This window comes from Micromonospora sp. C97, from assembly GCF_018070385.1.
Lineage (GTDB): Bacteria > Actinomycetota > Actinomycetes > Mycobacteriales > Micromonosporaceae > Micromonospora > Micromonospora parva.
Genome location: NZ_JAGPXU010000002.1, coordinates 57,672 through 114,694, shown reverse-complemented (window position 1 = coordinate 114,694; position 57,023 = coordinate 57,672). Strand labels below are relative to the sequence as shown.

The window sequence follows — 57,023 nt, the reverse complement described above, 5'->3', positions numbered from 1 at the left end:
CTCACCGATTTCACAGTCGCCGCGGTGAAGACGGGGATGCTCGGCACCCCGGCGATCGCTGACGTGGTGGCCGAGGCGGCCCGGGACGGCCGGTTGCCGCAACTCGTCGTCGATCCGGTGCTGGTCGCCACGAGCGGTCACCGGCTCGGCGTGGTGGGCGCGGTGGAGCGGCTGTTGCCGTACGCCACTGTGGCGACCCCGAACTGCGCGGAGGCGGCGGCGATCACCGGACGCCCGGTGGACGACGTGGCCGCGATGGTCGTGGCCGCCGAGGCTCTGGCGGCCGGCGGCCCGGAGTACGTGGTGGTCACGGGCGGTGACCTCGACGGGGGCGAGGCGGTCGACGTGCTGCACGGCGCCGGGGTCACCACGGTGTTGCGCGGACCCCGGGTGAACACCCGGCACACCCACGGCACGGGGTGTTCGTTCTCCGCGGCCATCGCGGTGCGGCTCGGTCGGGGCGACGCGGTGCCGGTCGCCGTGGGGGCCGCCAAGGAGTACGTGCTCCGTGCGCTGTCCGGCGCGCGGGGCTGGGAGCTGGGCGCGGGGCGCGGGCCGCTGAACCACTTCGGCTGGTCCGCCTGATCACCAGGAGGCTGTCATGCACGCACGAGGCAAGGTGTACGTCGAGGGTTCGCGGCCGGATGTCCGGGTGCCGTTCGCGGAGGTGGGGCTGACTGGTGATCTGCCACCGGTGCGGCTCTACGACACGTCGGGTCCTGGTTCGGACCCGGAGGTGGGGCTGCCGCCGTTGCGGGGGCCGTGGATCGCCGAGCGGGGTGATGTGGCGCCGGTGCGGGGGCCGGGCACCCCGCTGGCCGGAATGGACGGTCGCCGGCCGACGCAGCTGGCGTACGCGCGGGCCGGTGTGGTGACGCCGGAGATGGAGTTCGTGGCGATCCGGGAGAACGTCGACCCGGAACTCGTTCGGTCCGAGATCGCCGCCGGCCGGGCGGTGCTCCCGCTCAACGTCAACCACCCGGAGTGCGAGCCGGCGATCATCGGAAAGGCGTTCCTGGTCAAGGTGAACGCCAACATCGGCACCTCGGCGGTCAGTTCGTCGGTCGCGGAGGAGGTGGAGAAGCTGACCTGGGCCACCCGCTGGGGCGCGGACACCGTGATGGACCTGTCCACCGGTAAGCGCATCCACGAGACCCGGGAGGCGATCGTGCGGAACTCCCCGGTGCCGATCGGAACCGTGCCGATCTACCAGGCGTTGGAGAAGGTCGGCGGCGACCCGGTGAAGTTGAGCTGGGACGTGTTCCGGGAGACCGTGATCGAGCAGGCCGAGCAGGGTGTGGACTACATGACAGTGCACGCCGGTGTGCTCCTGCCGTACGTGCCGCTGGCCGTGAACCGGGTGACCGGGATCGTGTCCCGTGGCGGTTCGATCATGGCGGCGTGGTGCCTGGCGCATCACGAGGAGAACTTCCTCTACACCTACTTCGAGGAGTTGTGCACGCTTCTCGCGAAGTACGACGTGACGTTCTCCCTCGGCGACGGGTTGCGCCCCGGCTCCATCGCCGACGCCAACGACGAGGCGCAGTTCGCCGAGCTGCGTACCCTCGGCGAGCTGACGAAGGTCGCCTGGGAGCACGACGTCCAGGTGATGATCGAGGGCCCCGGTCACGTACCGATGCACAAGATCAAGGAGAACGTGGACCTTCAGCAGGAGTGGTGCCACGAGGCGCCCTTCTACACGCTCGGTCCGTTGACCACCGACATCGCGCCGGCGTACGACCACATCACCTCGGCGATCGGCGCCGCGATGATCGGCATGTTCGGCACCGCGATGCTCTGCTACGTCACGCCGAAGGAGCACCTCGGCCTGCCGGACCGGGACGACGTGAAGGCGGGCGTGATCGCGTACAAGATCGCGGCCCACGCGGCGGACCTGGCCAAGGGGCATCCCGGCGCGCAGGCCTGGGACGACGCCCTGTCGAAGGCGCGGTTCGAGTTCCGCTGGGAGGACCAGTTCAACCTCTCGCTGGACCCGGAGACGGCCCGCTCGTACCACGACGCGACACTGCCCGCCGAGCCGGCGAAGACCGCGCACTTCTGCTCGATGTGTGGCCCGAAGTTCTGCTCCATGAAGATCACCCAAGAGCTCAAGGAGTACGCGGCGCGCGGCATGAAGGACAAGTCGGACGAGTTCATCTCCGGCGGTAGCCGGGTCTACCTGCCGCTCGCCTGACCTGCCCGCTGGGCCGGGCCGTCAGTGGTCCGGTGCGCGGGTTGCCGTGGGTTGATCGACTCGGGTTCATGAATGTCGGGTCGTCCGGGTGACTGTGTCAGCCCGGACGACCCGAGTCGATCGGTCAGTCGCGGTGGTGTCGGCCGCTGGAGCGCAACGACCGGCGGCCGTTCTCCTGCTCGGGCTCGTTGTCCGACACCGGCTTGCTCAGCCCGGCGACCCAGTCGACGAATTCCTCGTCCTGGGTGGCCAGCGGCTCGGCCGCATCCGACGTCTTCGGGCCCTCCTCGTCGGCACGGGACCGGTTGCGGCGGAACAGCCCACCGAGTCGTCCTCGCCGGGAGGGTTGCTCCGCCACCTGTGCCGGTGACGTGGCGTCGGCACCCGCCGGATCGCCGGTGCCGCTGTCGGTCGCACCGGCGGGCGCGCCCACCGTCCCCGGCAACTCCGTCGGCTTCGGGTGTTGGGCCGCTACTGTCGGCTCGCTGGTGCCGGTCGAGGTCGTCCGTGCCGACGAGCTGTCCTGCGGTTCCGTCGACCTGGCGCGCCGGGAGGTGTCGAACGCGTTCCAGGTGCCGGCCCGGCTCAGATCCGGCAACGGTGCCCGATGCCGGGGCCTGGGCGTCGGCTCGGTCGGCTCGTCGGGCCCCCTCGAACCGTCCGACGCCGTCGTCTCGGGCTCGGCGGCCTGCGGTGGCACCGTCCACGCCGAGGTGACCGGCCAGGCCGACGGTGCGGGCGTCCAGCGGTCCGTGTCCGGGTCATCGGCGGCGGTGGCCCCGAACAACCCGGCGGCGGGAACCTCGGGGGCGGGCCCGGCGCTGTCGGTGCCCCCGGCGATCACCGAGTCACTGGTCGGGTCGGCCGGTGCTGTCGAGCTGCCCGTGCCGGTCTTCGGAGCGCGTGGGGAGGCGGTGGCCGCCGCGGCAGAGTCGCCGGTCGCTGTCGGTTTCGCCGGTGCTCGCGCCGCGTCAGCTGGGGCGGTCGGTGCGTGTGTCGCCCCGGCGGTGGTGGTCGGTGCCTCGGCGGTTGCCGTGGCCGGTGACTCGGCGTCGGCCGGCACCGGCGTCGTGCCGCCTCCGGCGGCCGTCGAGCGGGCCGGCGTTCGCTTCGAGCCGGTGGCCGTTGCTCGCCGCCCGCCGGGAGCGGTGCTGCGGGCTGCTGCCGTGCCGGCGTCAGCAGCCGACGTGGGCTCGGACGTCGCGCTCGACCGCTCACCCGGGCTCTCCTGGCCGGGCACCGCAGTGGCGGTGGCCGCGTCGGAGCCAACGCTGTCGGCGGACCTGCCCGGCCCGGTCGCCCTCGTGGCGCGGCCGGTGGCCGTCTCGTCGGCGCTCGTCTCGGGGGTGCTCGTCTCGGGGGTGGCCGTCGTGTCGGTGAGGGACGTGCCGTCAGCCACGGCGTCCGGGTCGGTCTTCGGCTTGCGGGCTCGCCGCGGCTTGATCGTCTGCGGCGGCTCGGGCGTGCCGTGGCCGGTCGTGCCCGTCCCGGATGCGCCCGTGCCGGTCGTGTGCGTGCCGGTCGTGTCCGTGCCGGGTGCGTCGGTGCTGGTCGTGTGCGTGCCGGTCGTGTCCGTGCCGGGTGCGTCGGTGCTGGTCGGGGTGGCGGCCTTGCGGGTGGTGCGCCGACCGGTCAGCTTGCCGCTCGTGCCCGTCGCCACGCTGTCGGTCGGCCCGTCGGCCGCTCGGCCGCCTGCCGGGTTGGTGGCGTCGGTGCGTCCGGCGGCGCTGCTGGTCGCGGTGGCGGCACTGGCGTCGGTGCTGGCCGAGGGCCCGGTCGTGGCCGGGGCGTCACCGTCGCGCACCGAGGGCGTCTGGGCTGCCGCGGCGAGTTCCCCGGTCGGCGCGGTCAGCCAGGCAGCGGACTGAGTCGGACCGGCGGGAGACAACGAACCAGCGGAAGACAGCGGATCAGCGGGGGACAACGGACCAGCGGGAGACGCCGGGCCAGCGGGAGACGCCGGGCCAGCGGGGGACAACGGGCCGGCGGGGGACAGCGGATCCGCCGGAGACGGCGGGGTGGAGGCGGACGGAGCAGCGGCGGGAGTCGGGCCGTGCTGGCCGCTCGCTGTGGTCCCCGGCCAGTCCCAGTGGGCCGGGACGGTGCGTACGCCCTCGGGGTCGCCCGTCGGCCACGGGCCGGCGACGACGCCCGGCTGCGCGCGGGTGGACAGTTCGGCGTTGGCCGACTCCGGGTCGGCGCGCTCGGCGGTGTCCCGATCGTTCGCCGGCGTGGCGTCGGGCAACGCCGGGCCGGCGGGCAGTGGGCGCAGGATGGCGGTGGGCTTGATCGCCTGCGGATCGGTGGTACGGGTGCCCGTCGGCCAGCGCAGCAGCGCGGCGGCGGCCGCGCCGAGTGCTCCGGCGAGGATCGCGATCAACGAGCCGTAGTAGGGGGTGGCCTGGTAGCGGTCCACCGCGTCACCCGGACCGGCGGTCAGGTAGGCGAACGCCACCAGCACCGGACCGGCCACCCCGGTGGCCCCGCTGACCAGTGGGGCCTGGCCGCGCCAGCGAGCCAGCCCGGCGGTCGCCGCGCCGGCCAGCAGCGCCACGGTGGGCAGCAGGAGCAGCGCCAGCCGCTGGGCGGCGGCGTCGCCGAGCCAGCTCGGCTCCAGCACGCCGAGCCGGACGGTCGGCAGCGGGCCGACAGTGCCGAGCGACGGCAGGACGGAGATGAGCGCCAGCAGCCAGACCGCGCCGGCCACTGCCGTCATGTTCCAGCCCAGCTCGGGCCGGAACAGGACGGCGATCGCCGCGCCCGCCCCGATCACCGCACCGACCATGGCGCAGATGCCCACCGCCCAGACCGGGTCGACGGAGATCAGCTCCGCGGCGCGGGCGGGCTGCATGCAGAGCGGGGCGATGACTGTGGCGCCGAGCGCCGCCGCGCCACCGACCGCCAACTGCCGGCCGGTGCTGGCCGCCGGAACGTCGCGGCGGGCGAGGCGTCCGGTCAGGACGGCACCGGCCACGGCGGCGTTCGCGGCGAACCAGCCCACCCAGACGAGCTGGGCCGGCCACTGGTTGACTGTCGTACCGGTGAATGCGCCGGTCAGGCGGACGATGCCGAAACCGTACGCGACGCCGAGCTGGCCGGCTCCGGCCAGCACGCTCACCCCGAGCGCCGTGAGCAGCAGTTTGCCCCAGGTCCGAAAGGCCATGTCCGGCACGTTACGCACCTGGTACACCCGATAGCCAACGGCGCGCCGCGCGGCACGCCGGTGGCCACCGGCGGGTCTACTTGAGTTCGACCAGCCGGGCCAGGTAAGTCGTATCCCCGACATTGGTCAGCATGTGCACCGCGCCCGGGTCCCGGTAGACCACCCCGCCGGTGGGCTCGTCGGCGTCGATCCGGGTGCCGTCGACGGTCTGTACGACGTTCTTGGCGCCCTCGATCGCCACCACCAGGTAGGGGTGGTCGTGCCGGTGCAGCGGTTGCCGCTCGCCCGGTTCGAGGCGGATGTGCCAGACCCGGACCCGGTCGTTCTCGTACACGATCTCCTGACCCACCGGTCCGAGTTCGGTTCCGTCGATCACGTCGGTCATCGTGCTCCGTCCAGTTGGGGCAGCACCTCGGCGGCGATCAGCTCAAGGTGGTCGAGATCATCGAAGTCGATCAGGCGCAGGTGGACCCGCGTGGTGCCGATGGCGGCGAACTCGTTGATCCGTTGCGCGAGTTGCGCGGGGGAGCCGACCACCGGGTCCTCCGGAGGCAGCGCGCTCTTCTCGTGCAGGGGCGCGGCCCGACGCTGGGCCTCCGCGTCGGTGCGGCCGATGGCGACGACGATGCCGGCGGAGAGCACCAACGGGTCGCGCCCGGACTCCGCCCGTCCGGTCCGCTCACACGCCTCGCGCACCCGGTCGTACGCCTCGGCGGTGACGGCCACGGACTTGAACGGCATGTTGAACTCGTCGGCGTACCGGGCGGCCAGTTCGGGTGTGCGCTTGGGGCCGCGCCCGCCCACGATGATCGGCGGGCCGGGAACCTGCACCGGCTTGGGCAGCGCGGGAGCGTCCACCAGCCGGTAGTGGTCGCCGGTGAAGGTGTACGTCTGGCCGGGCGGGGTGCCCCACAAACCGGTGATCACCTCCAGCTGCTCGGCGAGCCGGTCGAAGCGCTCGCCGACCGCCGGGAACGGGATGCCGTACGAGGTGTGCTCGCGCTCGTACCAGCCGGCGCCGATGCCCAGGTCGACCCGGCCACCGCTCATCTGGTCGACCTGCGCGACCATCACCGCGAGCGGGCCGGGCAGGCGGAACGTGGCCGACGTCACCAGGGTGCCGAGCCGGATCCGTTCGGTTTCCCGGGCCAGGGCGGCGAGGGTCAGCCAGGCGTCCGTCGGGCCGGGCAGGCCCGGGTCCGCGCCCATCGACTGGTAGTGATCGGCGCGGAGGAAGCCCTCGTAGCCGCAGGCCTCAACCAGCCGGGCGAACCGGAGCTGGGTGTCGTAGCTGGCGCCACGGTTCGGCTCGGTGAAGACCGACACCCGCATGGTCAGTGTCCTTCCGCGCCGACGGAGGCCGGCTGCTCGCGTTCCATCAGCAGTTCGTGCAGGTCGGCACTGACCTGGGCGACGTCGGCCAGGTGGGCGTTGCGGCCCAGGGTGCGGGGCCGGGGGATGGCCACCTCGACGACCTTGCGGATCCGGCCGGGACGGGGGCTCAGCACGACCACCCGGTCGGCGAGCAGCACCGCCTCGTCGATCGAGTGGGTGACGAAGACGATCGTCGGCTTGTTCTCCATGTGCACCCGCTGGAGTTCGCCGGAGAGTTCCTCGCGGGTGAGCGCGTCCAGCGCGGAGAACGGCTCGTCCATCAGCATCACCCGGGGCTCGCCGATCAGCGACCGGCACAGTGACACCCGCTGCTGCATGCCGCCGGAGAGCTCGTGCGGCAGCCGCTTCTCGAAGCCGGCCAACCCAGCCACGTCGAGCAGTTGCCGGGCCCGTTCCCGGTGCTTGGCGCGGCTCCAGCCGAAGATCTCCACGGGCAGCAGGACGTTGTCCAGCACGGTGCGCCAGGGCAGCAGCGCCGGCTTCTGGAACAGCATGGCGATGTCCTGGCGCGGGCGGGTGATTGGCGTACCGGCGACGGTGATCTCACCGGCGCTCAGCGGGAGCAGGCCGGCGATCAGCCGCAGCAGAGTGGACTTGCCGCAGCCGGAGCGGCCGAGCACGGCGACGAACTCGCCCTCGGCGACGTCGAGGTCGATGCCGCGCAGCGCCTCCACCCGGCCGGACCGGCCCTCGAAGGTTCGGGACACCCCGGACAGTCGGATCATCTCCGGCGTACCTCCGCTGAGTCGAGGGTCAGGAATCCGACAAAGGCTAACCGCCGTGTCGAGGTATGGCACCGGCTGGGGTGGTCGTCATGTTGTTTCCGTTCCGCAACCCGATACGCCTGGCGTCACAACTGTGGGTTTCTCGTACGCTGTGCCCGCGAAGAGTCCCCTCACGACGGCGGAGCCCGGCTTCCACCCCTCTCGCCGGCCCGTCATAACAACCCCCTCCGGTGGCCTGCCGGCCCCGGTCGGAAAGGACATGGTGCACTGATGAGAAGGCTGACCCGTACGGTCGCTACGGCCGCGCTGGCCACCGCCCTCGCCCTTGTCTCCGCCTGCAGCAGCGGGTCGGATTCGGCCGACGACGTCAAGGGCGGCGACGGCAAGGCGCTGGAGAAGGTGACCTACCTCACCTCGTTCGGCAACTTCGGCCGTGACTCCTACGCCTGGGTGGCAAAGGACAAGGGCTTCTTCAAGGAAGCCGGCTTCGACGTCGAGATCAAGGCCGGCCAGGGCACCGGCGGCGTGATCCAGACCGTCGTCGGCGGCCAGGCCGACTTCGGCCCGATCGACCTCACCGGCGGTCTGCTCCAGCTCGGCAACGGCCAGGCGAAGGACTTCACCGCGGTGGCCGCGATCCAGCAGCGCACCATGGCGGGCATCGCCACCGTCGAGGGCAAGAACATCAGCTCCCCGAAGGACCTGGAGGGCAAGAAGCTCGCCGACACCCCCGGGTCCGTGGTCCGCAACCTCTTCCCGACGTACGCCCGGCTCGCCGGTGTGGACGCGACCAAGGTGACCTGGGTCAACGGTGAGGCGCAGAACCTGATCGGCACGCTGGCCTCCGGCTCGGTGGACGGCATCGGTCAGTTCGTCGTCGGTCAGCCGACCATCGAGGCGGCGGCCAAGAAGAAGGCCGTCATGCTGCCGTACAGCAACGTGATGCAGGACCTCTACGGCAACGTGCTGATCACCTCCTCGAAGATCGCCAAGGAGAAGCCCGAGATGGTGAAGCGGTTCACCGCGGCGCTGCTCAAGGGCCTCGAGTACAGCCTGGCGAACTCCAAGGAGGCCGCCGACATCCTGAAGAAGAACGTCGACGCCACCAACCCGGTCTCCGCCGCCGCCGAGCTGGACCTGATGGCCGCGTACGTCCGCTCCGGCAACACCGGCACCGCGATCGGCACCCTGGACAGCGGCCGGGTCGCCAAGAGCATCGCCATCCTGCAGGGCGCCGGCGCGCTGAAGCAGAACATCACCCCCGAGCAGATCATCGACTTCAGCCTCGCGCCGAAGGCCTGATCGTCCGGTCGTCATCAGGGGGTACGTTCCGCCGATCCCGGTGGGGCGTACCCCCGACGCTCGTCGGCCCCCGGCGGGCCGTGGGATTTCGAGGAGGACAGAGATGACCGACGTCCGGTCAGCGGACCCGGCGGTGGCGGAAACCCCGCCTCCCAACGCCGGCCCCGAGGCGGGGCGCGCGGGTCGAGGCGCCGGCCTGCGCGCCGGTGCCGATGCGGTGCTGCCCGCGGTCGGCATCCTGACCGCGCTGGCGGCGTGGTGGCTGGTCGCCCGGCTGGAACTGGTTCACCCGGTCGCCCTGCCGCCGCCCGGTGACGTGCTCAACGCGTTCGTCGAGAAGCCCGTCCAGTTGTTGGAGCACACCTGGGACACCACGCTGGAGATCCTGACCGGCTTCGCCCTCTCGGTGGTCGCCGGTGTGCTGATCGGGCTCGCCCTGGCCAGCTCCCGCACTGTGGAGCGGATGTTCACCCCGCTGCTCGTCGCGGTGAACGCGGTGCCCAAGATCACATTGGGTCCACTGCTGGTGGTGGCGCTGGGCTGGGGCCAGAAACCGATCCTGACCATGGTGTTCCTGCTCTGCTTCTTCCCGATCGTGCTCTCCACCGCGACCGGGCTGACCACCACGCCGGCCGACCTGGCCGAACTGGTGCGCTCCTGGAACGCCTCCCGCTGGCAGGCGTTCCGCAAGGTGCGCTTCCCGGCCGCGCTGCCGCAGATCTTCGTCGGGCTCAAGGTGGGCATGCCGCTGGCCGCTATCGGCGCGGTGATCGGTGAGTTCCAGGCCGGTGAGAGTGGCCTGGGCTACGTCATCACGCAGTACGCGGGCATCGGCGACGCCGCCACCGCCTGGGCGGCGATCATGCTGGTGGCGCTGGTGAGCATCCTGCTCTACTCGGCGCTCCTGCTGATCGAGCGAATCGCCCTGCCCTGGGTCCGAGAAACCACCAGCAGCCGCTGAAGGCAAACCAACAACAGAAGAGATCAATCCCAGAAAACGCGAAGGGCCGGCCTCCCATCGGAGGCCGGCCCTTGTCGCGTCGAAGCCGCAGGCGAGTCAGGTGTGGCCGACCGTGCCCGGCGCAGGGATCAAGCCTGACCGCCCGGAGCCGGGCACGGTCGGCCACACCCCCCACCCGGCACCCCGACAAGCCCTGCCAGATGAAAGGCCCAAGCGTCTACCCCGCCAGCCGCCAGCGACCATTGCGGGCGACAAGCGTGGTGAGCGCCTGCGGCATCAGGCCGCTGTGGTTGTCCGGAGTCATGCGGATCGGGCCGGACAGACCGTCCATCTGGGACGTCTCCAGCACGTCCCGAATGCCGTTGCGGTCGACCTTCCCGATCTCGCCGCCGGCGCGCAGTTCGGCGTCGGCGATGAGCTGGACGGCGTCCGCGGCGAAGGACGAGGACCCGTTGTAGCCGCCGAAGCGTGCCGTGTAGTCCTGGAACCACTGCCGCCGCGCGGCCTTGGCCGGCGTGGTCGCGATCACGTCGTCGATCACCATCGTCTGCGTGAAGATCAGCGTCGCCTTCTCGGTCGCCTTGGCGGCCGCGCCGAGGAAGAGGTCCCCGGCCGCTCCCGCGTCGAAGTAGATCGACCCACGGAAGGTGGTCTGCTGGGCGCTGGCGGCGGCCAGGGTCGCCTGCTCCGGCGGGGTCCAGAAGACCATCGCGTCGGGCTTGCCCGAGGCGAGCTGCTGCACCTGCCGGTTCACGTCGGTGTCGGTGGTCTTGATCCGCTGCTGCCGGAGCGAGATGTTTGCCTTGTCCAGCTCGCTCTTGAGGGCGGTCGCGCCCTCCTGGCCGTAGTCGTCGTCGCTGACCAGCATCCCCACCTTGCGGATGTTGTTGCGGCGCAGTTCGGTGGTCAGCGCGGCGGCGCTGTCCGGGGCGTTAGGGCCCAGCTTGAACACGTAACGCCGTTCGGCGACCGGTGCCGCGATCGCGCCGGAAGCGGCTAGCGCAATGGTGGGAATCCGCTTCTCGTTGATGGTGCCGACCGCACCGACCGCACATTCGTTGCAGCCGCCCATGATGATGGCGCTGACCCGCGAATCGTTGCTGAAGTCGACGATGTTGCGAAGTGACTCGGCGGAGTCGGAACGGTTGTCCTTGACCGTCAGCTTGATCTCCCGGCCGTTCAGTGCTCCGGAGGAGTTCAACTGCTCGACCTTGAGTTCGAGGGCTCGCTGGTATGTCCGGCCAACAGTGGCTGCGGCGCCGGACAGTTCGAGATCAGCGGCGATCACGATCGGACTCGTGTCCTGCTCTGCCTCGCCGAACTGGCAGCCGGTGAGCGTGGTGGCCACTACGGCCGATGCGAGCGCCGCGATGGTCGCGGAGCGGATGGGGCTCAACTCAGTCCTCCAGGTGCGGGCGCGGGCGCTGCCCGGTCACCGCCGCTAATCCGTCCTCAGTGGAGGGCGGGATCTTCTCTGCCGTACGGTGTGCGCGAAGCCTGCAAAACCTTGCCAATGGCCGGCGCTGTGGTCAAGCGCGGACCCCGGTGGCATTTTCGGGACGGCCATCCCACATGCTGGGGTAACGCAATGTTTGCAAAAGCTCACTTTGCATACACGCGTGACCACTCTGGAGTTACATGCCCTGTTCAGGGGCTTGCGGAAATGAAGGTATCAGTTGACCGGATCACGGGATGCGCTCCGTCCGACCGTTTCCTACCTCACTGCGGCTTCCCAAACACGATCATCTCTGATGAAATCGCGGCCGTGCCGCGCGTGGTCCCCTCCGCTTACGGCATGGCTCGGCGGCTCAGGCGGGGAAGAAACGACGGAGGCGATGTCGTGAGCACCGGACCGACGACCCTGCCCGCGCTCGGCGACAGCAACCGGCGTGAACGCCGACGGATGCCGAGACTGCGCGACGCCCGGATCCGGTCCAAGCTGGCGCTGATTCTGGTCGTCCCGGTGGCGGCGGTGATCGCGCTGGCCACGGTCCGTCTGATCTCCGTCGGCGAAGGCGCCTTCGACGCCACCCGGGCCCGGTCGCTGACCGCCCTCTCCATCGACGTCAGCGCTCTCACCCAGGATCTCCACGCCGAGCGGATGGCCGCAGCCGCCTACCTGGCCACCCCGCAGCAGCCGGCCGACGCGTACAACCTGCGGGTCCGCCAGACGCAGCAGAAGGTGGACGAGTACCGCGCCGAGCGAGGCCGGATCGGCGACGTGCCGGCCGCCCTACGGGACCGGCTGGCCGCCATCGACGACCACCTGGCCACTCTGGACGGCACCCGCCAGGAGGTGCTGGACCGCCGGCAGATGGCGGTCGCCGAGGCGGTGCTCCGCTACGGGGTCATCCTCACCGACCTGGTTTCGTACGGTGACGGTCTGGCCCAGCTGCCCGGCGACGAGAGCCTGGCGGACAGCCGCCGCGCCGTCGCCGCGTTCGCCCGCGCCAAGGCTTCCGTCGCCGAGGAAGAGGCGGTCGCCTTCACCGCGCTGACGGCCGGCCAGCTCGACTCGGAGCAGTTCTCGTCCTTCGTGGCAACGTTGACCGGTCAGCAGGAGGCCCTGGTCGCCTTCTCGCTGGCCGCCGACCCGGTGCAGCGCGGCCTGGTCAACAGCACCGTCTCCGGCGACGCGGTCGGTCTGTCCGACCGGGTGGCCACCGACATCACCCGCTCGGTCGGGCAGCGCCCGCTGGTCAGCGCGCAGGACGCCACCGCGGCCATCGGCGCCGTGAACGACCTGATGCGCTGGGCCGAGATCCAACTGCAGGACCGACTGCTCCAGCAGGCCGACCAGGCGCGTTCGGACGTCATCCGGCAGGCAGTGGTCGAGTCGGTGCTGGTGCTGCTGACCCTGATCATCGCCGTGTCGCTGGCCGTGGTGCTGGCCCGCTCGCTCAACCACTCGCTGCGCCGACTGCGTGAGGGCGCCCTCTCGGTGGCCAACCACGACCTGCCCGACGCCGTGCAGCGGCTGCAGAACATGGGCAGCGTGGGCGACGGCGGGGTGGACGAGATCGTCCGCCAGGTCCGCGACCCCATCCAGCTCAACAGTCGCGACGAGGTCGGTCAGGTGGCGCTGGCCTTCAACGTCGTCCACCGGGAGGCGGTGCGGGTCGCCGCCGAGCAGGCGGCACTGCGGACCAGCGTCTCGGCGATGTTCCTCAACCTGGCCCGCCGCAGTCAGACCCTGGTCGACCGGATGATCGGCGAGCTGGACGCGATCGAGCGCGGCGAGGAGGACCCGAAGCGGCTCGCGCAGCTCTTCGAACTGGACCACCTGGCCACTCGAATGCGCCGCAACGACGAGAACCTGCTGGTCCTGGCCGGCGCCGACTCCGCCGTACCGCGTCGTGACGACGCGTTGGTGGTGGACGTGCTGCGCGCCGCCCAGTCCGAGGTGGAGCTGTACAACCGCATCGAGTTCGGGACCGTGGACACCGACATCTCGGTGGCCGCCCACGCGGTCAACGACGTGGTACGTCTCGTCGCCGAACTCCTCGACAACGCCACCCGATTCTCACCGCCGAACACCACTGTGGTCGCCGACGGTCGCCGGATCCGCGACTACGTGCTGATCCAGATCGAGGACCGTGGGCTCGGCCTCACCGACGAACAGCTCGACTCGCTCAACCGGCGGCTGGCCGCCCCGCCGAGCGTCGACGTCGCCGCGTTCCGGCTGATGGGTCTGGCCGTGGTGAGTCGGCTCGCCTCCCGCTACGGCATCCGGGTGGAGCTGCGCCGCAACGTCGAGGGCGGCACCGTAGCCCAGGTGACGCTGCCCGCCACCACGGTGGTGCTGCCCAGCAACCGGGGCCGGGAGCAGGTGCTCACCCGGCCGCGTCAGCCGATGGCCGTGGAGCAGACGCCGCTCACCCCGGTCGGTCACGCCGAGCAGTTCGCCGGTGCCGCCACGTCGGCGGCGACGCTGCCCGACCAGTGGCGGACCAGCACGCCGGCACCCGCCCAGTGGCAGTCACCGCTCGACTCGCGGGACACCACCCCGGCCGTACAGGCGGGTGGCTACACCGGCCCGCGCTCGACCATGCCACCCGTACCCGCCGACCCGGCACCGGCCGCTCCGGCACCCGCCGCCCCGCTCCCGCCGGCACGTCCGGCGTACAGCAACGGCGCGGGCGCCTCGATGGGCAGCCCGACGGTGGCCTACCCGACGGTCGACCCGCTGCCACGTCGGGGCGCCACCGCGGATGGCGCGGACGGGCGCGGCGGCCAGGGCCTTCCGGTCGGGCCGGTCGCCGGGCCGGGTGCGGTGGCACCACCGGCCGCACCGCCGGTCCCCGCCGCACCGCCGGTCCCCGCCGCACCGCCGGTGCCTGCCGTGCCGTCGGTGCCCGCCGCACCGGTCAGCACCCGGCCCGACTTCCCCGCCGAAGCGCCGATCTTCCGGGAGATGGAAGCGGTCTGGTTCCGGTCCCACGGCGACGACGCCACCGCGATCTTCACCCGGCCCAACTTCGACGAGCCGCCCGCACCCGCCGCCGACTCCGGGCTGCGCAGCGGCAACAGCGCGGCGTCCGTGCCGGCCGCGCCGCCGGCCCGGCCGAAGCTGCCGACCCGCACCCCGGGCAGCTCCGACGGCACGACCGCGCCGGGCACCGGGGGCAACGGCGGCGCGACGATGGACGGGTTCGCCGCCCGGTCGTCGGCGCCACCGTCGTACACCCCGACCCCGAGCCCGGCACCGGCTGGCCGGACGGCTCCGGCCGCGCCCGCTCCCGACCCGGAGGCCTGGCGTACGGCGGCCGACGAGGGCTGGTCGCGGGCAAGCCGGGCTGCCGAGCCGGCCCCCGCCGGGACCACCCGTTCCGGGTTGCCCAAGCGGGTGCCGCAGGCACAGCTCGTGCCGGGTGGCATCGAGCCCAAGAGCGGCCGGGACCGCAGCCGGCGGACCCCGGATGAAGTACGTGGTCTGCTGTCGGCCTACCACCGCGGTGTGCAGCGCGGTCGTACGGCCGGAACGGACCTGAACAGCACCTCGACCAAGGAGAGCCGATGAACAGGCCAGCTGCCATGCAGGACATGGGTTGGCTGCTCACCAACTTCGCCGACAGCGTGGCGGGCATCGCCCACGTGGTGGCGGTGTCCGCAGACGGGCTGTTGCTCGCGTCCTCCCGGGACCTGCCGGCGGACCGGGCGGACCAGCTCGCTGCGATCACCTCCGGGGTGGTGAGCCTGACCGAGGGCGCGGCCCGGATGTTCAGCGCGGGCGGGGTGTTGCAGACAGTCATCGAGATGGACAGCGGGTACCTCTTCCTGATGTCGATCAGCGACGGTTCGTCGATGGCCGTGCTGGCCGCGCGCAGCTGCGACGTGGGTCAGGTGGGCTACGAGATGGCGCTGCTGGTCGAACGGGTGGGCGCCGCGCTGGTGCCGCTGCCGCGCGACGCGGTGCGCTCTTAACACCGGGGGACGGCGCTCACTTCGAGTGCCGGACCAGGGACGAGAGGCGGCGCAGGCCGGCTCCGCAAGGGACGAGGAGGTGACCGGGAATGGACCAACGACGCGCTGACCCGCGCGGCGCGCTGGTGCGTCCGTACGCGGTCACCCGTGGTCGTACCGAGCCCCGGCAGGACATCGCCCTTGAGGCCGTCCTCACCGCCTCGCCGACCCAGGTCGCGGAGTCCCGCTTCGCCGGGCACGACAAGCACCGCATCGCCACGGTCTGTGAGGGCCGAGCACAGTCGCTGGCGGAGATCGCCGCGTACACCCGGATGCCGCTGGGCGTCGCCCGGGTGTTGGTCGCCGACATGGTGGCCGAGAGCCTGCTGACGTTACACACTGCTGCTCCCGCCGAGGGGTTCGAGGAGCGGATGGAACTGCTTGGAAGGGTGCTAAGTGGACTTCGCAGGCTATGACCCCGCAGGGGGGCGGCCGGGCCGGGGAATCGTATCCGCGAAGATCGTCGTCGCGGGCGGCTTCGGCGTCGGTAAGACGACACTGGTCGGGGCGATCTCCGAGATCACACCGCTGACCACCGAGGCGTTGATGACCGCGGCGGGTGTCGGCATCGACGACCCGTCCAAGGTGCCGGGCAAGGAGACCACCACGGTCGCCATGGACTTCGGCCGGATCACCATGGCCCAGGACCTGATCCTGTACCTCTTCGGTACACCGGGTCAGACGCGGTTCTGGTTCATGTGGGACGAGATCATCCGGGGGGCGGTGGGTGCCGCCGTGCTGGTGGACACCCGCCGGATCACCGATGCCTTCGCCCCGCTGGACTACTTCGAGAACCGCAACCTGCCGTACGTGGTGGCGCTGAACAAGTTCGACGGCGCTCCGCAGTACGAGGCGGAGGAGGTCCGCGAGGCGCTGGCCATCTCGCCGCAGGTGCCGCTGGTGATGACCGACGCCCGGCAGCGGGACTCGGTCAAGCAGGTGCTGGTGACGGTGGTCGAGCACGCCATGCTCCGGCTCCAGTCGGAGCACGGGCGGGGCTTCCCGACGCCGGTCGGCTGAACCACCGCGTCACGGCCGGCGCGCGACGGCCGGCCGTGACGCGTTCAGTCCACCCGCAGCCGGTACCCGCGCTTGACCACGGTCTGCACCACGCGGGGCGCGCGCAGGCCGGCCCGCAGGCGGGCGACGGCCATCTCCACGGCGTGCTCGTCGGCGCCCCGGGGCAGGGTCCGCAGCAACGCCGTGCGGGACAGCACCCGCCCCGGTGACTGGGCCAGCGCCCGCAACACCGCCATCGGTGCGGGCGCGAGCGGCCGCAGCTCGCCGTCGATCACCGCGGCGTGCCCGCGCAACGTGAGCAGGTGCCCGGCGGCCTTGAACGTCACGGTCCGGCGGGGCAGCTCGTCGACGATGGTCCGTACCAGCGCGCCCAACCGGGCCCGACCCGGCGCGCTCACCGGCACCCCGCGTCGCAGCAGCGGCTCGGCGGTCACCGCGCCAACGCAACTGGCCAGCACATCACCGCGCAACGCGGACAGCACCGCGTCGGTGCGGTCCCCGGCGGCCCGCAGCAACGCCTCGGCCGCCGGCGCCGAGGTGAACGTCACCGCGTCCACCAGCCGGCCGGCGATCAGGTCGATCAACCGGTGCAGCGGCGCCGGGTCGGTCGGCGGTGCCCAGCGGTAGACCGGCACCTCGATGACGGTGGCGCCCGCCGCCTCCAGCGCGAGCGTGCACTCGGGTTGCCGCTCGCCGTGCAGCTGCATGGCGATCACCTGCCCGGCGACGCCGCGCCGACGCAGGTGGTCGACCACCTCGTCGCAGCTCTCCGAGGCCGGCGACCACTGGTCGTGCAGGCCGGCCGCCCGGATCGCGCCGCGGGCCTTCGGGCCGCGCGCCACCACGTACGAGCTGGCCAGCACGGAACGCAGCGGCTCGGCCAGCCCCCAACCCTCGGCCGCCTCCAGCCAACCGCGCATACCGATGCCGGTGTTGGCCATCAGGATGTCCGGCGGCTGGTCGAGGCAGGCGCGGGTCGCCTCACGCAGCTCGGTGTCGTCGGAGAGCGGCACGATCCGCAACGCCGGGGCGAGCACCACCCGGGCGCCCCGTCGTTCGAGCAGCGCGGCCAGCTCGTCGCGCCGCCGGTCGGCGGTCACCCCGATGGTGAAGCCCGCCAGTTCTTCCCGCATCAAGCCTCCTGTCGCAGCCGCACCTCGACCAGCCCGTCTCGGCAGCGCACGTCGTGTCGGGCCACCGTCACCCCGGGCAGGTCGAGGCAGTGCCCGCTGCGCAGGTCGTACACCTGCTTGTGCAGCGGTGAGGCGACCGTCGGCACCCCGCCGCGGCTGCCCACGATGCCCCGGGACAGCACGTACGCCCCGGAGACCGGATCGCGGTTGTCGATCGCGAACAGCCCGTCGGCGGTCCGGAAGAGGGCGACCTGCACCCCGTCGACCAGGGCGGCGACGCCCCGGTCCGGTTCCAACCGGTCGAGGAGGCAGACGGTGGTCCAGGTGAGCGCGAGGGTCTGGGTCATCGCCGTACCTCCGGTAGGCCAAGGGTGACGGGTTGCGGACGGTGACCGCCGGCCGGACCGTCAGCGCGTACGGGAACCGGCTGGCCGCGTTCCCGGGTGAAGGTGATCGACGGGTCCGGCACGTCGGGGGCGTTGACGAAGGACGTGTAGCGGCGCAGCCGGTCCGGGTCGTCCAGGACGTCACGCCACTCGTCGGAGTACGACGACACGTGCCGGGCCATCGCCGCGTCCAGGTCGGCGCAGAGCCCGAGCGAGTCGTCCACGATCACCGCGCGCAGGTGGTCGAGGCCGCCGTCCATCGCCTCGATCCAGCCGGCGGTGCGTTGCAGCCGGTCGGCGGTGCGGATGTAGTAGATGAGGAACCTGTCGATCAGCGTGATCAGCTCGTCAGTGGACAGGTCGGTGGCGAACAGGTCGGCGTGCCGGGGGCGGAAACCCCCGTTGCCGCCCACGTAGAGATTCCAGCCGGTCTCGGTGGCGATGATGCCGAAGTCCTTGCTGCGGGCCTCGGCGCACTCCCGGGCGCAACCGGAGACCGCCGACTTGAGCTTGTGCGGGGCGCGTAGCCCGCGGTAGCGCAGCTCCAACGCGACGGCCAACCCCACCGAGTCCTGCACCCCGTACCGGCACCACGTCTCACCCACGCACGACTTCACAGTGCGCAGCGCCTTGCCGTACGCGTGACCGGACTCGAAGCCGGCGTCCACCAGCCGCCGCCAGATCTGCGGCAACTGCTCCACCCGCGCCCCGAACAGGTCGATCCGCTGCCCACCGGTGATCTTCGTGTAGAGCTGGAAGTCCCGGGCGACCTCGCCGATCACGATCAGCTTCTCCGGGGTGATCTCGCCGCCCGGTATCCGGGGCACCACCGAGTAGCTGCCGTCGCGTTGCAGGTTGGCCAGGAAGTGGTCGTTGGTGTCCTGCAACGACGCCTGCTCACCGTCGAGCACGTGCCCGTTGCCCAGCGAGGCGAGGATCGAGGCCACCACCGGCTTGCAGATGTCGCAGCCACGGCCCCGACCGTGCTCGGCGACCAGCCGGGAGAAGGTGCGGATGCCGCGCACCCGGACGATCTCGAACAGCTCCCGCCGGCTGACGTCGAAGTGCTCGCAGAGCGCGCTGGACTGCGCCACCCCCGCCGCGTCCAGGAGCTGCTTCAGCATCGGCACGCACGAACCGCAGCTGGTGCCGGCCCGGGTGCAGGCCTTCACCGCCGCCACGTCCGCGCAACCACCGGCGATGGCGGCGTCCACGTCGCCCCGGGTCACCGCGTTGCAGGAGCAGACCTGCGCGGTGGCCGGCAGCGCCCCGGCGTCCGCGCCGCCGCCGTCGGGGGCGAGCAGCGCCAGCGGCGCGGCCGGCAGCGGGCCGCCCACACTCGCGCGCAGCGTCGGGTACGCGCTGGCGTCGCCGACCAGCACCCCGCCGAGCAGGGTGTGCGCGTCGTCGGAGAGGACCAGCTTCGCGTAGACCCGGGTGGCCGGGTCGGTGAACGTGACGTCCAGGCAGCCCTCGGTGGCGCCGTGGGCGTCACCGAACGAGGCCACGTCCACGCCGAGCAGCTTGAGTTTGGTGGCGGTGTCCGCACCCGGGAAGGTCGCCGCGCCGCCGACCAGCCGGTCGGCCACCACCTCGGCCGTCGCGTAGCCCGGCGCGACCAGACCGTGGCAGGTGCCGTCGACCGCCGCGCACTCGCCGACCGCCCAGATCCGTTCGTCGACGGTGCGGCAGGTCGCGTCGACGAGCACCCCGCCGCGCGGGCCCAGCGGCAGACCGGCGTCGCGGGCCAACTGGTCCCGGGGCCGGATGCCGGCGGCCACCACCACCAGCTCGGCGTCGATGGTGCTGCCGTCGGAGAGTTCCAGGGCCGCGACGCCGCCGTCCGGGCCGGGACGGATCGCTGTGGTCGCCACCCCGAGATGGGTCCGTACGCCCAGATCGTCGACGTAGCGACGGAGCATCGCGCCGCCGGCCTGGTCCACCTGCACCGGCATCAACCGGGGAGCGAACTCGACCACGTCGGTGCTCAGGCCGAGCAGTCGCAGGGCGTTCGCGGCCTCCAGACCGAGCAGCCCGCCCCCGATCACCGCGCCGACCCGCCGACCCCGCGCGTACGCCCGGATCGCCGCCAGGTCGTCCAGGGTCCGGTAGACGAAGACCCCGGGCAGTTCGGTGCCGGCCACCGGCGGCACGAACGGGTACGACCCGGTGGCCAGCACCAGCGCGTCGTAGCGGTACTCGCCGACGGCGGTGGTCACCACCTGTCGGTCCCGGTCGACGGCGGTGGCCGGTTCGCCGAGGCGCAGCCGCACCCCGTCGTCGGGTGTGTGCAGGTTGAGTTCGCTCTCGGTCACCCCGTCGAAGTACGCCGAGAGCCGCACCCGGTCGTACGCCGGGCGCCCCTCCTCGGCCAGCACCGTCACCCGCCAGCTGCCCTGGGGGTCGCGGGCGCGCAGCGCGTCCACGAACCGCTGCCCGACCATTCCGTTGCCGATGACGATCAGATCGCCGCCGCTCATCGCGTCACCTCCACCGATTCCGCCTGGCTCAGCCAGGCGACGATGCCGCTCACCGCGTCCCGGCATCCGCCGCATCCGGTGCCGGCCCGGGTCGCGGCCACCACCGCATCGACAGTCCGGGCGCCGGAGCGCCAGCTTCTGACCAGTGCGCCCTTGCTCACCGTGTTGCACTGGCACACCGTGGCCGCGTCCGGCATCAGCGCCGGTGAGGCGGCCGGGGTCGCGCCGACCGCACCGAGTGCCCGGCCCAGCAGCAGCGCCCGCCGGTCGGTCGGCACCGGGTGGCCACGGTCGAAGAGTTGGATCACCGTGCCGACCGCCGGGTTGTCGCCGAGCAGGATCGCGCCGATCAACCGCTCGTCCCGGATCCGCAACCGGGCGTACGTGCCCCGGGCCGGGTCGGCGAAGGTCAGCTCCTCGCCCGGCTCGCCGCCGGCCGCATCACCCATCGAGGCCAGGTCGATCCCGGCGGCCTTCAGCCGGGTCACCACCGGCCGGGGCCGGTAGCGGGCGAGTGGGTCGGTGCCGGTCAGCACGTCCGCGAGCACCTGGGCCTGGGCCCAGGCGGGCGCTACCAGCCCGGTGAGCACGCCGTCGTGCTCGGCGCAGTCGCCGATCGCGGAGATGGACCGGTCGCTGGTGCGGAGCCGGTCGTCCACCACCACGCCGCGCCGCACGGTCAGGCCGGCGGCCTGCGCGAGGGCGGTGTCCGGTCGTACGCCGCAGGAGAGCACCAGCAGGTCGGCGTGAAGCGACCGGCCGTCGGCCAGGTCGAGGCGGACACCGTTGGCGTCCGTGGCCACGCCGGTGGCCGACACTCCCAGTTGGACGGTGACGCCGAAACCGGCGAGTGTGCCGGCGAGCACCGCACCGGCCGCCGGGTCCAGTTGCCGTTCCATCAGGTGTTCTCTCGGGTGCACCACTGTGGTGGCCAGGCCCCGGGTGGCCAGTCCTCGGGCGGCCTCCAGGCCGAGGAGCCCGCCGCCGAGCACCAGCGCGCTGCGGGCGCCGTCCGCCGCGGCGAGGATCCGCCGGCAGTCGTCCAGGGTCCGGAAGGGGACCACCCGCTCCGGCAGGTTCGCCGGGTCGAGGCCGGGCAGCGACGGGACCACCGCGCGGGCGCCGGTGGCCAGCACCAGGTGGTCGTACCCGATTCGTTCGCCGTCGTCGGTGCGGACCTGCCGGGCGGACCGGTCGATGGCGGTCACCGGTACGCCGCTGCGCAGGTCGACGCCGTGCCCGGCGGCTTCGGTCAGCTCCACGTCCGGCTCGCCGATCCGGCCGGCCAGCAGGGTGGAGAGCAGGATCCGGTTGTACGCGCGGTGCGGCTCGGCCCCGAGCACCGTGACCTTCCGGTCTCCCTCCCGGGCGTGCAGCTCACCGGCGAGGCGCGCGCCCGCCATGCCGTTGCCGACGATGACCACCCGGGCGGTCATGCCTTCTCCACCCGGACGGCGCAGATCTTGAACTCGGGCATCCCGGAGATCGGGTCAACGGCGTCGTTGGTCACCGAGTTGGCGCGTTCCGCCCCCGCGTAGTGGAACGGGGCGAACACGGTGTCCGGTCGGATCCCGGCGCTGAGTCGGGCCGGGGCGCGGAACTCACCTCGGCGCGAGGTGACCCGCACGGGGTCGCCGTCGTCGATGCCCAACCGGGCGGCCAGGTCGGGGTGCAGTTCGACGAACGCCTCCGGCGCGGCGCGGCGCAGCGCGGCCACCCGTCGGGTCTGGGTTCCCGACTGGTACTGCGCGAGCACCCGACCGGTGGTGAAGTGCAGCGGATACGTGGCGCAGACCTGTTCGGCGGCCGGCCGATGGTCGACGGCGTGGAAGCGGGCCCGGCCGTCCGGGGTGGCGAACCGGTCGGCGAAGAGTCGTGGCGTGTCCGGCCCGTCCTCGGTCGGGCAGGGCCAGTAGACGCCGTCGTCGGCGTCGATCCGGTCCCAGCTGATGCCGGCGTAGTCGGCGGCCCCGCCCGCGGAGGCGCGGCGCAGCTCGGCGAAGACGGCAGCCGGGTCGGTGGGAAAACGCCCCGCCGAGACGGCAGCCTCCGGTCGCCCGGCCGTCTCGGCGGGTGCCGGTGCGGTGCCGGGCGTCCTGGTGGTTGTCGGCGCCGTGCCGGCCGGCGCGGTGTCGGTCGCTTCGGCGACTGCCAGCCGCGCCGCCAGGCCGGCGATGATGGCCAGGTCGGTCCGGACATCGGGCGGGGGTGGCCGTAGTGCGCGCCGACGCAGCACCCGACCCTCCAGGTTGGTCATGGTGCCGTCCTCCTCGGCCCACTGCGCGGTGGGCAGCACCACGTCCGCCAACGCGGCCGTCTCGGAGAGCAGCAGGTCGGCGACGACCAGCAGGTCCAGGTCGCGCAGCCGGCCCTCGATCCGGGCCGCCCGGGGTGCCGAGACCACCGGGTTGGACCCGAACACCAGCAACGCGCGCGGCCCGCCCGGGGTGCCCAGCGCGTCGAGCAGTTGGTACGCCGGCACCCCCGGGCCGGGCAGCTCGTCGGCCGGTACGCCCCAGACCCCGGCCACGTGTTCCCGGGCCGCCGGGTCGTCGATCTTGCGGTAGCCGGGGAGTTGGTCGGCCTTCTGCCCGTGCTCCCGGCCGCCCTGGCCGTTGCCCTGGCCGGTGAGGCAGCCGTACCCCGAACCGTCGCGGCCGGGCAGACCGAGGGCGAGGGCGAGATTGACGTACGCGGTGACGGTGTCCACCCCCTTGGCGTGCTGCTCGGCGCCGCGCGCGGTCAGGATGATCACCCGACCGCCGGTGCCCAGCGCGCGGGCGGTCGCCTCCAGGTCGGCCACCGGCACCCCGGACAGCTGTTCCGCGCGGGCCGGCCACCAGGCGGCGACGCCGCGGCGGACCGCGTCGAATCCGGTGGTGCGCTCGGCCACGTACGCCCGGTCGACCCACCCCTCGGTGAGCGCGATGTGCAGCAGCGCGTTGGCCACCGCGAGGTCGGTGCCCGGCAGTGGTTGCAGGTGCAGGTCGGCCTGGCGGGCGGTGGTGGTGACCCGGGGGTCGACGACGATCAGTTTCCCGCCGTTGCCGCGCTGCTCGGTGAGCCACCGCACCAGCGGCGGCATGGTCTCCGCCGGGTTCGCCCCGACCAGCAGCAGTGTGTCGGCCCGGCCCAGGTCGGCCAGCGGGAACGGCAGCCCACGATCGATGCCGAAGGCGCGCATCCCGGCGGCTGCCGCCGAGGACATGCAGAACCGTCCGTTGTAGTCGATGTGCCGGGTACGCAGCCCGATCCGGGCGAACTTCCCCAACGCGTACGCCTTCTCGTTGGTCAGGCCGCCACCGCCGAAGACGGCGACCGCGTCCCGACCGGCGTCGGCCTGGACGGCGCGGATGCCGGCGACCACCCGGTCCAGCGCGGTGTCCCAGCTTGCCGGTTGCAGTGTGTCGGTGGCCGGGTCGCGCACCAGCGGGGTGGTCAGTCGGTCCGGGTGGTCGAGCAGTTCGGCGGCCGTCCAACCCTTCTGGCAGAGCCCGCCCCGATTGGTGGGGAACTGGCGCGGGTGGACGGTCACCCCGGTGTCGCCCGCGCGCAGCGTCATTCCGCACTGCAGTGCGCAGTACGGGCAGTGCGTCGCCACTTCCCGGGGCGTCAGCCCCGGTGGAGTTGCCGACCGTGCACCGTCTGTCATGTCGGGAAAGCGTGCCGTCGGGCGGTTTCCGGTCCGGGTCCCTTCTGTTTCGGTCCTGTCAAGTGGGGCTCACACCGCACATGGGCAGCGGGCGCGTTGGAGGGTGCGAGTCGGAGTCTGTGGAGCTGAACCGCTGACGTGTGGAGCTGAACCGCTGACGACAGCGGCGGTTGACTCGTTCGCGACATCAGCTCCAAAGCGGCAGCGCACCTCATCGCGCGGGGACCGTCAGCGCAAGTCGGCCTCGGTTCGGCTTTCGGTTCGGGCGTCGGTTCGATTTCCGGCGCGCGCTTCCGATCGGGCGGCTTGTCTTGCACGTGTTCACCCGGGTCGTCCTTTCGGTGTGCTCAGGGTCAGCGTCGTTCATCGCGTACCGCCTATAATGTGGGAAATCTGTCTCATACTTTGGGAGGCTGCGATGGGCGTGACGGACGTTTTCGACGCGGTGGCCGGCACCTACGACGAGGCGCGCAGGCGGCTGGTGCCCTGCTTCGACGCCTTCTACGGCACCGCCGTCCAGGTGGCCGCGCCGCCGCTGCGCGCCGCGCTCGCCGCCGGGCGTACCCCGGAGGTGTTGGATCTGGGCGCGGGCACCGGCCTGCTCTCGCTGCTGCTGGCCACGGCGGTGCCCGGAGTCCGGCTAACAGTGGTGGACGGAGCTCCGGCGATGCTCGCCCGCGCCACCGACCAGTTGGCCGCGCGGTCCGTGCCGCACCGCGCGGTCCGGGCGGACCTGGCCGACGAGCTGCCGCCCGGCCGGTACGACGCGGTGGTCAGCGCCCTGGCGATCCATCACCTGGACGACGGCGGCAAGCGCGCGCTCTACCGGCGGGCCGCCGCCGCGCTGGCGCCGGGCGGGGTGTTCGTCAACGCCGAGCAGGTCGCCGGCCCGACCCCGGAACTGGACCGGCGCTACGACGAGGTGTGGCTGGAGCGGATCACGGAGCTGGGTGCGTCCCCCGACGAGATCGCGGGGTCCCGGGAGCGGATGCGCCACGACCGCCCGGCGACCGTGGCCGACCAGTGCCGGTGGCTCGCCGAGGCGGGCCTGGTCGACGTCGACTGCTACTTCAAGGAGTGGCGTTTCGCGGTGTTCGGTGGTCGGGCCGGGTGAGCCTCGGCGGAATGTGCCTTTCGTCGCCCGGGAGCGAGCCGGTGAGCGCCGGGATGACTGTCGGTCACACCGCTGGGTAATCTGCTCGGCATGACTGCCAAGGTGACTCTCTCGTTCACGGACGAGACGATCGAGGAGGCGCGGCGGTTCGCCAAGCGCGAAGGGCTGTCGCTCTCCGCGTGGATGGACCAGGCCGCCCGGGAGAAGGCGTTGCGCGAGGTCTTCACCGCGCACGCCGCCGCCGTGGGCCGCGCCAGCCTGGATCTGGAGTCCGCCGCCCTCGCCGACGCCCGCGAGGTGGGCATGGTCAACGACCTGTTCTCCGACGGACGGCCGCGTGCTGCGTAGGGGTGAGATCTGGCGCATCGAGGGCGCCCGGGAACGCCTCGGCCTGGTGATCAGCTCGGACGTCTACAACTCCACAGACGTACCCATCGTGATCGTCGTCGAGGTGGTCGAGGAGTCGCTGCTGCGGGACTCACCGCTCGCCGTGCCGATGGGCCGGTACGTGGTGATGCCCGACCGGATCTCCTCACCGATGAAGAAGTGGTTCACCGGGTGCGTGGACGTCGCCGACGCCGACACCATGCTCCGGGTCGGCCGCGCGCTGCGCATTCTCCAACAGCTCTGAGCACGTGGCCCGGTGGCGTGCTCACCACCGCGTGCTCACCACCGCCGCCGGCCCGTGGTGCGATCCCCGTTTCCGGCCCGACCCGCGACGGGCACTGCCAGGTAACCGGGCGTTCCTAGCGTTTCCCCTCGTCACATCGACGAGGAGGAGCCGCCGTGAGCACGCTCACCAGCACCGCAGTCACCGCCGAGCCGCCTGCCGTCACCGGTCGCCGGCAACCGCTGCACGACTGGCGCCCCGAGGACCCGGACTTCTGGCAGACCACCGGCGCGCCGATCGCCCGACGCAACCTCTGGGTCTCGATCTTCGCGGAGCACGTCGGCTTCTCGGTGTGGAGCCTCTGGTCGGTCACCGTGCTCTTCCTCGGCCCCGCGTACGGCATCGATCCGGCCGGCAAGTTCCTGCTCACCGCCGTGCCGGCCGCACTGGGCGCGGTGCTGCGGCTGCCGTACACGCTGGCGGTGGCCCGCTTCGGCGGACGACGCTGGACGATCATCAGCGCACTGCTGTTGCTGGTGCCCGCGGTGCCGATGACGGTACTGCTGGAACCCGGGGTGTCCTACTCCACGCTGATGGTGCTCGCCTGCCTCACCGGGGTCGGCGGCGGCAACTTCGCCTCCTCGATGGCGAACATCAACCTGTTCTACCCGCAGCGACTCAAGGGGCGGGCGCTCGGGCTCAACGCCGGCGGGGGCAACCTGGGCGTACCCGCCGTGCAACTGGTCGGCCTGGCGGTCCTCGCCACCGCGGGCGCCGCGTACCCCCGGTTGGTGCCGGCCGTCTACCTGCCGCTGATCGTGCTGGCCGCGCTGGCGGCGGCCCGCTGGTTGGACACCGTGCCCGGGGCGCGCAACGAGCCGGGGGCGTTGCGCGAGGCGGCCCGCGACCCGCACACCTGGGTGATGTCGCTGCTCTACATCGGCACCTTCGGCTCGTTCATCGGCTTCGGTTTCGCCTTCGGTCAGGTGCTTCAGCTCCAGTTCGCCGAGCGGTTCCCCACCCCTGTCGACGCCGCCTGGCTGACCTTCCTGGGCCCGCTGATCGGCTCGCTGATCCGGCCGCTGGGCGGGCACCTCGCCGACCGGTTGGGCGGTGCCCGGGTGACCTTCTGGAACTTCGTCGCGATGGCGGCCGGCGCGAGCACCGTGCTGTACGCCGCCCGGGAGCGCTCGTTCGGGCTCTACCTGGCGGGGTTCCTCGCCCTCTTCGTCTTCTCCGGCATCGGCAACGGCTCCACCTACAAGATGATCCCGGCGATCTTCCGGGCCCGGGCGGCGGATTCGATGGCCAGCGGCCAGCGCGATCCGGAGGCGGCCGCGCGGTGGGCCCGAAGGATGACCGGCGCGTTGATCGGCATCGCGGGTGCGATCGGGGCCTCCGGTGGCGTGCTGGTCAACATCGCGTTCCGCCAGTCGTTCCTCAGCTCGGGCAACGCCGACGCCGCCTACCTGGCCTTCATCGGCTGGTACGCGTTGTGCTTCGTGGCCACCTGGGTCGTCTACCGTCGGCCGAGGGCCGGCCGTCTCGCCAACGTGTGAGCTGAGCCACCCTCGGCGCGTCATCGTGCGGGACCGTACCCCCGTTTTGACCTGCGGACGGGGCGCCGGGTATCGTTGCCTGCTGTTGTACGACATCCAGAGGCGTGCCCCATCAGGTACGCTTGGTCGTTCGTGCGCGCTGGTCCGGCCTGCTAACTCTGGTCACCTCGGCGCGCGACCCCAGACCGACGACGAGACAAGGTAGACCTGTGCGTACGTACAGCCCGAAGCCGGGTGAGATCGAGCGTCAGTGGCACGTCATCGACGCCTCTGATGTCGTGCTGGGCCGCCTGGCCACCCACGCCGCCACGTTGCTGCGTGGTAAGCACAAGCCGACTTTCGCGCCGCACGTCGACACGGGCGACTTTGTCGTCATCGTGAACGCGGGCAAGGTTGCGTTGACCGGCAACAAGCGCCAGACCAAGGTCGCTTACCGCCACTCCGGTTACCCGGGTGGTCTGAAGCAGGTCGGCTACGACGAGCTGCTGACCAAGCGTCCCGAGCGGGCCATCGAGCTGGCTGTGAAGGGGATGCTCCCGCACAACAAGCTCGGCCGTCAGCTGATCAAGAAGCTGAAGGTCTACGCCGGTGCCGAGCACCCGCACCTCGCGCAGCAGCCGGTGCCGTTCGAGATCAAGCAGATCGCGCAGTGAGCGCGGGCGAAGGAAGCAGCATGACCGACATCATCGAGACCGAGGTCGCCCCGGAAGCCCCCGAGGCCACCGAGGCGCCGGCGCCCGTCGCCCGCGCGCCTCGTGGTGACCGGCCGATCCAGACCGTGGGCCGCCGCAAGGAGGCCATCGTCCGGGTCCGCATCGTCCCGGGCACCGGCAAGATCACCTGCAACGGTCGCGACCTTGAGGCGTACTTCCCGAGCAAGGTGCACCAGCAGCTCATCAAGGACCCGCTGGTCACCGCCGAGAAGCCCGAGCAGTTCGACGTCATCGCGAACCTGCGTGGCGGCGGCACCACCGGCCAGGCCGGTGCGCTGCGGCTGGCCATCGCCCGCGCGCTGATCGTCAACGAGCCGGACGACCGCCCGGCCCTGAAGAAGGCCGGCTTCCTCACCCGTGACGCCCGGGTCAAGGAGAGCAAGAAGTACGGCCTCAAGAAGGCCCGTAAGGCTCCCCAGTACTCGAAGCGCTGATCTTTCCCAGCGCGTTGTACTTCTGACGGACGGCCGGTCCGCCTCCCCCTCGTCGAGGGAGGCGGGTCGGCCGTTCCGCTTTCTCCTCACAGGCAGTGCTCATTCGGAGGTTGGCGGGTATGGGTCGGTTGTTCGGCACGGACGGCGTACGCGGGCGGGCGAACGCGGATCTCACCCCGGAGTTGGCACTGGCGGTGGCGGTGGCCGCCGCGCACACACTCGCCGAGACGGACCGCAGCCACCCGCCGCTCGCCGTCGTCGGCCGGGACACCCGCGCCAGCGGCGAGATGCTGGAGGCCGCCGTGGTGGCCGGGCTGACCAGCGCCGGCGCCAACGTCGTCCGGGTCGGTGTGCTGCCCACCCCCGCGGTGGCGTTCCTCACCGCCGAGGCCAAGGCCGACCTGGGTGTGATGCTCTCCGCGTCACACAACCCGATGCCGGACAACGGCATCAAGCTCTTCGCCGCCGGTGGGCACAAGTTGCCCGACGAGATCGAGATGCGGATCGAGGCGGCCGTCGAGACGAACGCCACCACCGCCTGGGACCGGCCGATCGGCGCCGGCGTCGGCCGCGTGCACGACCTGCTCGACGGTGCCGACCACTACGTCCAGCACCTGGTGGGCACCGTTGGGCACCGGCTCGACGGGATCAAGGTCGTGGTCGACTGCGCCAACGGCGCCGCCGCCGAGGTCGCCCCGGTCGCCTACCGGGAGGCCGGCGCCGAGGTCATCGCCATCTACGCGGAGCCCGACGGCCTGAACATCAACGACGACTGTGGCTCCAACCACATCGACGCGCTGCGTGCCGCAGTGGTCGAGCACGGCGCCCACCTGGGCATCGCCCACGACGGCGACGCCGATCGCTGCCTGGCGGTCACCGCCGACGGTGACGAGGTGGACGGCGACCAGGTCATGGCGATCCTCGCGCTGGCCATGCGGGACGCCGGCACGCTCACCCAGGACACCCTGGTGGCCACCGTGATGAGCAACCTCGGGCTGCGCCTGGCGATGTCCGCGCAGGGCATCCGCCTGATCGAGACCAAGGTCGGCGACCGGTACGTGCTGGAGGAGCTGCGCGCCTCCGGGCTGGCACTCGGCGGTGAGCAGAGCGGCCACATCGTCATGCCCGCGCACGCCACCACCGGCGACGGGGTGCTCACCGGCCTGCACCTGATGGCCCGGATGGCGGCCACCGGCCAGTCCCTCGCCGAGCTGGCCTCGGTGGTCACCAAGCTGCCCCAGGTGCTGATCAACGTCCCGGTTGGCGACCGGACCATCGGCGCGGCCGCGCCAGCCGTCCGCGCCGAGGTCGAGCGGGCCGAGGCGGAGCTGGGGGAGACCGGTCGGGTGCTGCTGCGCCCGTCGGGCACCGAGCCGCTGGTCCGGGTGATGGTCGAGGCGGCCACCGAGGCGACCGCCCGGTCGGTCGCCGAGCGGATCGCCGAACTGGTCCGCACCGCGAGCCCGGTCGCCTGAGGCCACCTCCGGGCGGCCTCACAACCGCAGTTGGGTCGCCCGCCCGTACGTGTCGGCCGGGTCCTCGCCGTCGGTGAGGTCGAGGTCCTCGGTGACGCGTCCGTCGGCCAGCCGGACCAGCCGGTCACAGCGGGCCGCGATGGCCTGTTCGTGGGTGGCCAGCAGGATCGTCATGCCGTGCCGGTCGCGGAGGTCGAGCAGCAGGTCGAGGATCTGCCCACCGGTGGTGGAGTCGAGGTTGCCGGTGGGCTCGTCGGCCAGCAGCAGGCCCGGCGCGCCCATCAGGGCCCGGGCGATGGCGACCCGTTGCTGCTGGCCACCGGAGAGCTGCGCGGGCAGGGCGCGCTCTCGGCCGGCCAGGCCCACCGCGTCGAGCAGTTCGCGGGCCCGCGTCGCGTGATCGGTCCGGCCTCGACGGGGGAGGACCGGCGCGATCACGTTGTCCAACACGGTGAGCGCGGGCAGCAGGTGGTAGCGCTGGAACACGAACCCGACCCGTTGCCGGTAGCGGGCCAGTGCGGCACGGCGCAGCGAGGTGATCTCCACGTCGTCGACGGTGACGGTGCCGCTGTCGGCCTGCTCGATGGCGCCGATCAGGTGCAGCAGTGTGGACTTGCCCGAGCCGCTGGGACCGGTCAGCGCCACCACCGACCCGGCCGTGATCTCCAACGAGACGTCGTCGACAGCTGTCAACTTTTCCGTGCCGGTACGGAACTGCCGGTTCAGCCCGACAGTCCGGACCGTGCTGCCGGTGGTTGCCTCCATCGTCACTCCTCCGCGAGTAGCCGTGCGGTCGGGAGCCGGCGCAGCAACGCGGCCGGCACGAGCGCCGCCAGACAGGTGAGCAGCACCCCGCCGAGGGCCACCGCGGCCGCGACCATGATCAGGGCGGCCGGCAGCGCGCCGACCAGCCAGGCGGCCCCGGCGAGCCCGAACCCCGCGCCGGCCACCGCCCCGAGCGCGCCGATGAGGAACCCTTCGTAACCCACCAGGCGGCTCAGCGCGGTGTCCGTCCAGCCGACAGCACGCAGCGTGGACAACTCGGCGGCGCGGTCCCGGACGTTCAGGTACAGCACGTCGGCGACGGCACCCGCGCCCAGCAGGACGGTGACGACTGCGGCCAGGGTGTCCGCACCCCGTACGTTCAGCGAGACGGTGTCGCCGAGCAGATTGCCGACGATCGCGCCACGGAAGGCGTAGGCGGCGGCGCTGACCACTGTCAACGCGGTCAGCCCGATGGCCAGCGCTCCGGCCCCGAGCAGCGTGCGCCCGGGGGTGCGGACCAGGTTGACCACTGCCATCCCGAACAGGTTGCGCGGCCGCCGCACCCACCGGGCCGGGGCGACGACGGGCCGCAGCGCGGCGGCCGGGTGCGCGCCCGCAGCCCGCAGCGCCGGGGCCACGCCCGCCACCAGCGCCAGCAGCAGAGCCACCGGTACGGCGAGCGCTGCCTGATGCCAGCCGATCTCGATGTTCAGCGCGGCGGCCAACGGGAACGCCAGCCCGAGGGCCAGCAGACCGGCGGCGAGCCCCAGCGCGGCCACCTCGCCGAGGACCAGCGCCGCGATCCGCCGGGCTGACCAGCCCAGGCAGGCGAGCACCGCCAGTTCGGGGCGGCGGTCCCGGACGGCGGCGGAGACCGCGTTGCCAAGGAACAGCGCGCAGACCACAAGCACCAGCCCGAACAGAACGAGGCTCTTACGGTCGACCGCCTTGATGATGACCGAGGCGATCCCGAGTGCGGACCACGGCTCGGTCAGCCGCAGGTCGGGCCGGCCTAACGGGCCCGCCGGTAGTTCGACGGTCTGCGGGGCGGGAGACGAGCCGATGGTGAGATCGACGTCCAGCCCGGTCGTGTCGGCGATCCGCTCGGCGATGAGCCGGACCCGCTCGGCGGACCGTTCGGTGTAGCCGGAGACGTCGGCGACCCGGATCCGGATCGCGCTGATCGGCGCCGTCCGGCTGGGGCTGGGGCTGCCCTCCATCAGCTTCGGCACCGCCGCCAGGCTGGTGAGCAGCAGGGGCGGTGCGGAGACGTAGCCGGCCGGGTTGCCGCTCGGTTCCAGCGGCCGGCCGCCCAGCGCCTGGCGGCTGCGCTCGTCCGCGCCGTCGAGGCGTGGCGGCTCGTACGTCTCCAGCGGGAGCCGGGACAGGTCGCTGAACCCGCTCAGCTTCTCCGGATCGAAGATGCCGACGGTCCGCCAGTCCCGCAGCTGGACGATCGGGCCTGGCGGTTGCATGGGGACCGCGGTCAGCGGGCGGAAGCCGTTGTCGTCGGCCGACCACGGACGTCCGTCGAAGTTGTAGGTGTTGTCGGTGCCGAAGGCCTTGGCATCGAACGGCGGTCGCGTGCCAGCACGGAGAGTGCCGTCGGCGAGTCGGTCGTACTCCGGGGCACCCGCTTGAATCATCGTCTGCAACTCACCCCGGCAGCAGCCGGTCGGGGAGATCCCCGCGGCCAGCAGGTCGCGGTACCCGTCGGCGATCGCGTACTCCTCGGTCCCGACCTTGACCCCGGTGGCGCCGGACAGCGCCTGCTCCAGGTCGGGGATGCTCAACCCGGCGGGGCGCGCCTGCGGCAGCCGGGTGAGGGCGGACCGCACTGTGACATCGAGGTAGGGGCGGCTGGTGCTCAACACCGGGATGAACCGTTCGGGTATATGCATGGGGAGGTGGGTGTCGGTGGCCGTGTCGTCGGGTCGAAGAGCGCGGCCCTCGATCACCGCGTCGTCGAGGCCGACGAGCCGCTGCTCCGCCTCGGGGTCGACGGCGGCCAGCAGGAACGGCACCGTCACCCGGTAGGTGGCCACCAGTTGGTCGGTGGCGACGCGCTTGGCGCGACCGGACTGCCAACTGTTCTCTTCGAAGCGCCCATCGGGTAATAGTCGAACGGTGTCGACGCTCCAGTTCTCCCGCTCGGAGGTCCATCCATCGTTCGCCGACCTTGGGATCAGGTGCGGGTCGCAGATCGGCTGGCTCCGCCCGTCCGGAAGCACTTCCCGTGGGACATCCCCGCACTCCTGGTCGTACGGATACATCCGGCCGTCCGAGTACGGGATGGAGGGGGCGTTCGGGTCGCCGCCCTCGGGGTAGAGCAGCGGGCGCTTGGTCACGTACACGTAGCGTGGACGGCTCGGGGCCGTGGTGAGCCCGCGTTCGGCGGTGAAGGTGGGGTCGAGCCGGATGACCTGCTGATCCAGGGAACGATCGACCGCGTCGGTCAGGTCGAACCGGACCGTCACGGACGAGGTCGAGTAACCCAGCATGGCGATCGGCGCGGCCACGTCGACGCCGGCGACCTGCTTCACCTGCTCGTACTGCGCGGGGGTGATGCCGCCGAAGAGGCCGGAGAGGTAGTTCGGACGGACCAGTCCCCGTTCGACCTCCAGCGGCGTGCGGGCTCCCTGCGGACGGACGAGGATGTCGTAGGCGGCCCGGGTGTCGCGCTCGACAGCGCCGGTGACCTCGAGGCGGGAGGTGGTGGTGGCGCCGGTCAGGACGACGAAGCCGGTGGTCGCCACCAGCACGCCCGCCAGCAGCGCCACCGACCGACCAGCACGGCCGCGTAGCTGCGCCCAGATGAACCCGAGCATGTCGCGCCTCCCCGTGTGCTCCCCACACTCTGCGCGTTACATTGTCACAATGCAAGACCTGGCCCAGTCGGTCAGCGGACATGGAGGAGACAGTGGCGATCCAGCACGCGGTCCTGGCGCTGCTCGCACGCGGCCCGAGCTACGGCTACGAGTTGAAGAGCGCCTTCGAGGCCGCCGCCGGTCCACAGTGGGGGCCGCTCAACATCGGCCACCTGTACCAGATCCTCGACCGGCTCTCCCGGGACAGCCTGGTGATCGCCGAGCGGCAGGCCCAGCAGGTCAAACCCGACCGGGTGGTCTACCAGATCACTCCCGCTGGGCGGGCTGAACTCGGCCGCTGGCTCGACGAGCCGAGTCCGCGCAGTGGCGGCTTCCGGGACGACTTCTTCCTCAAGGTCACCGCCGCGGCCCGATCGGGCTCCGCGCAGATCGTCCGCACCGTGCTCAGCAACCAACGCGGGCACCTGCTTCGCGAGTTGCGCAATCTCGACGGGCTGCGTCGCAAGGCCGCCGACCCGGTGGTCGGGCTGCTGCTCGCCGCGGCGTGCCGACACGTCGAGGCCGACCTCGCCTTCGTCAACGATGCCGAGGCGGTGCTGTTGGCCGACGGCGGCGCGTTGCTCGCCACCCTGGCCGGCTCACCGTCGGAGATCGCGGCGTCCGCCGCCGACGCGTCGTCGCCACCAGCGACGGACGGCGCCGGACCGGCGCGCGCAGCCGGGTGACCGACCCTCAGCGGTGCCCGGCCAGCCCGCGCAGCCGGGTGACAGCGTCGGCCAGCACTTCGGGGCGCTTGCAGAAGGCGAACCGGACCAGCCGCCGGCCCGCGTCGGTGTCGTCGTAGAAGACCTGGGTGGGCACCGCCACCACACCGCAGCGCTGCGGCAACGACCGGCAGAACTCCGCCCCGTCCCGACCGCCCAGGGCAGTGATGTCGGCGGTGACGAAGTACGTCCCCTCCGAGCCGAGCACCTCGAACCCGGCGTCGGTGAGACCGCCGACGAGCTGGTCACGTCGTTGCTGGAGGCTGTCCCGGAAGCCGGTGTAGTAGTCGTCCGGCAGCGCCAGCGCCACTGCCACCGCCGGTTGCAGCGGTGCGGCGTTGACGTAGGTGAGGAACTGCTTCACCCGCAGCACCGCCGAGACCAGCGCCGCCGGGCCGCTCGCCCAGCCGATCTTCCACCCGGTGCAGGAGAACGTCTTGCCCGCCGACGAGATGCGCAGCGTCCGCTCCCGCATCCCGGGGAGGCTGGCCAACGGCACGTGCGCGCTCGCCGCGTCGGTGAAGACCAGGTGCTCGTACACCTCGTCGGTGACCGCGTACGCGTCGAACTCCTGGCACAACTCGGCGACCTGCGCCAACTCGGCCGGGGTGAAGACCTTGCCGGTCGGATTGTGCGGTGAGTTCAGCAGCACCAGCCGGGTGCGCGGGCCGAACGCCGCGCGCAGCGCCGCCGGGTCGAAGGCGTACCGGCCGTCGGCCGTGGGACGCAGCGTCACCGGCCGGCGGACCGCGCCGGCCAGCGCGATCGAGGCGGCGTACGAGTCGTAGTACGGCTCGAAGCAGACCACCTCGTCGCCCGGCTCGCAGAGGGCGAGGATGCTCGCCGCGACCGCCTCGGTAGCACCCGCCGTGATCACGATCTCGCCGTCCGGGTCGTACGCCAGGTCGTAGAACCGCCGCTGGTGGGCCGCGACGGCTGCGCGCAGGGCGGGGATCCCCGGGCCGGGCGGGTACTGGTTCTGCCCGCCGCGCAGCGCCTCGGCGGCGGCGGCCAGCATCTCCGGCGGGCCGTCGGTGTCCGGAAACCCCTGCCCGAGGTTGACCGCGCCGGTGCGTACGGCGAGGGCGGACATCTCGGCGAAGATCGTCGTGCCGAACGGCCGCATCCGGGCCACCAGCGGGTCGACATCGGTGCTCGTCGTCACGCCGCCAGCCTACGGGGCCTGCCCTGTCAGCTCGACCTCGGAGATTCGGCCGAAGCAGCTGGCGGGTCGCTGCTTGCGGTCTCGCTGTACGGGTAGGTGGGGGCGTCGGGCGCATCGCGGCACCTCAGGTCGGGTTTCCGCGTCGGTCGTCGTTGCCGCCTCGGCGGTTTGCTCAAACTTGATGTTCGTTTACCCGACTTTCGAGCACCCATCATGAGTGAAACTGGGTTAGGCTGCGGGCCATGTGTGGAATCGTGGGATACGCGGGCGCGCGCCCCGCACTCGGCATCGTCCTCGACGGGCTGCGGCGACTGGAGTATCGCGGCTACGACTCGGCGGGCGTGGCGATCGTCTGCGAAGACCGGCTGCTGACCGAGAAGAAGGCCGGCAAGCTGGCCAACCTGGAGAAGGTGCTCTCCGAGCGGGCCGCCGACGACCCGACCTCCTGCGCGGCCAGCCCGATCGGCATCGGTGACGGCACCACCGGCATCGGGCACACCCGGTGGGCCACCCACGGCGGCCCGACCGACCGCAACGCCCACCCACACGTCGCCCCGGACGGGCGGGTCGCGGTGATCCACAACGGCATCATCGAGAACTTCGCCAAGCTCCGCGCCGAGCTGGAGGCCGACGGCGTCCAGTTCACCAGCGACACCGACACCGAGTGCGCAGCGCACCTGCTCGCCGCCGCGCTGGCCGACCTGCGCGCCGCCGGCCAGCCGGACAGCCCGCAGCTGCTCGCCGCCGGCATGCGCGTGGTCTGCCAGCGACTGGAGGGCGCGTTCACCCTGCTCGCCGTCGACGCCGCCGTGCCCGGTGCGGTGGTCGGCGCCCGACGCAACTCGCCGCTGGTGGTTGGCCGCGGCGACGGGGAGAACTACCTGGCCAGCGACGTGGCCGCGTTCATCGAGCACACCCGGGAAGCGGTCGAGCTGGGCCAGGACCAGATCGTACTGATCACCGGTGACAGCATCGAGATCACCGACTTCGAGGGCCAGCCCGCCGCCGGCAAGGACTTTCACATCGACTGGGACTCCTCGGCCGCGGAGAAGGGCGGCTACGACTGGTTCATGCTCAAGGAGATCGAGGAGCAGCCGCAGGCCATCGCCGACACGCTGCTGGGCCGGCTCACCGAGACCGGTGAGATCGGCCTCGACGAGGTCCGCCTCAGCGACCAGGATCTGCGCGACGTCGACAAGATCTTCATCGTGGCCTGCGGCACGGCGTACCACGCCGGCATGGTCGCCAAGTACGCCATCGAGCACTGGACCCGGATCCCCTGTGAGGTGGAGCTGGCCAGCGAGTTCCGCTACCGCGACCCGGTCCTCGACCGGTCCACGCTGATCGTGGTGATCTCGCAGTCCGGCGAGACGATGGACACCCTGATGGCGCTGCGCCACGCCAAGGAGCAGAAGGCCCGGGTGCTGGCGATCTGCAACACCAACGGCTCGACCATCCCCCGCGAGTCCGACGCCGTGCTCTACACCCACGGTGGGCCGGAGATCGCCGTCGCCTCCACCAAGGCGTTCCTCACCCAGGTCGTCGCCTGCTACCTGATCGGCCTGCACCTGGCCCAGGTGCGCGGGATCAAGTTCGCCGACGAGGTGGGCGCGGTGGTCGCGCAGCTGCAGGAGATTCCCGGAAAGCTGCGGGAGCTGCTCGGCCGGATCGAACCCGTCCGCGAGCTGGCCCGGGACCTGAAGTCCGAGCCGACAGTGCTGTTCATCGGCCGGCACGTCGGCTACCCGGTGGCCCTGGAGGGTGCGCTGAAGCTCAAGGAGCTGGCGTACATGCACGCCGAGGGCTTCGCCGCCGGTGAGCTGAAGCACGGCCCGATCGCCCTGATCGACAAGGGCACCCCGGTGATCTGCGTGGTGCCCTCGCCGGTCGGCCGGGGCATGCTGCACGACAAGGTCGTCTCCAACATCCAGGAGGTCCGGGCTCGTGGCGCGCGGACCATCGTCATCGCGGAGGAAGGTGACGAGGCCGTCGTCCGGTACGCCGACCACCTGATCTACGTGCCGCGTACGCCCACCCTGCTGGCCCCGCTCGTCACCACCGTGCCGTTGCAGGTGCTCGCCGCCGAGATCGCCGCCGCCCGGGGGCATGACGTGGACCAGCCCCGCAACCTGGCCAAGTCGGTCACCGTCGAGTAGGCCTCAGCGGCCCAGCACGACCCGGGCCATCCCGTCCAGCGCGGGATTGCCCGGGTCCCAGTAACCGGCGTGACCGCCTCGCCCACTGCCGAAGACCCGGCCGCCGAACCCGGGATCCGACGGGTCGTGCCCGAACCACAGCTCGTGCCCGCTCTGCCCCGGCCAGCCCACCACGGCGGCCAGCGGCACCGTACGCAGCAGGGCCCTGCGGCCCAGCTCCTCCGGTGGCCGGGCCGCCCGGATCACGTCGTCGGGGGCGGTGCTCGCCCAGACCTCCCCGGCTGGCACGCCCAGCTCGCCGGCGTGCGACGCGCCGACACCGGGCGAGCCGACGAAGACCAGCGCGTCGGCGTCGAGCCCGTGCTCCCGGGCGGCCACACCCACCACCACCGACCCGTAGCTGTGCCCGAGCACCGTCTGCCGAGCCGGTGGCCCGTCGTGGCTGGCGCGCAGCCCCTCCTGGAAACGGTGCAACGCCCCGCCGGCGTCCCGGGCCTGACCCGTCGAGGCGGCCTCGGTCAGCAGGTCCGGGGCGTCGTAGTCCAACCAGAGCACCGCCGCGCTGCGCTCGCCCGGGGCGAGCGCGGCGCACCGCTCCAGCACCCGGGCCGCTCGCCCCAGCTCGCCGGCTGCGTCGTCCAGCCCGGCGGTCATCCCCGGCACGTGGGTCAACACCCGGTCGGCGTGGTCCGGGTCGCCGAGCGCCACCACCACCCGGCCCTCACCGCCCGGATCCAACCCGAGCAGGTACGCCCGTGGTGCCCCGCCGGAGGTCAACCGGTCGACCAGCGCGTCCAGGCCGGCCAGCCGCCCGGCCACCGCGTGCAGCCGCAACGACGCGAGCGGCCCCGGCGGCACCCGGGACAGCAGCCGTCGACGCTCGGCCAGCAACTCCGCTCGCCACCCGTCGAGCTGTAACCGGTTCGCCTGGTCGCGGGCGGCCACCGGCACCCCGTCCAACCGGCCGACCAGCGCCGGTTCGCGCCCGATCAGCCACCGTCGCTGGGCCGGGGTCAACCCGGACCACCAGGCGCTGACCAGCGCGGGCGCGGCACCGGGGGCCGGCCGGCCGGGAGGTGGCGGGGACGCCCAGCCGGTGCCGGCGGCCCGGGCCAGCTCGGCCAACCGAGCGGCGGCGACCCGGTCGGCAGTGGCCGCCCCGTCGAGCGCGCGGCGCAGGGCCGCGGCGACTCCGGCCGCTGCCACCCCGGCCCGCTCGGTGGGCTGGGCGCGGGCCGGATCGACCCGCACCCCACCCGAGCGGTCCACCAGCAGGCCGGCCGCGTCGGCCTGGGCGACCGCCTCGGTGAGCCGTGCCTTAGCCGCCGTCAGCCGACCGGCCAGCTCGGCCAGCACCTGGTCGGCCTCGATCAGCGCGGGTGCGATCGAGGCCAGCTCGGCACGCAGCACGGCGAGCCGATGGTCCGCCGCCGTTGCCGCCGCACCCGACCAACCGTCCCGCAGCCGCCCGCCGGACGCGCGCAGCCCACCGACGTGCCGATCGAGCGGCCCGGTCAACCCCGCCCACGCTGCCCCGGCGGCCCGCCACTCCCGCGGGTCGACAGCCCACAGTTGCCGGTAGCCGACGCCGCTCACCGGGGCACCGCGGCGAACCGGTCGGCGGCCCGCTCGTCCACCGTCTCGTACGCCTCGGCCGCCGCGCGGACCCCGCCGGAGGCCGCCGCGACCTGGGCGCCCAGCCGGCAGAACCAGGCGTGCCCGGCCGCCTCCAACGCGGCCAGCGCCGCGCCAGCTCGCCACTCGGGGGCCGCCACCACCAGCCCGGGCAACCCGGCGAGGCCAGCCGCCAACCGGTGCGCCTCCTCGTCGAGCAGGACGGCGACCGCCCGCAACTCCTCCGGCCGGACCGTGAACGGCTCGTCGGTCATGACCACACCCCCGTGGACGATCGGCATCGACGCGCTGACGTTAGGCGCGCACCACAGGTCGCGTGGTGCCCTGTGGACAGCCGGCGTCGAGGCGTACCCCTGGGTGTCCACAGGCGTTGCCCAGCGCGAGCCCGACGGCTAATCTGCGGCCTCGACCGCCGGTAGGGTGGTGTGGTGATCGTCGCTGTCGGCATCGACGTCGTGCTGGTCGAGCGGTTCGCCCGAGCCCTGGCCCGGACGCCGCAGCTGGCCGACCGGGTCTTCACCGAGGCCGAGCGGCACACCCGCTCCGGCAGCACGCGCTCGCCCGAGTCGCTCGCCGCCCGGTTCGCGGCCAAGGAGGCCGTGGCCAAGGCGCTCGGCGCTCCGGCCGGGCTGAGCTGGCACGACTGCGAAGTCGTGGCCGACCCGGACGGTCGCCCCTGGTTGGCCGTCTCCGGCACGGTCGCCGAGGCGGCCGACGCGCGGGGGATCAACCACTGGCATCTCTCGTTGTCGCACGACGGCGGGATCGCGTCGGCGATGGTGGTCGCGGAACGATGACGTCGGCCGGGAGGGCCGACCGGGCCCGCCCGCGAACGGAATGGGACACGGTGGCATGAGAGCGGTGTGGCGGGTGGCCGACGTACGGGCGGCCGAGGCGGGGCTGATGGGCACCCTGCCGGAGGGGACGCTGATGCAGCGGGCCGCCGCCGGCCTGGCCCGCCGGGCGGCGCTCGTGCTCACCGAGCGGGGCGGGGTCTACGGCGGCCGGGTGCTGCTGCTGGTCGGCTCCGGTGACAACGGTGGCGACGCGCTGTACGCGGGGGAGCGGTTGGCCCGCCGGGGTGTGCAGGTGTCCGCGATGCTGGTCACCCCCGGGCGGGCGCACGCCGCCGGCCTGGCCGCGCTGCGCGCCGCTGGCGGACGGGTGGTGCCGGGTCCGGCCGGCCCGGTCGACCTGGTCCTCGACGGCATCGTCGGCATCGGTGGCACCGGTGGGCTACGGGCGAACGCGGACGAGATCGTCCAGCGCCTCGACGAACTGCGCGGACGAGACGGGGAACGGGCCACGGTGCTGGCGGTCGACGTGCCCAGCGGCGTCGCTGTCGACACCGGCCACGTACCGCTGTCCGCGTCCGGCCGGCCCACAGCGGTGCGCGCCGACGTGACGGTGGCCTTCGGCGCGCTGAAACCCGCCCTGGTGGTCGGGCCGGCCGCCGCCCTGGCCGGGCAGGTCGAGCTGGTCGACATCGGGCTGCGGCCGTGGCTGCGCGGCACCCCGGCGCTGCGGGTCACCGAGTGGTCCGACCTGGTCGACTGGTGGCCCGAGCTGGGCCCCGCGTCGGAGAAGTACACCCGGGGCGTGGTGGGCGTCGCGACCGGCTCGGCGACCTACCCCGGCGCGGCGGTGCTCTCCGTGGGCGGCGCGCTGGCCGGCCCGACCGGGCTGGTCCGCTACGCCGGCAGCGCCCGCGCCGAGGTGCTGCACCAGCACCCCTCGGTGATCGCCAGTGAGCGGGTCGCCGACGCGGGCCGGGTGCAGGCCTGGGTCTGCGGCTCCGGGCTGGGCACCGGCGCCGACGCGGCCGCCGAGCTGCGTGCCGTGCTGGCCGCCCCGGTGCCGGTGGTGCTCGACGCCGACGCCCTGACCCTGCTGGTGGACGGCTCACTCGCCGACCGGCTGCGGGGTCGGGACGCGCCCATCGTGGTCACCCCGCATGATCGGGAGTTCACGCGTCTCTGCGGTGAGGAACCCGGTGCCGACCGGGTCGGCGCAACGCTGCGGCTGGCCGCCTGGATGAACGCGGTGGTGCTGCTCAAGGGTGACCGCACGGTGATCGGCACGCCGGACGGTCGGGCGTACGTCAACCCGACCGGCACTTCGGCGTTGGCCACCGGCGGCACCGGCGACGTGTTGGCCGGGTTGCTCGGCTCGCTGCTGGCGGCCGGGGTGCCCGCCGATCGGGCTGCGGCGGCGGCCGCGTACCTGCACGGGCTCGCCGGGCGGGAGGCGGCCCGGGGTGGGCCGGTGACCGCGCCCGACGTAGCCACCGCGTTGCGTCCGGTGTTGGCCCGGCTGGGCTGAACGGGCCGTTCCAGCCGTGCTGGGCGGATCGCCGCGCCGGGACGTGCGTCGCCGCCCGCCGTGATCACGGCGGAAAGTAGGCTGGGCACATGTGGCAGGCCGAGGTACGCGTCGATCTTGACGCCATCCGCGAGAACGTGGGCAGGCTCCGCTCCGGCACCACCGCCGAGTTGATGGCGGTGGTGAAGGCCGACGGGTACGGCCACGGCATGCTTCCGGCCGCCCGGGCGGCGCTCGACGGCGGCGCCGACTGGCTCGGCGTCTGCACCCTCGACGAGGCGCTCACCCTGCGCCGGGCCGGCGTGACAGTGCCGGTGCTGGCCTGGCTGCTCGCGCCCGGTTTGCCGCTGCACGAGGGGGTCAGCGCGGGGGTGGACCTCGGCGCGGCCAGCCTGGGTCAACTGGACGAGATGATCGAGGCGAGTCGCCTCGCCGGGCGTCCCGCCCGCCTCCACCTCAAGATCGACACGGGGTTGTCCCGGGGCGGCGCGACAGTCGCCGACTGGCCGGCGCTGCTGGACGCCGCCGCGAAGGCGCAGGCCGACGGCCTGGTCGAGGTGGTCGGCGTGTGGAGCCACTTCGTGTACGCCGACTCGCCCGGCCATCCCACCACCGACCGCCAACTGGCCGTCTTCCACGAGGGGCTGGCCATGGTCGAGCGCGCCGGGCTGCGACCGCGCTGGCGGCACCTCGCCAACTCGGCCGCCACCCTCACCCGCCCGGACACCCACTTCGACCTGGTCCGTCCGGGCCTGGCCATCTACGGGCTCTCCCCGGTGGCCGGCGAGACGTACGGGTTGCGGCCGGCGATGAGCGCCCGCGCCCGGGTGATGCTCACCAAACGGGTGCCCGCCGGCACCGGCATCTCCTACGGGCACGCCTACACGACGCAAGCCGACGCGAACCTGGCCGTGGTGCCGCTCGGGTACGCCGACGGGGTCCCCCGGCACGCGTCCAACACCGGCCCGGTGCAGCTCGGCGGCGTACGCCGGACGATCTCTGGGCGGGTCTGCATGGACCAGTTCGTGCTCGACTGCGGCGACGACCCGGTGGCCGACGGCGACGTGGCGACGCTCTTCGGCAGCGGCGTCGACGGCGAGCCGACCGCTGACGACTGGGCCGAGGCGGTCGGCACCATCAACTACGAGATCGTCACCCGGTTCGGCGGCACACGGGTGCCCCGCGTCTACGACGGCGAAAGAGAATGAGTTATCGCATTCCGCGTCCGCGCACGGCAGCTGGTCGGGTCGCGGGGATCGTCGGCGCGGCGGTGGGGGTGGCCGCGGCGGGGCTGGCGGCCGGGGTGGCGACCGAGCGGACCCTGGTCCGCCGGCTCAAGGCCGACCCGGCCGACCGCTACGCGCACGAGACGTTCGACGAGCAACGGTACGACGAGGCGTTCCGGCTGGAGTTGCCGGACGGCACCGACATCCACGTCGAGGTGGTCGAGCCGACCCGGCCGGTGCCGGGGCGCCCGACGGTGGTGCTGGTGCACGGCTTCTGCCTGGACATGGGCACGTTCCACTTCCAGCGTCAGATGCTCGCCGCCCGCGGTGACTACCGGATCGTGGCGTACGACCAGCCCGGTCACGGCCGGTCCGGCCGGTTGGAGACCGGGGAGTACGACCTCACGGTGCTCGGCCGGACGCTGCGCCAGGTGATCGACCGGACCGCCCCGGACGGGCCGCTGGTGCTGGTCGGCCACTCGATGGGCGGCATGACCATCATGGCGTTCGCCGAGTTGTTCCCGGAGCTGTTCGGCGACCGGGTGGTGGGGACCGTTCTGATGGCCACGTCGGGCGGGCTCATCGCGGAGACCAAGCTGGTAGCTCCCGCGCTGCTCGGCCGGGTCGGTGGCCCGGTGCTCTACATGGTCAGCAACGCCACCCGCTACGGCGGGCCGGTGATCGACAAGGCCCGCAAGTCCACCTCGAACGTGGCCTGGCTGTTGACCCGCAAGTACGGCTTCGGCACCCGCAAGCCCAGCCCGTCGCTGGTGTCCTACGTGGAGGCGATGAACTCCCGGACGTCGGCCGACACGGTGACCCGCTACCTGCGGACCCTGGCGACCCACTCGCGCTTCCCGGCCCTGGCGGCGCTGGCGGCGACTCCGGTGCTGGTGGTGGTCGGCGACAAGGACATGATCACTCCGGTGACCCACTCCGAGGAGATCGTCCGCCGGTTGCCGCACGCCGAGTTCGTGAAGATCAAGGACAGCGGTCACGTGGTGATGTTGGAGCACGCGGACGAGGTCAACGCCGCCCTGGCGCGGTTCCTGGAGTCATTGCAGAGCGGGGAGGAACGGTGAGTCACGTCGTCAAGCTGCCGGCTGTCGAGGACACCCGGGATTTCGGCCGACGGCTGGCCGGGCTGCTGCGCGCCGGCGACCTGGTGTTGCTGACCGGCCCGTTGGGTGCCGGCAAGACCGCGCTCACCCAGGGCATCGGCGCCGGGCTCGGTGTCCTCGGGGACATCACGTCGCCGACCTTCGTGATCGCCCGGGTGCACCGACCCGATCCGGCCCGGGGCGGTCGGGTGGCACTGGTGCACGCCGACGCGTACCGGTTGGGTGACGCCACCGATCCGCGCGCCGAGATCGACGACCTGGACCTCGACGCGTCGGTGGACGACTCGGTGACCGTGGTGGAGTGGGGCGAGGGCCTGGTGGAGCAGTTGGTGGACGCGCACCTGCGGGTTCGCATCGACCGCCGCGACGACGACACCCGCATCGTGGAGCTGGACCCGGTCGGCGGCGACTGGGCCCGGCGGCTCGCCGATCTGGGCTAGCTCGGCGGGTGTCGTACCCGATGCCTAGAGTGCGGGGGTCCGACCCGCGCTGTGAGAGGTTCCTGATGCCCGACGACGCTCCCGCCCTGGATCTGCTGGCCCTGCTGCCGGAGCAGTGGCGTGCCGTGCTCACCCCGCACCTCGACCCGGCCCGCACCGCCGCGCTGGGCGAGTTCGTCGCCCGGGAGTACGCGACGCAGACCGTCTTCCCGCCGCTGGAGGACCTGTTCTCGGCCTACCGGCTCTGCCCGCCGCAGGGCACCCGGGTGCTGATCCTGGGGCAGGATCCCTACCACCGGGCCGGGCAGGCACACGGGTTGAGCTTCAGCGTCCGTGACGGGGTGACGGTTCCGCCGTCGTTGCGCAACGTCTTCAAGGAGTTGGGCGAGGACGTGGGTGTTCCCAAGCCGCGTGGCGGCAACCTCAACGGTTGGGCCGCGCAGGGTGTGCTGCTGCTCAACGCGGTGCTGACCGTCCGGCAGGCCACCCCTGGCTCGCACGCCAACGCCGGGTGGGAAGAGTTCACCGACGCGACGATCCGTGCGCTGGACGCGGCACCGGAGCGGGTGGTCTTCCTGCTCTGGGGTGGCTACGCCCGTAAGAAGGCCGCGCTGGTCACCAATCCGCAGCACGTGGTGCTGGAGGCGGGCCACCCCAGCCCGATGAACCCGCGTGGCTTCCTGGGCAGCCGTCCGTTCAGCGCCGCCAACAAGGCGCTCGCCGACGCCGGCCTGCCCACCATCGACTGGGAGCGCACCGCCGGCTGACCGGTGACTCGGCCGGCGGCTGGTTCGGCCGGCAGTTGGCTCAGCCGTCGCTGGCCAACTGCCGGCGCCGGTAGCGGCGTAACAGTTCGGCGGAGCGTGGCTCGCTCAGCTCCAGTTCGACGAGCGGCACCACCCGGTAACTCCGCCCGCCGTGGCATACCTCGATGGTCTCGGGCAGTTCGTCGCACATCGTGGCCCTGACCTCCCCGTAGCGGGTCGACCACAGGTGTTCGCCCGGCTCCTCGGGCTCCAACCACACTCCGCCGAACTCACCCCAGCGGGCGTTCCACCGCTGGCCGTAGTTCGCCTCCAGCCACCGGGTGAACGCTTTGGCGTCCTGCCAGCGCAGGGCGATCTCCAGTGCGTCGACCGGCACCGGCGCGCCCTGTAGCAACGCCGCGGTGCACCCGGTGATCACCTGCGGGAAGTCGGTGAGTCGATCCAGTAGCCGATTCAGCCCCAACCCGTCGATCCGCTCGGCGATCGGCCGGGCGGCCAGGTCGTCGATCTGGGCGTCGAGGTGCGCGTCCAACGGCTCGACCCCGACCACCAACTGCACGTCCATCGCGGCAAGCAACCGCTCCAGCACCGCGATGCTGGGCGCTCGCTTGCCGCGTTCGAGCCGGGCCACCACCGCCTGGTCGACCTCAGCGAGCGCGGCCAACTGACGCTGGCTCAGATCGCGCAGATGTCGTTGCTGCCGCACGGCAGTGCCGAGAAGGGTGGCAAGGCGAGTCGATGACATCCCGGCATGGTGGGCCGCGGGCGAGATGCCCGCGATCCCGGTACGGCAGATCGGCGGCTAACGGCCGATCTGACGCCGAGAATCGCCGAGCTCATGGGCAGGCTCGCGGGATGGCGGGCTTCACTTCATTGAGCGTGATGTCTGTGCGTCATCACGATGACTCACAGACATCACGCTCAATAGCGGATGTGGCTCCAGCGCTCGTCCGTAAGTAACTACGCGGTGGGCCCGACCGCCGGACGGGCTACGGCGGCGGGCAGCGCGAGCGGGGCGAGCGGGCCGGGGCGAGGGCCGAAGGCGGGCGGTGAGGCGAGGGCGGGGCGAGGGCCGAAGGCGGTGGCGGGGCGGGGCGTGACCGGGGCGCGGGGCGGGGCGGCTAGGCTGGCTTACCGTGCTCGTACTCGTGGTGGACAGCTCGACGCCCGCGGTCACCGCGGCGCTGGTGGAGGTCTCGGCAGACGGCGTGGCGTCGCGGGCGCAGCGGTGCACCGTCGATGCCCGCGCGCACGGTGAGCTGCTCGCGCCCCAGGTGGACGCGGTCCTCGCCGACGCCGACGCGCGTCCGCGTGACCTGACCGCCATCGTCGCCGGGCTCGGCCCGGGACCGTTCACCGGGCTGCGGGTCGGGCTGGTCACCGCCGCGACCATGGGTCAGGTGCTCGGCATCCCCACGTACGGTGTCTGTTCGTTGGACGCCATCGGCTACCCGGCGGCGTCCGGCGCGCCCGTCCTGGCGGGCAGCGATGCGCGGCGCAAGGAGCTCTACTGGGCCGTCTACGACGGCGCCGGTCAGCGGATCGTCGGGCCTGAGGTGTCCGCACCGGCGGTCGCCGCCGCGCGCGCCCGCGAACTGGGCGCGACGATCGCTGTCGGTGACGGGGCGCACCGGTACGCCGAGGTCCTGGACCTGCCCGTCCGGGTCGAGCCGCGCTACCCGGATGCGACAGTGCTGGCGCTGCTCGCCGCCGAGCGGATCCGGGCGGGCGCGCCCAGCGAGCGGCTCACTCCGCTCTACCTGCGCCGCCCCGACGCGGTGGCGGCGACCGGCCGCAAACCGGTCCTGCCATGACGGCGGTACGGCTCGAACCGTTCCGCTGGTGGCACATCGACGACGTGCTGCCGATCGAGGCGGACCTCTTCGGCGCCGAGCAGTGGTCGCCCGCCATGTTCTGGAGCGAACTCGCCAACGGCCACCACTACCGGGTCGCCGTCGACCCGGATGGTTCGGTGCTCGGCTACGCCGGACTCGCCGGCGTACCCCCGGACGAGGTCTGGGTGCAGAACATCGCCGTGCGCCGGGACGCCCAGCGGCGCGGTGTGGGCCGCGCCCTGCTGGAGGAGTTGCTCGCCGAGGCGGCCCGGCGCGACGCCCGCAGCGCCCTGTTGGAGGTCGCCGTGGACAACGCCGCGGCACAGCGGCTCTACGCGACGTACGGGTTCGAGCCGATCGGGGTGCGCCGCGGCTACTACCAACCAAGCAACACCGACGCGCTGGTCATGCGGCGCGACGCCGAGCTGACCGGGGACGGACCACGCGACCATGGCTGACGAACCACTGATCCTGGGTATCGAGACCTCCTGCGACGAGACCGGCGTCGGCATCGTGCGGGGACACACCCTGCTGGCCGACGCGCTCGCCTCCAGCGTCGAGGAACACGCCCGGTTCGGCGGTGTGGTGCCGGAGGTGGCCAGCCGGGCACACCTGGAGGCCATCGTGCCGACCATGGACCGGGCACTGACCGAGGCCGGCGTGACGCTTGCCGACATCGACGCGATCGCCGTCACCTCCGGGCCGGGACTGGCCGGCGCGCTGCTGGTCGGTGTCGCCGCCGCCAAGGGGTACGCGCTCGCCGCCGAGAAACCCGTCTACGGCGTCAACCATCTCGCCGCGCACGTCGCGGTGGACACCCTTGAGCACGGCCCGCTGCCCGAGCCCGCCATCGCGCTGCTGGTGTCCGGCGGCCACTCGTCCCTCCTGCTCGTCGACGACCTGGCCCGGGGTGTCACCCCGCTGGGCGCCACCATCGACGACGCGGCCGGCGAGGCGTTCGACAAGGTCGCCCGGCTGCTCGGGTTGCCGTTCCCGGGCGGTCCGCCCATCGACCGGGAGGCCCGGGCCGGCGATGCCGCCTCGATCGCCTTCCCCCGGGGCCTGACCGCCGCCAAGGACCTCGCCGCCCACCGGTACGACTTCTCGTTCTCCGGTCTGAAGACGGCGGTGGCCCGGTGGGTGGAGGCCCGTCAGCGCGCCGGCGAGCCGGTGCCGGTGGCCGACGTGGCCGCGTCCTTCCAGGAGGCGGTCTGCGACGTCCTCACCAGCAAGGCGCTCGCCGCCTGCCGCGCCCAGGGCATCGAGACCCTGGTCATCGGCGGGGGAGTGGCGGCGAACTCCCGGCTGCGGGCGATGGCCGAGCAGCGGGCCGAGAAGTACGGCATCCAGGTCCGGGTGCCCCGGCCGAAGCTGTGCACCGACAACGGTGCGATGGTGGCCGCGCTCGGTTCGCACCTGGTCGCCGCCGGGGTCGCGCCGAGCAGACTGGACCTGCCGGCCGATTCGGCGCTGCCGCTGACCACAGTCAGCGTGTGACGGGAGCGGCGGACATGATCGTGCGGATGTGGGAGGCGCGCGCCGAGGCGTACGGCGTCGCCGACCTGATCACCTGGGTGTGCGACACCGCCCTGCCCGAGGTGGAGCACGACCCGCTCCACGTCTCCAGCGAGGTCTTCTCCTCCACCGACCACCGCGTGGTGGTCATCTCCAAGTGGCGCAGCAACCCTCGCCCGCTGCCGGACCCGCCCGCCCTGCTGGTGGCCCGCGCCCCGCACTCCTGGGACTTCACCCAGGTAGACCGCTGACGCGAGCCACCAACCGCCGCCGCCGCTGACCGTCAGTTGCGGCGCAACATCCGGTACGTGGCGATTCCGCCAGTGCCCAGCGCGGCGAGGAAGACCAGCCAGACGACGGTGCTGCTGACCCCGACCTGCGGGCCGGTGTTTGCGGAGGCGGCGGCCAGCAGCCCGTCCTCACCCGGGGCGGGCAGCGCGGCCGGCGGCAGCTCCGGCCAGCGGACCAGGCCGGTGCTCTCCAGCATCTGCATGTGGTGCTGGACGAATCCGTTGGCGTCCTCGCAGAGCTTGCGGACCGTGGCGTCCCGGGTGCTGGCCCGGACCGCCCCGATCACCGGGAAGATCTTGCCGTGGGCGACCCGGAGCCGGGTGACGAAGATCTGGTCGAAGCGGGCGCCGGACGCCTTCTGCATCTCCGCCAGCCAGCCCTTCTGCTCGGCCGTCGGCTCGGAGGGGATGGTCGCGCCGAGTTTGTTGGCCGCCTCCACGACGAGTTCGTCGAGCTTCTGGTGCTCGTTCGCGATGCCGGCGCCGATCTCCCGGACCTTCGCCGACTGTCCCTTCTCGGCGGCCATCTGGCCGGCTGGCATCTCCCACAGTCCGGCCAGCCGTACCCCGTTGAGCAGTGTCATGTCGGCGGCGTTGAGCTGTTGACCACCGGCGGGCGCGGCGACGGCCACTCCGGGCAGGACACCGACCCCCGCGATGATCGCGATGAGCAGCAACGCCGCTCGGTGGGTCCGATTGCCCAGTCGGCGATGGGCGGATCTGAGCGGTGCCATGTCTGTGGTGCCTCCTCGGTCCGGACCGGATCGCGTCTGGACCGGGCAGCCGTACCTGCCGGTTGCCCGTCCGCCCACTGGTACGGACTGATCGCGCGATCAGTTCACCGTCGGGCGGCCCGGATCAGCGGGTGACGGCGAGCAGGCCGCCGAGCAGCAGCAGGGTGAGCGCCGCGGCGGCGAAGACCATCAGCAACTCCTGACGCCCGCGCCCGACCGGGTCGGCGTCGACGACCGGGTCCGGCAGGGCCGGTAGGTCGCGGGTCAGCGCGGCCAGGTCGCCGAGGGTGCGCGCGGTCCACACCGCACCGGCCCGCTCGGAGAACTCGTCCAAGGTCAGCCGGCCCGCCGCGGTGTGTTGGTGCAGCGCGGCGACCACGCGGTTGCGGTCGTCGTCGGAGGCGCGCAGCTCGACATCCACGCCGGACAGCGTACGCGGATCAGCCCACGTCGAGGGGGTCCGCGAGGAGCCGTTCGAAGGCCAGCTCGGCGGCGCCGATCAGGGGCGCGTCAGCGCCCAGTTTCGGGGTGCGCAGCCGGACGTGTTCCAGGCAGGCGCCGAGCGCGTTGGAGTTGAGCCGACTGCGGATCTGGGCCGCCGCCGCGAGGTAGAGGTCACGCATGGTCCCACCGAAGATGACCATCTCGGGGTTGAAGATGTTCACCAGGTTGGCCACCCCGAAGCCGAGCCAGTCGCCGGCCTGACGGACCGCCGTCTGGGCCCGGGCGTCTCCCCGGTCGGCCGCGTCGAAGACCTCCAACAGTGCGTCGCGGCCCCGGGCGTCGGAGCGTCCGGCGGCGTGCAGGAGGCCGTGCTCACCGATCTCGGTCTCCCAGCAGCCCCGGGAGCCGCACTCACACTGCCTGCCGTCGCGGACCACCTTCATGTGGCCGACCTCGCCGCCGTATCCACCGTGGCCGGTCAGTCGACGTCCACCGGCGATGATGCCGGCCCCCACGCCGACGTCGCCGTACAGGTAGAGGACGTTGTCACAGCCCGCCGCCACACCTCGGGCGTGCTCGGCGAACGCGGCGACGTCGGCGACGTTGCCCACGGTGATCGGCACGGCGATGCCCAACTCGTCGGCGAGAGCCGCGCCGATCGGCTCGTCCACCCAACCGGTGGTGGGGCCGAGCCGGACCAGACCGTCGTCCCGGCGGACCATGCCGCAGACCGCGACGCCGGCACCGACGCAGATCGCGTCCGCCGGAACCGTCTGCTGCATCTCCTTGACCGCGCCGGCCAGCAGCGGCGCGGCCTCCGCGGCCAGCAGGCCGCGTGGCCGGTCCAGATCCCGGCGGTCCAGGACCGCGCCGCCCAGCCCGATCCGGGCCGCGCGCAGGCGGTCCACCTCCACCGAGTACGCGTACGCGTAGACCCGGGCCGACTCGGGCCGGACGACGAGTGACGGTCGTCCGGCCCGGCCGGTTTCCTTCGGTGCCCCTTCGCTGACCAGCCCCACTGCGGACAGGTCGGCGGTGAGCGCGCCGATGGTGCTGCGGTTGAGGCCCAGCGTGGTGGTCAGTTCGGCGCGGGTGGTCGCCCCGTGGACGTGCACGTGCCGCAGCAGGGCACCGAGGTTCTGCCGTCGGACGTCATCCTGGCTTGGTCCTGGGCGCATGCTGGTGCTACCTCCCGCGCGGTCAGCGGGTGCCGGTGGCTGCCGCGCGGCGGCGGGAGAGCGCGTCGACGCTGGCCGCGAGCAGCAGCACGACGCCGGTGACCACGTACTTGACTCCCGCGCTGTACCCCATCAGGCCCATTCCGTTTTCGATGACCGCGACCACCGCGCCGCCGAGTACGGCGTCGAGGACGCGGCCCTTGCCACCGAAGAGGCTGGTGCCGCCGATCACCGCCGCGCCGACCGCGTAGAGCAGTACGTTACTGCCCCCGGTGTTCGGGTCGACCGAGTTGGCCCGGCTGGCCGCCACGATGCCACCGATGGCGGCCATCGACGAGCAGATCATGAAGACCGAGATCCGGATCCGGTCGACCTCGATGCCGGCCCGCCGGGCGGCTTCCCGGTTGCCACCCACGGCGTAGATGTGCCGGCCGTAGCTGGTGCGTTGCAACACGAAGGTCCCGATGACCAGCAGCACCGCGATGACCGGCACCACGATCGGCACGCCCTTGAGTGAGCTGATCAGGACGTTGCGGCTGCGCTCCAGGTTGAGCACGTACACGGCGGTGCCGAGGATGACGGCGAGCCCGCCGATCCGCAGCGCCACCACAGCGATCGGGTCGGTGATCAGACCGCGGGCCACCCGGGTGCGGTGACGCAGCAGTTGCACCGCCGCGTAGCCGACGACCGCGACGGCGGTCAGCGCCCAGCCCACCGTGGGGGCGAGGTTGCGGTTGGCGATGGCGACCAGCACCTCGTCGCGGACGGAGATGTTGGTGCCCTCCTTGACGAGCAGCAGCACGACGCCCTGGAAGGCGAGGAAACCGGCGAGGGTGACCACGAAGGACGGAATGCCGATCTTCGCGACCAGCATGCCGAGCGTGGTGCCGATGACCACGCCGGTGGCGATCGCGGCGAGCACGGCGACCCACCAGGGGTAGCCGAGCACGGTGACCACATTGGCCAGTACCGCCGCGCAGACGCCGCTGGCGAAGCCGGCGGAGAGGTCGATCTCGCCGAGCAGCAGCACGAAGACCAGACCCATCGCGATCAGCGTGACCGCCGCGCCCTGCGTGAAGAGGTTGGCGAAGTTGCCGGCGGACAGGAACGACGACGGCCGCATGATGGCGAAGACGGTGCAGAGCACGATCAGGCCGAGCACGGCCGGCAGCGCGCCGACGTCGCCACCGCGTACCCGACTCAGGTAGGTGCGGGCGTGGCCTCCGACGGTCGGCGGGGGTGTGACGGCGGCGGGGCCGTCCTTCCGCACGGCGGTGGTGGTCATCGGACGCCTCCTGAGATCGAGTCGGCCGGCTGCGGGCCGTCGCCGTTGCTGCCCGGGTCGGTGGCGAGGCCGAGCCCGCCCGAGCGCCCGGCGGTGATCAGCTCGACCACCTGGGCGTGGGTGATGTCGGTGGTCTTCACCTGGGCGACCATCTGGCCGAGGTACAGCGCGGCGATCCGGTCGGAGACGGCGAAGACGTCGTTCATGTTGTGCGAGATGAGCACCACGGCCAGGCCGTTGTCGGCGAGGCGGCGGACCAGTTCGAGCACCTGGGCGGTCTGTGCCACGCCGAGCGCCGCGGTGGGCTCGTCCAGGATGACCAGCTTGCTGTTCCAGAGCACCGCCTTGGCGATGGCCACGGTCTGGCGCTGACCGCCGGAGAGGCTGGAGACGTGCTGGCGAAGTGACGTGACGGTGCGGATGGAGAGCCCCGCCAGCGTTTCGGCGGCGAGCTGTTCCATGGTCGGCTCGTCCAGGACGATGCCGCTGCGCTTCTCCCGGCCGAGGAACATGTTCTGCACGATGTCCAGGTTGTCGCAGAGCGCGAGGTCCTGGTAGACGACCTCGATGCCGAGCGTGGCGGCGTCGCGGGGGCTGCCGATGTGTACCGGTTCACCGTTGAACAGGAACTCTCCGGCGTCGATGGGGTGGATGCCGCTGATGCACTTCACCAGGGTCGACTTGCCGGCGCCGTTGTCGCCGACCAGTGCGGTCACTTCGCCCGGGTGGACGGTCAGGGCGACGTCGCGGAGCACCTGGACGGGACCGAAGCTCTTGTCGATCCCGCGGAGTTCCAGCAGGGGAGTCGCGGACACGGGGGTCTCCTTCTTAAGGGAGGGTCGGGGCCCGTCCGGCGGGCGCCGCCCGGCACGGGAGGGTGCTCCCGTGCCGGGCGGCGATGGTCGTCCCGGCGGGTACTGCGGCGTCGGTCAGCTGATGCCGGCGTCGGCGCAGAGCTTGGCGTACGCCCCGGCGCAGACCTCTTCCTTGGTCACGTAGCCGTCGGCGATGACGTCCTTGACGTTCTCCTTGTAGATGGCCTTCGGGGTGAGCAGCACCGACGGGACGTCGCGGCCACCCTCCGGGTCCTTCACCGTCTGGCCGGTGTCCTTCTTCTCGCCCTTGGCGAGCGCGATGGCGAGGTCGGAGGCGGCCTTGGCCTCTTCCCGAACCGCCTTGTAGACGGTCATGCACTGGTCACCGACGAGGATGTTCTGCAGGCCCTCGGTGCTGGCGTCCTGCCCGGTCACCGGCACCTTGCCGTTGAGCTTGTTCTTCTTGAGGATCGAGATGGCCGCGTTGCCGAGACCGTCGTTGGCGGCCAGCACACCGTCGATCTTGCCGTTGGCCTTGGTGAGCTGCTGCTCGAAGATCGTCGCGGCCTGCGCGTTGTCCCACGCCGGCACCGCGTCCTCGGGGCCCTTGACGTACTCCTTGGAGTCGAACTTCGGCTTGAGCACCGAGTCGTAGCCGGCCTTGAACAGGGTGGCGTTGTTGTCGGTGGGGGAGCCGTTCAGGTACGACACGACGGGGTTCTTGACGCCCTTGTCGGTCAGGCACTTCGACAGGCCCTCGCCCTGGAGCTTGCCGACGGTCTCGTTGTCGAAGCTGACGTAGTACTGGGCGGAGCCGCCGAGGGTGAGCCGGTCGTAGTCGATGGTGGCGACGCCCTGCGACTTGGCCTTGTCCAGCACTGCCTTGCCGGTGCCGGAGTCCAGGTTGACGATCATCAGGGCGGTGACGCCACTGGTGATCATCTGGTCGGCGATGGTCTGGAAGGCGGTCTTGTCGTTCTGGGCGTTCTGAATGTCGTACTGGACGCCGGCGGCCTTGAACGCCTCCTCCAGGAACCGACGGTCCGCGGTCTCCCAGCGGGCCGAGGACTTGCTGTCCGGGAGGATCACGCCGATCTTGGGGGTCTTGGCGGCGGCGCCGCCGTCGCCGGAGTCGTCGCTGCAAGCGGTCAAGCCGCCGGTCGTGAGCAGGCCCACGGCGGCGATGGTGAGGATCCCCTTACGCATGTGCAGGGTCCTTTCGGAGGTGGGGGAGGTGTTGTTTTGTTGTGTCCGGCAACGTATTTCGCGTCACACCGGCTACACAAGACCGCGCAGGTGCCTAGTTTGTTGGGAGCGATAACAATTCAGCAACGCGACTGTTACTCCGCGGGTATCCCACGGGGAGAGCGATGTAACGACTGTCGTCAGCTGCTCTGCAACACCGCGGTACGGGCGTCGGTCAGCGCCACCAGATCCGCCGCTGCCAGTTCGAGTTGTAGTCCGCGCCGACCAGCCGAGACGTAGATCGTCGGCAGTTGCAGCGCGGCCTCGTCCAGCACCGTGGGCAACCGCCGACGCTGCCCGAGCGGGCTGATCCCACCGCGTACGTAGCCGGTTGCACGCTCGGCGACCGCCCGATCCGCCAGCACCGCCCGCTTGCCGCCGACCGCCGCCGCGAGCGCCTTGAGATCCAGCTCCCCGGTCACCGGCACGACCGCCACGGTGAGCGCCCCGTCGACAGCGGTCACCAGCGACTTGAACACCCGCTCCGGCGCCACGCCGAGCGCCACCGCCACCAGCGCGCCGTAGTTCGGGGCGTCCGGCGACACCCGGTACGGATGGGTGCGATGCGCGATCCCGCGCTTGACCAACAGTGCCGTCGCCGGCGTGCCCTGTCCCGCCACGGCGACGACGTTAGTGGACCGGCCGGCCGATGAGCACCGTCGGTGCGCCGTCGACCCGGGTGAGCACCAGACTCGCCGCCTCGTCCCCGGCCAGCCGCAGGTCCTTGCGGAGCTGCTCCGGGACGAGCGCCGAACCCCGCTTGAGGATCTCCACGCGGCCCACCCGCCGGTCCCGCAGCAGCGCCCGCAGGCGCTTGAGCGAGAACGGCAACACGTCGGTGATCTCCAGACAGCGCGCGTACGGGGTGCGGGTCGGCTGGTCGGCATAGAGGTAGGCGATGCTCGGATCGGCCAGGGTGGCGTCCAGCTCGGTGGCCAGTTCGGCGACGAGATGCGCGCGCACCACCGCCGGCTCCGGGTCGTACAGGTAGCGGCGTACCGGCCCGACCGGCGCCTCGGCGGCACCCGAGCCGGTGAGCTGGTCACGGTGGATCTCGCTGCCCCGCTGCCGGTAGAGGGTGGCGCGGCGGGGCACCTCCGCCAGCTCACCGCACCAGAGCGCCGCCTCGACCAGGTCACCGTCGACGCCGACCCACTCGGCCTCCGCCCCGGCCGGGATGAGCCCGTGGTCCAGGCCCGGCGCCACCTTCACCACAGTGCGCGGCACCCGCTCGGCCAGCCCGGTCACGAAGTCCCACGGCGGCGAGTAGGCGCGCGGGTCGAAGATTCGCCGCCCGGTGCCGCTCGTGCGGCGGGCCGGGTCGCAGAAAACGCCGTCGACCCGTGACACGTCGAACCCGGTCGCGTCGCCGCACTCGACGGTGAACAGCTCGGCCAGGCCGGCCGCCGTGGCGTTGGCGGCGGCCATCGCGGCGGTCACCGGGTCGGCCTCCACCCCGTACACCCGGATGCCGGCACGGGCGGCGGCCAGCGCGTCGGCCCCCAGCCCGCAGCCGAGGTCGGCCAGGGTGCGCACGCCGGCCGCGGACAACCGGGCGGCCCGACGGTCGGCGACCACCCGGCGGGTGGCCTGCTCCAGGCCGGGGCGGGTGAGGAACATCCCAGCGGCGGCCGAGCCGAACTTGCCGACCGCCCGGTGGCGCAGCTCGGCCTGGGTGAGGGCTGCCGCGGCCAGCGTGGGCGGCACCCCGGCCGCGCGCAGCGCCGAGGCCGCGGCCAGCGGGTCACCGCCGGCCAGCCCGGCCGCCGCGGTGAGCGCGGCCGACCCCTCAGGGGTACGCAGCGCCGCCAGCTGATCGAGATCCACCCGGTCATTGTCCCGGCCGAGCCGGAAATCCTGGCTGGCGGGGCGCGACGCGCTGGCACTCTCCTTGACGGAGTGCTAGCCACGGAATAACCTGCGATTAGCACTCTCACCCTGAGGGTGCCAGCTTCCGGGTCTCGCGACCCGGGTGCGCACGCCAGGCGGACCGGCACCCGCGACGACGGCACCGCCCGGTGGCATGAGGCAGATTGACGCTGGCCAGCCCCGCTGGTCAGCAACGAAACCAGTACCCCAGGAGGGTATGCCCGTGACTACCGCGACCAAGGTTGCGATCAAGCCGCTCGAGGACCGCATCGTGGTCCAGGCGAACGAGGCTGAGACCACCACGGCGTCGGGCATCGTGATCCCCGACACCGCCAAGGAGAAGCCGCAGGAGGGCACCGTCCTCGCTGTGGGCCCGGGGCGCGTCGACGACAACGGCAACCGGGTTCCGGTTGACGTGCAGGTCGGCGACACCGTCCTCTACTCGAAGTACGGCGGCACCGAGGTCAAGTACGCCGGCGAGGAGTACCTGGTGCTCTCCGCCCGCGACGTCCTCGCGGTCATCGAGAAGTAAGCAACCGATCAGTGCCACTGCCCCGGTCCGGCTCGCCGGGCCGGGGCAATGGCGCTTCGAAGGGACATTAATGGCGAAGATCCTGAGCTTCTCGGACGACGCCCGACACCTGCTGGAGCACGGTGTCAACGCCCTCGCGGACGCGGTCAAGGTCACCCTCGGCCCGCGCGGGCGCAACGTCGTCCTGGACAAGAAATTCGGTGCGCCGACGATCACCAACGATGGTGTGACCATCGCCAAGGAGATCGAGCTCACCAACCCGTACGAGAACCTTGGCGCGCAGCTGGTCAAGGAGGTGGCGACCAAGACCAAC

52 protein-coding genes and 1 pseudogene (2 of these 53 cut by a window edge) are annotated in these 57,023 nt (G+C 72.2%); 29 read left to right on the top strand and 24 right to left on the bottom strand.

Annotation, left to right across the window (positions count from 1 at the left end; all coding sequences use genetic code 11):
* Together thiD and thiC are read left to right on the top strand one after the other, a co-directional pair.
* Positions 1–585: the 3' portion of a bifunctional hydroxymethylpyrimidine kinase/phosphomethylpyrimidine kinase gene (gene thiD / locus KBX26_RS03650; RefSeq protein ID WP_210864739.1), read on the top strand. Its footprint begins 201 nt before the window's first position; only the last 585 of its 786 coding nucleotides appear in the window; the start codon falls outside the window, past its left edge; it ends in the stop codon at positions 583–585.
* A gap of 16 nt (positions 586–601) precedes the next feature.
* Positions 602–2,194, top strand: a complete 1,593-nt coding sequence (gene thiC, locus KBX26_RS03645; protein WP_030329954.1) for a phosphomethylpyrimidine synthase ThiC — start codon at positions 602–604, stop codon at positions 2,192–2,194.
* 124 nt (positions 2,195–2,318) lie between these two features.
* On the opposite strand, the gene KBX26_RS03640 is transcribed toward thiC, so the two are convergent.
* The 4 genes from KBX26_RS03640 to KBX26_RS03625 form a co-directional block, all read right to left on the bottom strand.
* Positions 2,319–5,357, bottom strand: a complete 3,039-nt coding sequence (locus KBX26_RS03640; protein ID WP_210864738.1) for a hypothetical protein — start codon at positions 5,355–5,357, stop codon at positions 2,319–2,321.
* Positions 5,358–5,433: 76 nt separating this feature from the next.
* Entirely contained in the window at positions 5,434–5,742 is a 309-nt protein-coding gene (locus tag KBX26_RS03635) for a cupin (protein WP_030329959.1), read from the bottom strand.
* Positions 5,739–6,689, bottom strand: a complete 951-nt coding sequence (locus tag KBX26_RS03630) for an LLM class F420-dependent oxidoreductase (protein ID WP_030329961.1) — start codon at positions 6,687–6,689, stop codon at positions 5,739–5,741. The genes KBX26_RS03635 and KBX26_RS03630 overlap by 4 nt, the downstream gene beginning before the upstream one ends.
* 2 nt (positions 6,690–6,691) lie before the next feature.
* Positions 6,692–7,477 carry an ABC transporter ATP-binding protein gene (locus tag KBX26_RS03625; protein ID WP_030329963.1) on the bottom strand — a complete coding sequence of 262 codons (786 nt, stop codon included), beginning with the start codon at positions 7,475–7,477 and terminating at the stop codon, positions 6,692–6,694.
* A gap of 270 nt (positions 7,478–7,747) precedes the next feature.
* Between KBX26_RS03625 and KBX26_RS03620 the strand changes: the two genes are divergently transcribed.
* Both KBX26_RS03620 and KBX26_RS03615 read left to right on the top strand, forming a co-directional pair.
* Positions 7,748–8,779, top strand: coding sequence for an ABC transporter substrate-binding protein (locus tag KBX26_RS03620; protein ID WP_030329966.1), 1,032 nt, complete (start codon positions 7,748–7,750; stop codon positions 8,777–8,779).
* Between the two features lie 103 nt (positions 8,780–8,882).
* Positions 8,883–9,740, top strand: coding sequence for an ABC transporter permease (locus KBX26_RS03615; RefSeq protein WP_030329969.1), 858 nt, complete (start codon positions 8,883–8,885; stop codon positions 9,738–9,740).
* Between the two features lie 217 nt (positions 9,741–9,957).
* On the opposite strand, the gene KBX26_RS03610 is transcribed toward KBX26_RS03615, so the two are convergent.
* On the bottom strand, positions 9,958–11,136 hold the full coding sequence (locus tag KBX26_RS03610) for an ABC transporter substrate-binding protein (RefSeq protein ID WP_030329971.1): 1,179 nt from the start codon (positions 11,134–11,136) through the stop codon (positions 9,958–9,960).
* A 444-nt stretch (positions 11,137–11,580) separates the two neighbouring features.
* Here KBX26_RS03610 and KBX26_RS03605 point away from each other — a divergent pair, with 444 nt between their 5' ends.
* The 4 genes from KBX26_RS03605 to KBX26_RS03590 all read left to right on the top strand — a co-directional run bounded on the left by KBX26_RS03605 (position 11,581) and on the right by KBX26_RS03590 (position 16,223).
* Positions 11,581–14,760, top strand: a complete 3,180-nt coding sequence (locus KBX26_RS03605) for a sensor histidine kinase (RefSeq protein WP_210864737.1) — start codon at positions 11,581–11,583, stop codon at positions 14,758–14,760.
* Entirely contained in the window at positions 14,757–15,164 is a 408-nt protein-coding gene (locus tag KBX26_RS03600) for a roadblock/LC7 domain-containing protein (RefSeq protein ID WP_030329975.1), read from the top strand. The genes KBX26_RS03605 and KBX26_RS03600 overlap by 4 nt, the downstream gene beginning before the upstream one ends.
* An 89-nt stretch (positions 15,165–15,253) precedes the next feature.
* Entirely contained in the window at positions 15,254–15,619 is a 366-nt protein-coding gene (locus KBX26_RS03595; RefSeq protein ID WP_007465174.1) for a DUF742 domain-containing protein, read from the top strand.
* Positions 15,600–16,223: an ATP/GTP-binding protein gene (locus KBX26_RS03590; RefSeq protein ID WP_030329978.1), complete on the top strand. Its 624-nt coding sequence runs from the start codon at positions 15,600–15,602 to the stop codon at positions 16,221–16,223. Before KBX26_RS03595 ends, KBX26_RS03590 begins: the two co-directional genes overlap by 20 nt.
* 44 nt (positions 16,224–16,267) lie before the next feature.
* Here KBX26_RS03590 and KBX26_RS03585 read toward each other — a convergent pair whose 3' ends face one another.
* The 5 genes and pseudogenes from KBX26_RS03585 to KBX26_RS03565 all read right to left on the bottom strand — a co-directional run bounded on the left by KBX26_RS03585 (position 16,268) and on the right by KBX26_RS03565 (position 23,874).
* Positions 16,268–17,356 (bottom strand): uroporphyrinogen-III synthase, encoded by a 1,089-nt coding sequence (locus KBX26_RS03585; RefSeq protein ID WP_030329980.1) that lies wholly within the window; start codon positions 17,354–17,356, stop codon positions 16,268–16,270.
* Positions 17,356–17,703, bottom strand: coding sequence for a nitrite reductase small subunit NirD (nirD, locus tag KBX26_RS03580; RefSeq protein ID WP_030329982.1), 348 nt, complete (start codon positions 17,701–17,703; stop codon positions 17,356–17,358). The genes KBX26_RS03585 and nirD overlap by 1 nt, the downstream gene beginning before the upstream one ends.
* Positions 17,700–20,222, bottom strand: a complete 2,523-nt coding sequence (gene nirB / locus KBX26_RS03575) for a nitrite reductase large subunit NirB (protein ID WP_030329984.1) — start codon at positions 20,220–20,222, stop codon at positions 17,700–17,702. Before nirB ends, nirD begins: the two co-directional genes overlap by 4 nt.
* The gene (locus tag KBX26_RS03570; RefSeq protein ID WP_210864736.1) at positions 20,219–21,658 is read right to left on the bottom strand and encodes an FAD-dependent oxidoreductase; all 1,440 of its coding nucleotides are present in this window, start codon (positions 21,656–21,658) and stop codon (positions 20,219–20,221) included. Before KBX26_RS03570 ends, nirB begins: the two co-directional genes overlap by 4 nt.
* Positions 21,655–23,874: pseudogene (locus tag KBX26_RS03565) on the bottom strand (molybdopterin oxidoreductase family protein). Before KBX26_RS03565 ends, KBX26_RS03570 begins: the two are co-directional and overlap by 4 nt.
* A 418-nt stretch (positions 23,875–24,292) precedes the next feature.
* Between KBX26_RS03565 and KBX26_RS03560 the strand changes: the two are divergent.
* The 7 genes from KBX26_RS03560 to glmM all read left to right on the top strand — a co-directional run bounded on the left by KBX26_RS03560 (position 24,293) and on the right by glmM (position 29,779).
* The gene (locus KBX26_RS03560) at positions 24,293–24,988 is read left to right on the top strand and encodes a trans-aconitate 2-methyltransferase (protein ID WP_210864734.1); all 696 of its coding nucleotides are present in this window, start codon (positions 24,293–24,295) and stop codon (positions 24,986–24,988) included.
* 90 nt (positions 24,989–25,078) lie between these two features.
* Positions 25,079–25,336 carry a DUF6364 family protein gene (locus KBX26_RS03555; protein WP_030329990.1) on the top strand — a complete coding sequence of 86 codons (258 nt, stop codon included), beginning with the start codon at positions 25,079–25,081 and terminating at the stop codon, positions 25,334–25,336.
* Positions 25,326–25,619: a hypothetical protein gene (locus KBX26_RS03550; protein WP_030329992.1), complete on the top strand. Its 294-nt coding sequence runs from the start codon at positions 25,326–25,328 to the stop codon at positions 25,617–25,619. The genes KBX26_RS03555 and KBX26_RS03550 overlap by 11 nt, the downstream gene beginning before the upstream one ends.
* A 155-nt stretch (positions 25,620–25,774) precedes the next feature.
* Positions 25,775–27,157, top strand: a complete 1,383-nt coding sequence (locus tag KBX26_RS03545) for a NarK/NasA family nitrate transporter (protein ID WP_210864733.1) — start codon at positions 25,775–25,777, stop codon at positions 27,155–27,157.
* Positions 27,158–27,366: 209 nt separating this feature from the next.
* The gene (gene rplM / locus KBX26_RS03540; protein WP_007465158.1) at positions 27,367–27,810 is read left to right on the top strand and encodes a 50S ribosomal protein L13; all 444 of its coding nucleotides are present in this window, start codon (positions 27,367–27,369) and stop codon (positions 27,808–27,810) included.
* 20 nt (positions 27,811–27,830) lie between these two features.
* Entirely contained in the window at positions 27,831–28,304 is a 474-nt protein-coding gene (gene rpsI, locus KBX26_RS03535) for a 30S ribosomal protein S9 (RefSeq protein WP_030329997.1), read from the top strand.
* Between the two features lie 119 nt (positions 28,305–28,423).
* On the top strand, positions 28,424–29,779 hold the full coding sequence (gene glmM / locus KBX26_RS03530) for a phosphoglucosamine mutase (RefSeq protein WP_030329999.1): 1,356 nt from the start codon (positions 28,424–28,426) through the stop codon (positions 29,777–29,779).
* Positions 29,780–29,797: 18 nt separating this feature from the next.
* Here glmM and KBX26_RS03525 read toward each other — a convergent pair whose 3' ends face one another.
* Complete coding sequence (locus KBX26_RS03525; protein ID WP_210859016.1) at positions 29,798–30,544, bottom strand: ABC transporter ATP-binding protein; 747 nt, start codon at positions 30,542–30,544, stop codon at positions 29,798–29,800.
* Positions 30,545–30,546: 2 nt separating this feature from the next.
* Entirely contained in the window at positions 30,547–33,372 is a 2,826-nt protein-coding gene (locus tag KBX26_RS03520; protein WP_210864732.1) for an FtsX-like permease family protein, read from the bottom strand.
* A 92-nt stretch (positions 33,373–33,464) separates the two neighbouring features.
* On the opposite strand from KBX26_RS03520, the gene KBX26_RS03515 reads away from it, so the two are divergent.
* On the top strand, positions 33,465–34,097 hold the full coding sequence (locus KBX26_RS03515; protein WP_210859010.1) for a PadR family transcriptional regulator: 633 nt from the start codon (positions 33,465–33,467) through the stop codon (positions 34,095–34,097).
* A gap of 7 nt (positions 34,098–34,104) precedes the next feature.
* Here the strand turns inward: KBX26_RS03515 and KBX26_RS03510 are convergent, their stop codons facing one another.
* On the bottom strand, positions 34,105–35,301 hold the full coding sequence (locus tag KBX26_RS03510) for a pyridoxal phosphate-dependent aminotransferase (RefSeq protein WP_210864731.1): 1,197 nt from the start codon (positions 35,299–35,301) through the stop codon (positions 34,105–34,107).
* Positions 35,302–35,543: 242 nt separating this feature from the next.
* Here KBX26_RS03510 and glmS point away from each other — a divergent pair, with 242 nt between their 5' ends.
* Positions 35,544–37,457, top strand: coding sequence for a glutamine--fructose-6-phosphate transaminase (isomerizing) (gene glmS / locus KBX26_RS03505; RefSeq protein WP_030330009.1), 1,914 nt, complete (start codon positions 35,544–35,546; stop codon positions 37,455–37,457).
* Between the two features lie 3 nt (positions 37,458–37,460).
* On the opposite strand, the gene KBX26_RS03500 is transcribed toward glmS, so the two are convergent.
* Entirely contained in the window at positions 37,461–39,053 is a 1,593-nt protein-coding gene (locus tag KBX26_RS03500; protein ID WP_210864730.1) for an alpha/beta hydrolase, read from the bottom strand.
* Positions 39,050–39,346 (bottom strand): hypothetical protein, encoded by a 297-nt coding sequence (locus tag KBX26_RS03495; protein WP_210864729.1) that lies wholly within the window; start codon positions 39,344–39,346, stop codon positions 39,050–39,052. Before KBX26_RS03495 ends, KBX26_RS03500 begins: the two co-directional genes overlap by 4 nt.
* Before the next feature lie 174 nt (positions 39,347–39,520).
* On the opposite strand from KBX26_RS03495, the gene KBX26_RS03490 reads away from it, so the two are divergent.
* From KBX26_RS03490 to ung, 6 genes are all read left to right on the top strand, one after another.
* Complete coding sequence (locus KBX26_RS03490) at positions 39,521–39,889, top strand: holo-ACP synthase (RefSeq protein ID WP_030330015.1); 369 nt, start codon at positions 39,521–39,523, stop codon at positions 39,887–39,889.
* A gap of 55 nt (positions 39,890–39,944) precedes the next feature.
* On the top strand, positions 39,945–41,414 hold the full coding sequence (locus KBX26_RS03485) for an NAD(P)H-hydrate dehydratase (protein ID WP_030330017.1): 1,470 nt from the start codon (positions 39,945–39,947) through the stop codon (positions 41,412–41,414).
* Positions 41,415–41,503: 89 nt separating this feature from the next.
* On the top strand, positions 41,504–42,622 hold the full coding sequence (gene alr, locus KBX26_RS03480) for an alanine racemase (RefSeq protein WP_210864728.1): 1,119 nt from the start codon (positions 41,504–41,506) through the stop codon (positions 42,620–42,622).
* On the top strand, positions 42,619–43,722 hold the full coding sequence (locus KBX26_RS03475) for an alpha/beta fold hydrolase (RefSeq protein ID WP_030330019.1): 1,104 nt from the start codon (positions 42,619–42,621) through the stop codon (positions 43,720–43,722). Before alr ends, KBX26_RS03475 begins: the two co-directional genes overlap by 4 nt.
* A complete protein-coding gene (gene tsaE / locus KBX26_RS03470) occupies positions 43,719–44,201 on the top strand; it encodes a tRNA (adenosine(37)-N6)-threonylcarbamoyltransferase complex ATPase subunit type 1 TsaE (protein ID WP_030330020.1) in 483 nt (160 codons plus the stop codon). The genes KBX26_RS03475 and tsaE overlap by 4 nt, the downstream gene beginning before the upstream one ends.
* Before the next feature lie 65 nt (positions 44,202–44,266).
* Positions 44,267–44,968, top strand: a complete 702-nt coding sequence (gene ung / locus KBX26_RS03465) for a uracil-DNA glycosylase (protein ID WP_030330021.1) — start codon at positions 44,267–44,269, stop codon at positions 44,966–44,968.
* A gap of 40 nt (positions 44,969–45,008) precedes the next feature.
* Here the strand turns inward: ung and KBX26_RS03460 are convergent, their stop codons facing one another.
* Complete coding sequence (locus KBX26_RS03460; protein WP_030330022.1) at positions 45,009–45,713, bottom strand: helix-turn-helix domain-containing protein; 705 nt, start codon at positions 45,711–45,713, stop codon at positions 45,009–45,011.
* A 391-nt stretch (positions 45,714–46,104) separates the two neighbouring features.
* Here KBX26_RS03460 and tsaB point away from each other — a divergent pair, with 391 nt between their 5' ends.
* The 4 genes from tsaB to KBX26_RS03440 are packed head-to-tail and all read left to right on the top strand — an operon-like array spanning position 46,105 to position 48,569.
* Positions 46,105–46,782 carry a tRNA (adenosine(37)-N6)-threonylcarbamoyltransferase complex dimerization subunit type 1 TsaB gene (gene tsaB, locus KBX26_RS03455; RefSeq protein ID WP_030330023.1) on the top strand — a complete coding sequence of 226 codons (678 nt, stop codon included), beginning with the start codon at positions 46,105–46,107 and terminating at the stop codon, positions 46,780–46,782.
* Positions 46,779–47,261: a ribosomal protein S18-alanine N-acetyltransferase gene (rimI, locus tag KBX26_RS03450; protein ID WP_030330024.1), complete on the top strand. Its 483-nt coding sequence runs from the start codon at positions 46,779–46,781 to the stop codon at positions 47,259–47,261. Before tsaB ends, rimI begins: the two co-directional genes overlap by 4 nt.
* Entirely contained in the window at positions 47,254–48,300 is a 1,047-nt protein-coding gene (tsaD, locus tag KBX26_RS03445) for a tRNA (adenosine(37)-N6)-threonylcarbamoyltransferase complex transferase subunit TsaD (RefSeq protein ID WP_030330026.1), read from the top strand. The genes rimI and tsaD overlap by 8 nt, the downstream gene beginning before the upstream one ends.
* 14 nt (positions 48,301–48,314) lie before the next feature.
* Positions 48,315–48,569 carry a hypothetical protein gene (locus tag KBX26_RS03440; protein WP_030330028.1) on the top strand — a complete coding sequence of 85 codons (255 nt, stop codon included), beginning with the start codon at positions 48,315–48,317 and terminating at the stop codon, positions 48,567–48,569.
* A 32-nt stretch (positions 48,570–48,601) separates the two neighbouring features.
* On the opposite strand, the gene KBX26_RS03435 is transcribed toward KBX26_RS03440, so the two are convergent.
* From KBX26_RS03435 to KBX26_RS03400, 8 genes are all read right to left on the bottom strand, one after another.
* A complete protein-coding gene (locus KBX26_RS03435; protein ID WP_030330030.1) occupies positions 48,602–49,342 on the bottom strand; it encodes a DUF4142 domain-containing protein in 741 nt (246 codons plus the stop codon).
* Between the two features lie 124 nt (positions 49,343–49,466).
* Positions 49,467–49,763, bottom strand: a complete 297-nt coding sequence (locus KBX26_RS03430) for a DUF1707 domain-containing protein (RefSeq protein ID WP_210864727.1) — start codon at positions 49,761–49,763, stop codon at positions 49,467–49,469.
* Positions 49,764–49,782: 19 nt separating this feature from the next.
* Complete coding sequence (locus KBX26_RS03425; RefSeq protein ID WP_210864726.1) at positions 49,783–50,964, bottom strand: ROK family protein; 1,182 nt, start codon at positions 50,962–50,964, stop codon at positions 49,783–49,785.
* Positions 50,965–50,986: 22 nt separating this feature from the next.
* Positions 50,987–52,249 (bottom strand): sugar ABC transporter permease, encoded by a 1,263-nt coding sequence (locus tag KBX26_RS03420; RefSeq protein ID WP_030330036.1) that lies wholly within the window; start codon positions 52,247–52,249, stop codon positions 50,987–50,989.
* A complete protein-coding gene (locus KBX26_RS03415; RefSeq protein ID WP_030330038.1) occupies positions 52,246–53,064 on the bottom strand; it encodes an ATP-binding cassette domain-containing protein in 819 nt (272 codons plus the stop codon). Before KBX26_RS03415 ends, KBX26_RS03420 begins: the two co-directional genes overlap by 4 nt.
* Positions 53,065–53,178: 114 nt before the next feature.
* A complete protein-coding gene (locus KBX26_RS03410; protein WP_030330040.1) occupies positions 53,179–54,270 on the bottom strand; it encodes a sugar ABC transporter substrate-binding protein in 1,092 nt (363 codons plus the stop codon).
* A gap of 179 nt (positions 54,271–54,449) precedes the next feature.
* On the bottom strand, positions 54,450–54,929 hold the full coding sequence (gene ybaK, locus KBX26_RS03405; protein ID WP_030330042.1) for a Cys-tRNA(Pro) deacylase: 480 nt from the start codon (positions 54,927–54,929) through the stop codon (positions 54,450–54,452).
* A 10-nt stretch (positions 54,930–54,939) separates the two neighbouring features.
* Entirely contained in the window at positions 54,940–56,136 is a 1,197-nt protein-coding gene (locus KBX26_RS03400) for a methyltransferase domain-containing protein (RefSeq protein ID WP_210858109.1), read from the bottom strand.
* Positions 56,137–56,395: 259 nt separating this feature from the next.
* Between KBX26_RS03400 and groES the strand changes: the two genes are divergently transcribed.
* Positions 56,396–56,710 carry a co-chaperone GroES gene (gene groES, locus KBX26_RS03395; RefSeq protein WP_030330046.1) on the top strand — a complete coding sequence of 105 codons (315 nt, stop codon included), beginning with the start codon at positions 56,396–56,398 and terminating at the stop codon, positions 56,708–56,710.
* A gap of 70 nt (positions 56,711–56,780) precedes the next feature.
* Positions 56,781–57,023: the 5' end (the start) of a chaperonin GroEL gene (groL, locus tag KBX26_RS03390; protein ID WP_030330049.1), read on the top strand. The gene runs 1,398 nt beyond the window's last position; the window shows 243 of its 1,641 coding nt (coding positions 1–243); its start codon is at positions 56,781–56,783; its stop codon lies beyond the right edge, outside the window.

Coding starts and splice junctions, on each gene's coding strand:
- thiC (WP_030329954.1), top strand. CDS start 602: ATGCACGCACGAGGCAAGGTGTACGTCGAGGGTTCGCGGCCGGATGTC.
- KBX26_RS03640 (WP_210864738.1), bottom strand. CDS start 5,357: ATGGCCTTTCGGACCTGGGGCAAACTGCTGCTCACGGCGCTCGGGGTG.
- KBX26_RS03635 (WP_030329959.1), bottom strand. CDS start 5,742: ATGACCGACGTGATCGACGGAACCGAACTCGGACCGGTGGGTCAGGAG.
- KBX26_RS03630 (WP_030329961.1), bottom strand. CDS start 6,689: ATGCGGGTGTCGGTCTTCACCGAGCCGAACCGTGGCGCCAGCTACGAC.
- KBX26_RS03625 (WP_030329963.1), bottom strand. CDS start 7,477: ATGATCCGACTGTCCGGGGTGTCCCGAACCTTCGAGGGCCGGTCCGGC.
- KBX26_RS03620 (WP_030329966.1), top strand. CDS start 7,748: ATGAGAAGGCTGACCCGTACGGTCGCTACGGCCGCGCTGGCCACCGCC.
- KBX26_RS03615 (WP_030329969.1), top strand. CDS start 8,883: ATGACCGACGTCCGGTCAGCGGACCCGGCGGTGGCGGAAACCCCGCCT.
- KBX26_RS03600 (WP_030329975.1), top strand. CDS start 14,757: ATGAACAGGCCAGCTGCCATGCAGGACATGGGTTGGCTGCTCACCAAC.
- KBX26_RS03595 (WP_007465174.1), top strand. CDS start 15,254: ATGGACCAACGACGCGCTGACCCGCGCGGCGCGCTGGTGCGTCCGTAC.
- KBX26_RS03585 (WP_030329980.1), bottom strand. CDS start 17,356: ATGCGGGAAGAACTGGCGGGCTTCACCATCGGGGTGACCGCCGACCGG.
- nirD (WP_030329982.1), bottom strand. CDS start 17,703: ATGACCCAGACCCTCGCGCTCACCTGGACCACCGTCTGCCTCCTCGAC.
- nirB (WP_030329984.1), bottom strand. CDS start 20,222: ATGAGCGGCGGCGATCTGATCGTCATCGGCAACGGAATGGTCGGGCAG.
- KBX26_RS03570 (WP_210864736.1), bottom strand. CDS start 21,658: ATGACCGCCCGGGTGGTCATCGTCGGCAACGGCATGGCGGGCGCGCGC.
- KBX26_RS03560 (WP_210864734.1), top strand. CDS start 24,293: ATGGGCGTGACGGACGTTTTCGACGCGGTGGCCGGCACCTACGACGAG.
- KBX26_RS03555 (WP_030329990.1), top strand. CDS start 25,079: ATGACTGCCAAGGTGACTCTCTCGTTCACGGACGAGACGATCGAGGAG.
- rpsI (WP_030329997.1), top strand. CDS start 27,831: ATGACCGACATCATCGAGACCGAGGTCGCCCCGGAAGCCCCCGAGGCC.
- glmM (WP_030329999.1), top strand. CDS start 28,424: ATGGGTCGGTTGTTCGGCACGGACGGCGTACGCGGGCGGGCGAACGCG.
- KBX26_RS03525 (WP_210859016.1), bottom strand. CDS start 30,544: ATGGAGGCAACCACCGGCAGCACGGTCCGGACTGTCGGGCTGAACCGG.
- KBX26_RS03520 (WP_210864732.1), bottom strand. CDS start 33,372: ATGCTCGGGTTCATCTGGGCGCAGCTACGCGGCCGTGCTGGTCGGTCG.
- glmS (WP_030330009.1), top strand. CDS start 35,544: ATGTGTGGAATCGTGGGATACGCGGGCGCGCGCCCCGCACTCGGCATC.
- KBX26_RS03495 (WP_210864729.1), bottom strand. CDS start 39,346: ATGACCGACGAGCCGTTCACGGTCCGGCCGGAGGAGTTGCGGGCGGTC.
- KBX26_RS03485 (WP_030330017.1), top strand. CDS start 39,945: ATGAGAGCGGTGTGGCGGGTGGCCGACGTACGGGCGGCCGAGGCGGGG.
- alr (WP_210864728.1), top strand. CDS start 41,504: ATGTGGCAGGCCGAGGTACGCGTCGATCTTGACGCCATCCGCGAGAAC.
- KBX26_RS03475 (WP_030330019.1), top strand. CDS start 42,619: ATGAGTTATCGCATTCCGCGTCCGCGCACGGCAGCTGGTCGGGTCGCG.
- ung (WP_030330021.1), top strand. CDS start 44,267: ATGCCCGACGACGCTCCCGCCCTGGATCTGCTGGCCCTGCTGCCGGAG.
- KBX26_RS03460 (WP_030330022.1), bottom strand. CDS start 45,713: ATGTCATCGACTCGCCTTGCCACCCTTCTCGGCACTGCCGTGCGGCAG.
- rimI (WP_030330024.1), top strand. CDS start 46,779: ATGACGGCGGTACGGCTCGAACCGTTCCGCTGGTGGCACATCGACGAC.
- tsaD (WP_030330026.1), top strand. CDS start 47,254: ATGGCTGACGAACCACTGATCCTGGGTATCGAGACCTCCTGCGACGAG.
- KBX26_RS03440 (WP_030330028.1), top strand. CDS start 48,315: ATGATCGTGCGGATGTGGGAGGCGCGCGCCGAGGCGTACGGCGTCGCC.
- KBX26_RS03435 (WP_030330030.1), bottom strand. CDS start 49,342: ATGGCACCGCTCAGATCCGCCCATCGCCGACTGGGCAATCGGACCCAC.
- KBX26_RS03425 (WP_210864726.1), bottom strand. CDS start 50,964: ATGCGCCCAGGACCAAGCCAGGATGACGTCCGACGGCAGAACCTCGGT.
- KBX26_RS03420 (WP_030330036.1), bottom strand. CDS start 52,249: ATGACCACCACCGCCGTGCGGAAGGACGGCCCCGCCGCCGTCACACCC.
- KBX26_RS03410 (WP_030330040.1), bottom strand. CDS start 54,270: ATGCGTAAGGGGATCCTCACCATCGCCGCCGTGGGCCTGCTCACGACC.
- groES (WP_030330046.1), top strand. CDS start 56,396: ATGCCCGTGACTACCGCGACCAAGGTTGCGATCAAGCCGCTCGAGGAC.